Genomic DNA, 57,270 nt, shown 5'->3' with positions numbered 1-57,270 from the left:
GTGACGATCCGAACATTTCCCAACCGCAGCGCCCGTACGGCGTCAGCGGTGCCATCGGTTGACCCGTCGTCCACGACCAGCACGTCGACGTCCGGGTGGGCGCTCAGCGCGAGGGAGCGTACGGCCGGGCCGATGGTCTTCTCCTCGTTGTACGCGGGCACCACGATCGTCACCGGGGACGTGACCGGAAGCCCCCATGACCAGTCCGGGCTGCGCCGGTGCCGGGAGTGCCGCCACGCGAACGCGAACAGGATCAGCGTCCGGATCACGATCAGCCCGCCGGCCAGGATCAGCAGCACCCAGAGGACGTTCAGGACGGCGTCCGACACCCGTACGGTCCAGACCAGCGCCCGGCCCCGCCACACCGCGTCGCTCGCCGCCGGCGGGTTGGCCTGACCGCCGGTCGCCGCGCTCACCGTGCTGAACCGGAAGCCGCGTTTCTGCAGCTCGGGGATCAGCCGGTCGAGCGCGGCCACGGTCTGCGACCGATCGCCGCCCGCGTCGTGCAGCAGGATGATCTGCCCGCCGTCGCCCTTCGGAGTGACGTTGCGGACGATCGCGTCGGCCCCCGGACGTTTCCAGTCCTCACTGTCCATCGTGTCCAGCACGGTCAGATAGCCCTGGGCGCCGACCGCCTGCACGGTCTGCCAGTCCTTGTCGGTCAGCGCGTCGGCGAACGACGAGTACGGCGGGCGCATCAGCCGGGTCGAGCGTCCGGTGGCGTTCGCGATGGCCAGCTGGGTCTGCGAGTTCTCCATCTCGCGCCGCCACTCGGGCAGCTCGGCCAGGTCGGGGTGGGTGAACGTGTGCCCGCCCAGCTCGTGGCCCTCGCGCGCGATCCGTTCGGCGATCGCCGGGTGCCGCGCGACCTGCGACCCGACCACGAAGAAAGTGGCGGGCGTGTGATGCCGGGCCAGCACGTCCAGGATCTGCGGCGTCCACCGCGGATCGGGCCCGTCGTCGAAGGTGAGCGCGATCGTCTTGTCCGGCATCCCGTACGACGTGGGCTTGTCACCGGTCAGGTCGATCACCGGGCCGCCGTCCTTGACCGGTTCCGGCACGTTCCTGTCGCTGGTGGTGGCCGGATCGGTGCCGTCCGGACTGAACCCCGCATCGGTGTAGACGGACACCAGGATCACGGTCGCGAGCAGCAGCAGGGCGATCAGCGCGAGCACTCCCGCCAGCACCCGGCGCCGGGCGATCCGCCTCTTCCGCTGCACCGGTGGCAGCATCGAGGTCGTCTCGCCGGGATCCTTCGGCGGCGGCGTCGCCCGGTAGACCGTCACGTGGCCGAGGTGGTGCTCGACGGCGCCCGCGGCGGCGGCTCGGCCGACCCGGTGAACTGGCTGACCCACACCGCGACCAGGGCGGCGATCAGCACGAACCCGACGGCGTAGGCCGTCCACCGCAGCCACTTGCGTCGCCCGCCGCTGGGGTCCACAAAGACCGGCGGCGGTTCCTCCTTGGCCAGCGCGAACAGTTCGGTCCTGGCGTTCTCCGGGGTCGGCGCCTTCCCGACCGCGCGGCCCACCCGGGCGCGTCCTTTCGGAGGCCGCCCGACCGGCGCGCGTCCGATGTTCGGTTTCTCCCCCATGCCATCGACGCTAGAAGATGCGCCCGTTGTGCGCACTTCCTAGGTAAGGCATATGTCAGTCCTATTCTTGTGGATCTCTAAAAGCGATTCTGGAAGAACTCGCTGACCCGTCGCACCGTACGAGTTCCGGCGCGAGCCGTCATGACCGCCGGATGAAACTCGATAAGCGCCTTGGCCAGGTCGCCCGGCGCCTGCTCCGCGGCGGCGTCGCGCACGGCGCGGACGTTGTCGGTCAGCAGTTTGGTGCTCTCCGCGACATACACCTCGAGAACCGGGGTGACCGCGCCGCTGGTCGCTCCGGAGGCGACCCGGGCCAAAGTGCCGCCGACCGGCCCTCCCGCCGTCGCGCCGGCGGCTCCGGCGAGCGCGCCGATCGCCTGGTCGACGACCTGGCCGGCGACCTTGCCGACACGTTGAGCGCGCTGTTCGTCCGGGTCTTCGTCGTCCTCGAGCATCGTCTGTGCCCCGTAGATCGTCCCGCGTACTTTGTCGCGAAGCCAGGGACGGCCCAGGCCTCCGGCGACCCCCGATCCCACAGCCTCGCCGTAGTTCACCTCGTCCGGCATTCCGCTTACGCTCATGGTGACCACCCTCCGGCACCAGCGTTCCGGCCCGGCAAGATCGAATCAATGGTCGTGGGTGGAACGGCACACCTGATCATTCAGGCGTGCGCCCGTTCAGATATTTTCCTGGTCGCCCGCACTTTCAGATGATCGTGGAAAATGCCCACAGCGCGTCGGAGAGAAGATGTCCAGCATTCTCGAGATCTCGTTGGTCGCCGGCAACGATCGCTACGACGGCGACGATCCACGGTGGCTCGATCAGGTCGCCGACCTGCACGCCGAGCTGCGCCGCGAGACAGAATCGCTGCGCCCGGCGCGGGAACCGGTGCCGGGCGCCAAGGGCGCGGCCGAACAGGTGGTGCTCGCGCTGGGCACGGCCGGGGTGTTCCATACCGCGCTGGAAGTGATGCGCACGTGGCTCGCGCGCGACAAGCACCGCTCCCTGACGATAACCGTGACCGGGGCCGACGGCGCGCCGCGCACGGTGGAGATCAGCGCCGAGAACGCCTCCCGCGACGCCTGGCAGCCGATCATCGATGCGGCAGCAAAGCTCGCGCGGGACGAGGAATGACCTGTCGGGCGCTGCTGATCGGCAACAGCGTCTTCGACTCGGACGCGAGCCTGAACCCGCTCAACGCGCCGACCAAGGATGTGGCCCGCCTGCACCGGGCGCTGGTGCAACCGGAGACCGGTCTGTTTGCCGAGGACCACGGACGGCTGATCACCGAGCGTACGGCGGAAGAGGATTCCTGCAGCAGTCGGTCGCCCGCAGCACGGTGATCATTTTGGACTGTTAGCAGCGGCATGTTCAAGGGCGGTGACATCGGGACGCCGCTGGCCGGTCCGGGGCGCTTCGTCGTGTCGAGCAGCCGGGGCCGCGATCTGGCCAACGACGCGCTTTGACGGCGACGCCGCGGTCAAACTGGCCCGCCGCCCGGCTGCGGCGACCCCGGCGGCTCCGACGGTCCCGGCCTTCGCGCTCTCGGAAAATGTGATCGTCCTGCGTGAAGTCCAGCCCGGCGAACGACTAGCCCCCGAGGTCCGCCGCCTGATGCGGTGGCCGGTCGGCCGGCGAAACCTCCCCGCGCCGACCGACGGAGACCTTCGCACCGAACCGGCCCGGCGCATCGCGGTCCGGACCGGAAAGCCGTCTTCGCTTGTGTCCTGGCCGTTCTTGGTTTGGTGGGGGTGCCCGCGGCCTTCATCCTGCACCTGCCCGTTGCGTTATTTGTCGGCCTGATCCTGACGTTGCTGGCTGCTGCCGTGATGAGAGGCTCCGAGTCGAACGTGTCCGGGTTCCGGGCCGCGGTCTACGGCATCGCTGCGGTCGCCGCGGTGGTGGTGACAGCGTGGTTGATTTCGATGATCGCATCCGCCGGTTGACGCGAGCCGGATCCGGCGCTGGGTCGTGGAACACCCGACAGGCCTATTCCCGGCGCCGGGATATTGGCCGTGATCGTGTCGTCGCGGGAACGGAGAGTTCGCGGAATTTCTGCTAACCGGATCGGACCGCCTGATCATCCTTCCGATGTGGCCGTTCGGCCATTTCCGGCGACGCGCGCACCGACGGTACGTTACCAACGTGCTTTGTGGGGCTTCAATTGATCACGCTATTTCCGTACGCCGCTGCCGCACCTCGGAGACGCCATGCCGGACACTCTCGAACTCTTACTGGTCGCTCGCAACGACCGATATGACGACGAGGATCCCCGCTGGCTCGACCAGATCGCCGACCTGACAGGCGACCTTCGACGCGAGACCGAGGCGCTGCGACGGACACGGGAAGCGGTGCCGGGGACCAAAGGCATGGCCGAACAGCTGGTCCTGGCGCTGGGGACAGCGGGCGCGTTCCACACCACGCTCGAAGTCGTGCGTGCATGGCTCGCCCGCGACCGGCATCGTGCGCTGACGATTACCGTGACCAGCGCTGATGGCGCCGAACGGACCGTCGTTGTGTCGGCCCGCAACGCGTCGAGGGACGCCTGGCAGCCGCTCATCGATGCGGCGGCGAAGCTTTCGCGGGACGAGGAATGACCTATCGGGCGCTGCTGATCGGCAACAGCGTCTTCGACTCGGACGCCGGTCTCAACCCGCTCAACGCGCCGACCAAGGACGTGGCCCGGTTGCATCGGGCGCTCGTGCAGCCCGGAACGGGGCTTTTCGCCGATGAACACGTCCGGCTTATCACCGAGCGCACATCGGACGAGATTCTCGACGAACTCGACCTGTTCTTCGCCGGAGCGCGTCGAGATGATCTTCTCCTGCTCTATTACAGCGGGCACGGGCTGCTGGACGAACGGAATCACTTTTATCTGTGCGGACGCACCACCCGTTCCGACCGGCTGTTGCGCACGGCCGTCAGCAATGTGCGCATCAACGAGTTTCTGCAGCATTCGGTCGCTCGCAGCACAGTGATCATTCTGGACTGCTGCAGCAGCGGAATGTTCAAGGGTGGTGACCTCGGCACACCGCTGGCCGGACCGGGCCGGTTCGTGGTGTCGAGCAGTCGCGGCCGCGATCTGGCCAACGACGCGGCCACCCCGACCGGGACCAGCCTGTTCACCGAGTCGCTGGTGGCCGGCATGCTGGGCGCGGCCGAGGACCGCAACCACGACGGTTACGTCGATCTGCGCGAGATCTTCGACTACGTGCGTGACACGCTGACTGCCACGAGCAAGCAGATTCCGCACTGCCGGTTCGACGGCGACGCGGCGGTCAAACTGGCCCGCCGCCCGGTTGCAGCGCCGGTCCCGATGCGACCGGATCGAACGGGCGAGCCGGCGTTCACCCTCTCCGAGAACGCGGTAGTCCTGCGTGACGTGCACCCGTCGGAACGCCTGGATCCCGAGGTGATCGAGATCTATCCGCTGTCCGGCGAGACGCTGGAATGCCGGGCCGAGACGGACGCCACGTGGCTGCGCCCCCAGATTCAGGGCCATCGCCTGATCGTCCACCTCGAACCCGTGCCGGGGCCGAACCGGGGGAAGATCCTGATCCGTGACCTGGGCTCACAGAGTGTGCGAACGCTGCGCGTCGAGGTTCACGTGACGCCGGTGACGGCGAAAGATGGGCCGTCCGCCCATCCAGTCCCGCCGCCCGAGGTCCACCGGCCGGCGGATCCGGAACAGGCGAGTCACACCCAGCCGGCGAGTTACTCGCAACCGACGGAACCGGCCTCCTCGCCGGACCGGAATCCGCCGGTCGAGCCTGGCCCGCCGGGAATGCAGCCGGAGCCGCCCTGGTCCGTGCGACCGACACCATGGCCAGGGTCATTTGCGGACGTCGGCCCCGATGTCGGTGATCCGAACTCGGCGGCCGGTGCCGAGGCGGAGAACAAGGCAAAGATCGCTTTCACCCTGGCGATTTCGGCGCTTCCTGCGGCCGTGCTCTGTCCATACGTGGGAGGAATCGTCGGCATCATTGCCCTGGTTTTCGTGAAGCGGGCTGCGAACTCCGGAGTCGTCCTGCCTGACCCTGTCCGCAAGCGGCTACGCACCACGCGAATCCTGTCGTACGTCTCGATCGCACTCAATGTCGCGGTCGCCGCATTTCTCATCGTCCCACCGCTGTTCAGCAAATGACACCGGGCCGCGCGGCGCGGCCCGGTGCGGTTCAGGTACGTCAGGCGTGGTTGCGGCGGGGCAGGAACAGGGCGAACACCGCGCCCGCGGCCACGATCAGCGCGCCCACGATCACCGCGGGGCGGAGGCCGTCGACGAAGGACTGCAGGGACTCGTAGCCGCCGTGGGAGCTGAAGATCGAGGCCAGGGCGGCGACGCCGGCGGCCACGCCGACCTCGCGGATCGTGTTGTTCACGCCGGAGGCCACGCCCCGGTCGGCGTCGGTCACGCTGGCCAAGGCCACCGTGCTGATCGGGGCGAAGGTCAGGCCCATGCCGATGCCGGCCAGGGCGAACGCCACCACCAGGCTGCCGTAGCCGACCGTGGTGCTGGTCGCCAGCGCGATCCACAGGATGCCGGCGGCCAGGAAGAGCTGGCCGGCGAAGATCAGGGCGCGCTGGCCGATGCGGTCGCCGAACAGGCCGGCCAGCGGGGCGACGATCATCGGGGCGGCCGTCCACGGGAGGGTGCGCAGGCCGGCCTCGAGCGGGCTCAGGCCCTGCACCACCTGGAAGAACTGGGCCAGCAGGAAGACCGAGCCGAACGCGCCGGCCGAGAACGTCAGGGTGACCGTGTTGACCAGGCTGAAGCCGGGGGAGCGGAACAGGCGCAGCGGCAGCATCGGTGACTTGCTGCGCGCCTGCCAGAGCACGAACGCGGCCAGCAGGGCACCGCCGCCGATCAGCATGGTCAGGACGCGGGCCGAGGTCCAGCCGCGGTCGGGGCCGTCGACCACGCCCCAGATGACCAGGAGCATGCCGGCCGCCGAGAGCACCAGGCCGAGCGGGTCGAGGCGGCGGGCGCCTCCGCGGGACTCGCCGAGCACGGTCAGGGCCAGCACGACGGCGACCACGCCGACGGGGACGTTCAGCCAGAAGATCCAGTGCCAGTCCAGACCTTCGACGACCGCGCCGCCCACGACCGGGCCGACCGCCACGCCGAGGCCGCTGATTCCACCCCAGATTCCCACCGCGGCCGTACGCAACCGGTCCGGCACCGCCTCGGCGAGCAGTGTCAGGGCCAGCGGCGCGACGGCGGCACCACCCAGGCCCTGCACGGCTCGGGCCGCGGTGAGTTGCCACGGCTCGGTCGCCAGAGCCGCGGCGGCCGAGGCGAGCGTGAAGACGACCAGGCCGGCCACGAACATGCGGCGCCGGCCGATGCGGTCGCCGAGCGCGGCCGCGGTGAGCAGGAACGCCGCGAAGGGCAGCGTGTACGCGTTCACGAACCACTGCAGGTCGGCCAGCGACGCGCCCAGTTCGGTGCGGATGACCGGCAGCGCCGTGCTGACGACCAGGTTGTCCAGCGTGACCATGAAGGTCGGGATGCCGACGGCGGCGAGCACCGCGGCCAGGGGGCGGCGGCTGCGCTGCGACGGTGCGGCGGGCGCCTCGATTACGGCGGTCATCAGATCTCCCCGAAGAGAAAGTTGTTATCGACTGATAACTAAGTCGAGGGCCACGTTAGTTATTGACTGATAACATGTCAACCGTGACCCGAACCCGCCTCACCGCCGAGGAACGCCAGGAGCAACTGATCGAAGCCGCCGTCCGGGCGTTCGGCGAGAACGGATACGCCGGCACGACGACCGATCAGGTGGCACGACTGGCGGGCGTTTCCCAGCCGTACGTGATCCGCCTGTTCCGCACCAAGCAGGAGCTCTTCCTGGCCGCGGTGCAGCACGCGGGCGACCGCATCGAGGCCAAGTGGCGAGAGGCGGCCGGGCGGGAGGCCACCCTGGAGAGCCTCGGTGGGGCGTACAAGGAGCTGCTCGAGCAACCCGGCCTCATGAACACCCTGCTGCACGGGTTCGCGGCCAGCGCCGATCCCGCGGTCGGGGAGCCGGTGCGTACGTGTTTCGGCCGGCTCTACGACGTCGTACGGGAGCTGACCGGTGCCGACGACGAGGAGGCCCGGGACTTCTTCGCGTTCGGCATGCTGCTGACCTGTCTCGGCTCGATGCGGGTGATCGGGCCGGGTGCGGTGCCGCCGCCGGCCTGGGCGGTGGGGATGCTCGGCACGTTCAAGAACCTGTAGGCGAAAACCCAGGTCACTGCCAGGAAAACGTGTCACGCTCCGGTCACCGCGACGCGAGGAGGAGCACGACCTGATGGGTGACGGCCACCATCCGACCGACGAGAGCATGCCCCCGTGTGGGTGCTGAGCCTTCTGCTGGGGCTGCTGGTGGTCCTGGCGATCACCGCGGCGACCGGCTATTTCGTGGCGCAGGAATTCGCCTACATGGCGGTCGACCGCTCCCGGCTCGCGGCCCGTGCCGCCGACGGTGACAGCGCGGCCGGCCGGGCCCTGGCGGTCACCCGGCGCACCTCGTTCATGCTCTCCGGAGCCCAGCTCGGCATCACCATCACCGCCCTGCTGGTCGGCTATGTGGCCGAGCCGCTGATCGGCGAGTCGCTCGGCACCGCCCTCGGTGGCGTGGGCGTGCCGGCCGGGGTCGGCATCGCGATCGGCACGGTGGCCGCGCTGCTGTTCTCGACGTTCGTGCAGATGCTGTTCGGTGAGCTGTTCCCGAAAAACCTGGCCATCTCGCGGCCCGAGCCGGTGGCCGTCTGGCTGGCCCGGTCGACCCAGGCCTACCTGCGGGTGTTCGGGTGGCTGATCGCCTTCTTCGACAAGTCGTCCAACGCGCTGCTGCGGCTGTTCGGCATGGAACCGGTGCACGACGTGGAGCACGCGGTCAGCCGGCGCGACCTCGAGCACATCGTCAGCGACTCCCGCGAGTCGGGTGACCTGCCCGCCGAGCTGTCGGTGCTGCTCGACCGGGTGCTCGACTTCCCCGACCGCGACGCCGGCCACGCGATGATCCCGCGGGCCCGGGTCGACGTGGTCGAGCCCGGCCTGACCACCAAGGAGCTGTGGACCACGATGGCCGGCGGCCACTCGCGCTACCCGGTGCTCGACGACCGCGACGACGTGATCGGCGTGGTGCACCTGGCCGACCTGCTGGCCGTCGACCGCGACGACGAGGGGACGGTGACCGGCATCATGCGGCCGCCGGTGCTGGTGCCGACGTCGATGCCGCTGCCCCGGGTGCTGCAGACCCTCACCGACCGGCGGGCCCAGCTGGCCTGCGTGCTCGACGAGCACGGCGGTCTGGCCGGGGTGATCACCCTCGAAGATCTCGGCGAGGAACTGGTCGGCGAGATCGAGGACGAACACGACGACGTACCGCCGCCGGTCCCGGCCCGGAGCAACGGCGCGTGGGAGTTGTCCGGCACGCTGCCGATCGACGAGGTCGAGCGCACCATCGGGCACGACCTGCCCGAGTCGTCCAACGAGACCCTGGCCGGCCTGGTCATCGCACTGCTCGGCGAGTTGCCCGCGGTGGGCGCCACGGCCCGGCTCGACCTCGATCCGGCCGAGCTGACGTTCGAGGTGCTGGCGGTCGAGCGGCACGTCCCGTCCCTGCTGCACCTGACGATCGAGGGGCGGCGATGAGCAACCCGTGGGTGGTCACCGCGGTCACCGTGCTGCTGATCGTGCTCAGTGCCTTCTTCGTGGCGGCCGAGTTCGCGCTGCTGGCCGCCCGCCGGCACCGCCTCGACGAGCGGGCCGCGCACAGCCGGTCGGCGCGGGCCGCGGTGCGCAGCTTCGACGAGCTGACCGTGCTGCTGGCCGGCTGTCAGCTCGGCATCACCGCCGCGGCCCTCGGGCTCGGGGCGGTCACCAAACCGGCCGTCAACTACGCACTCACCCCGCTGTTCCTCGAGTGGGGCGCACCCGGCTGGACGGCCGACGCCGCCGGCTTCGCGCTGGCGCTGCTGGTCGTCACGTTCCTGCACCTGGTGATCGGCGAGATGGCGCCCAAGTCGTACGCGATCGCCCATCCGGAACGCACCGCCATCGCCCTGGCCCTGCCGATGCGCGGGTTCATGTGGCTCACCCGCCCGGTGCTGCGGTCGCTCAACGCGAGCGCCAACTGGTGCCTGCGCCGGGTCGGCGTCGAGCCCCGCGACACCGTGGCCACCGGCCGGAACGCGGCCGACCTGCGCCACCTGGTCGAGCACTCGGCCAGCGTCGGCGCGCTCGACGCGTCGGCCTCGGCGCAGCTCACCGACGCCCTCGACCTGCACCAGCTCACCCTGTCCGGCATCACCGGCCCGCAGCGCGGACTGACCTCGGTCGGCGTGAACGACCCGGTGGCGGACGTCCGGGCGGTGGCCCGCGACACCGGCCACCTGCGAGTGGTGGTGATGCGCGAGGGCGCGGCGGCCGGCGTGGTCCACGTCCGCGACACGATGGACCAGCCGGACGACCGTACGGCCGGTGAGGTGATGCGCGACGTGCTCGTGCTCGACGGCTCGACGCTGGTCTACGAGGCGCTGGCCACGATGCGCACCACCCGCCACCACCTGGTCGTGGTCACCACCCCGGACGGGCCGGCCGTGGCCACCCTGACCGACGTGGTCGAGCGGCTGCTGCCCGCGCCCGCCTGAGTCAGATGTTGTGGCGGGTGTAGACCGGCTCGCGCCAGCCCAGCATCGCCTCCGTCATGCGTACGGCGTCGACCGCGGCCCGCACGTTGTGGACGCGGACGATGCGGGCACCCCGCAGCACGCAGAAGACGACGGCGGCCAGCGTGCCCGCGAGACGCTCGTGCTGCTTGGCGTCGAGCGTCTCGCCGATGAAGTCCTTGTTGCTCACCGCGGCCAGCAGCGGATAGCCGATCGCGGCGATCTCGTCGAGCCGCCGGGTCACCTCGAGCGTGTGCCGCGTGTTCTTGTTCAGGTCGTGGCCCGGATCGATGATGATCTGGTCGGGCCGCACGCCCCGCTCGAGGGCCAGCGCCACCCGGCCGCGCAGGAAGGCGCTCACGTCGGCCGTCACGTCGTCGTATTGCGGGCTCGGCCACAGCGTGCGCGGCGCGGCCAGGCTGTGCGTGATGACGAGCTGGGCGTCGGTGCCGGCCACCACGTCGGCCATCACCGGGTCGCGCAGCCCCGAGGTGTCGTTGACGACCCCGGCCCCGGCCTTGATCACTTCGGCCGCGACCTCGGGCCGGAACGTGTCGACCGAGACCACGCAGCGCGCCTTCGCGGCCTCGACGACCGGGAGCACCCGGTCGAGCTCCTCGGCCGCGCTCACCTCGGGCCCGGGCGCGAACGGGACCCCGCCGACGTCGATCCAGTCGGCGCCCTCGTCGGCCGCCTTGGTCACCGCTTCGAGGGCCTTCTCGAGCGCGTAGGTGCTGCCTTGATCGTGGAAGGAGTCGGGCGTCCGGTTCACGATCGCCATCACCGCGACCCGCCGCGAGAAGTCGAACACGCGTCCGCCGATCGTCCGATCATGCCGGGAGTCGCTCACGATTCGCGAGGTTACCCGAGGTGTTTGACCAGGCCGCGGCAGGGAAGCCCGGATGCATGAAATACGGATACAAGCCGGCCGCCGAGGCGTTCGGGCCCAAGGAGCTGATCCGCAAAGAGCTCAAGGGCCGTCTCTGAAATGCGGCTGCGGCGCTCCGACCTGACGAAACCCGGGTACACGCGGAGGCGTACGGGAAAGGGATTCTCCTTTTCCGATGTCGACGGCTCGCGGCTGGACGACGCCGCAGCGGTGGCGCGGATCAAGACGCTGGTCATTCCGCCCGCGTGGGAGGACGTGTGGATCTCGCCCGACCCGCGCGGGCACATCCAGGTGACCGGGGTCGACGTGGCCGGGCGCAAGCAGTACCGCTATCACGACGACTGGCGGACGGCCCGGGACGAGAAGAAGTTCGACCACGCGCTCGAGGTCTCCAGACGGCTGCCCAGGCTGCGGGAACGGCTGTCGGCCGACCTCACCGCCCGGGGGCTGACGCACGACCGGGTGCTGGCCGCGATCGTCCGGCTGCTCGACATGGGCATGTTCCGGATCGGGGGCGACGAGTCCGCCGTACGGGAGGATGATCCGTCTTTCGGCCTGTCCACGCTGCGCCCCGAGCATGTGCGGATGCGGGGCGGGTGTGTGCTGCTGGAGTTCACCGGCAAATCCGGCGTCGAGCACTCGGGAACGATCGGGGACGGCGAGGTGTGCCAGGTGCTGCGCGACCTCAAACGGCGCCGGCCCGGCCGGGAGCGGCTGTTCGCCTACTGGGATCCGTCCGGGCGGCGCTGGCCCGAGGTGCACGCCGAGGACATCAACGACTATCTGCGCGAGATCAGCGGCGAGCAGATGACCGCCAAGGACTTCCGGACCTGGCACGGCACGGTCGAGGCGGCGCGATCGCTGGCCGCGCAGGGCCCCCAGCCGACCGGGGCCAAGCGCCGGAAAGCCGTGTCGAAGGCGATGAAGGAGGTGGCCGACCTGCTGGGCAACACGCCGGCGGTGGCCCGGGCCTCCTACGTCGATCCGCGGGTGCTCGAAGCCTACGAGGACGGCGAAGTGATCCGCACCGGCAGCGAGCGGGCCGTCCGCAAACTGATCGCCGAATAGCGGGGTCCGGTCCCCGGTGGCAGGATCATCGGTATGACCGTCATCGCTACGCTCACCGTCGAACGCCCGTCGGGGCACTGGTTCGACCGGGCCCGGGCGTACGAGATCGTGGTCGACGGTGCGGTCAAGGGTGCCGTCCGCTGTGGCCGCGAGTTGTCGCTGGCTCTGCCGCCGGGCACCCACACCGTGCGGGCGCGCCTCGACTGGACCGGCAGCGAGGCCGTGCCGATCCACCTCGGGCCGGGCGCCACGGTGCGCCTGCGGGTCGAGCCGCGCGGGGCGGTCCACGCGGCCGGGCGGCGATATCTGCGGCTCACCCAGGTCTGAAGTGAATTCTTGGTTTCCTCCTCGGGCATCGACACTCGTGCCGCGTAGGCTCGCGGAGCGATGACGGAGGCACCGGCGCTGGGGGCACTCGCCACGCCGGTAGAGGTGATCCACGCGGACACCGAGATCGGCGTGATCGAAGCCATGCTCCGCGCCGATCCCGAGTCGATCGGGCTCGTCGCGCGGGACGCCGGACAGCTGTTCGTGCTCGACCGGCCCCAGCTCGAGATCTATCTCGCCGGCCGGCTCGGCTACGGGCGGGCACTCCTGTTCCACCGGCCGGTCCGGGTGCTGCTCGGCCGGCCCGCCCTGGTGCTGCCGGCCGCGCTGCCCTGGGACGACGCCGCCCGCGCCTGCATGACCCGCCCGGACGGCGACCGCGGCACCCCGGTGGTCGTCGAGCTGGGCGGCGGGCGGCTCGGCATCGCCCCGGTCGGGCCGCTGGTCGAACATCTCAGCCGCCAGTACGAGTCACTGGCCCTGCGCGACGCGCTGACCGGGCTCGGCAACCGGCGCCAGCTCACCGAGACCGCGGGCGCGCTGCTCGACGCCGGACGCCAGGTGGCGCTGCTGCTCATCGACCTCGACCGGTTCAAGGAGATCAACGACTCGCTCGGCCACACCCGTGGTGACCAGCTGCTGCGCCGGGTCGCCGAGGCGCTCGGGGCCCGGAACACCTTCCGGCTCGGCGGGGACGAGTTCGTGGTGCTGACCGACGAGCTCGGCGACGGGTCCGACGAGCATCTGATCGCGTACGGGAAAAGGGTCTTGCGGGCCATCCAAGGTCCTTTCACGGTGGCCGGGGTGCCGATCACGGTCGAGGCGTCGCTCGGCATCGCGCGCACCGCGGCCGGCCGGCGCTCGCTCTCCGACCTGCTGGCCGGCGCCGACACGGCGATGTACGCGGCCAAGCGCCACCGCACCGCCGTCGAGATCTGGCGGCCCGAGCTCGCCGCCGAACAGGGCACCGACCTGCGGTTGCAGTCCGAGCTGCGCGCCGCCATCGACCAGGGCCAGCTGCAGCTGTACTACCAGAGACTGGTCGATGCCCGTACGGGCGTGGTCCGCTCCCTGGAAGCCCTGGTGCGCTGGCGTCATCCCCGGCACGGTCTGCTGCTGCCCGGCGACTTCCTGCCCGGCGCCGAACGGTCCGAAGTGATCAACCCGCTCACCGACCGCATCCTCGCCGACGCCGTCGCCCAGGCCGCCCGCTGGCACCACGCCGGCCGCCCGATCCCGGTCGCGGTCAACCTGCCCGCACCCGTGCTGGCCCAGGACCGCGTGGTCGACCTGATCAGCCGCCTGCTCGCCCACTACCAGCTGCCCGGCCGCTCGCTGATCGTCGAGATCACCGAGAGCGCGGTGCTGACCCGGCCCGAAGCCAGCGCGGAACGGCTGCACCGGCTGCGTGACCTCGGCGTGCGGGTGGCGGTGGACGACTTCGGGGCCGGCTACACGTCGCTGGCCCTGCTCACCCAGTTGCCGCTGGACGAGCTCAAGCTGGACCGCGCGTTCGTGCACCGCATCCACGACGAGCGCGACCGGTCCATCGTGGAGGCGGTGGCGGCGATGGCCCGGGGGCTCGGGCTGACCCTGGTCGCCGAGGGGGTCGAAGACCAGGCGACGGCCGACATCCTGGCCGCGGCCGGGTTCGATCTGTTGCAGGGCTATCACTTCGGGCGGCCCATGCCACCGGAGCGGCTGGAGCCGGCCGCGGTCGCCTGATCCCGACCCGAGCGGGTACCGGCCTTGCGGACCGGGGCGGCGGCTGGTGCGCTGAACGTGACACAGCACGGGCTGGGGACGGGACGTGGGCCGCTATGAGGATTCTCGTGACCAATGACGACGGGATCTCGGCTCCGGGTCTGCATGCTCTGGCCCGGGCCCTGCCGGGTGATGTCGTCGTGGCGGCCCCTTTGCAGGAGGCCAGTGGGCAGAGTGCGGCGCTTTCCGCGGTCGTCTCCGACGGCCGGATCATGGTGTCGCCTTATACCTACATTTCGGACTTACCGGCGTACGGCGTGGCTGCCTCACCGGCCTACATCGTGATTCTCGCGTCCCTCGGAGTTTTCGGGCCGCCACCGGATCTGGTGCTGTCCGGGATCAACCGGGGGGCCAACGCCGGGCGGGCCGTGCTCCACTCGGCGACCGTGGGGGCGGCGCTGACGGCGGCCAACAACGGTCTGCGAGCCATGGCCGTGTCACTGGATGTGCTCACCACGGCCGGTTCCGCTGCTTCCGGTGGCAATGCGATCGTCGTGCCGTCGGACGACGTGCTGCACTGGGACGCGGCCGCCGCCACGGCGGTGACGCTGATCGACACGCTGGCCGCGTCGCCGGCGGGCACGGTGCTCAACGTGAACGTGCCCGACCAGGAGTCGCCGGCGGAACTGCGCGAGGCCACACTGGCGTCGTTCGGTCAGGCGGGCATCGCATTGGCCGGGGCCGGGGAGGGCTTCGTCCGCACGACCATCGAGCGCGCCGACGAGCCACTGGTCCCCGGCACCGACATCGCCCTGCTGGCCTCGGGCTATGCGACCGTCACCGCGCTCCGCCCGCCGGCCGCGGTCGCCGGGGTGCGGATCCCGTCCCAGCGCCCCTCGCCGGCCTGAATCGGCAGCATCGCGGCGACGACGACGGCCAGGAGGAGCCGGGTCTCGCCGACCAGCGGCAGGATCATCACGGCCAGGATCACGATCCGCGCGACCGGCCGGACCGGCAGGAACGCGGCCAGCACCAGCCAGACCTGGTGATGCGTCCACGACACCGGTGACAGCACGATGCTCGCCGCCCCCACCACGACGGTCGCCGCGAGCGGGTTGTCCTTCAGCCGGGCGGCCCGCCGGAGCGCGAGCAGCACGATCACACCACCCACGATCAAGACCAGCGTTTCCCGTACGCCCGGAGCCGCCCCCAACCGCATCAAAGCCCCGTTGAGCGACTGGTTGCCCAGTCCGGTCACGTAACCGAGGCGGCTCACGTCGAAGCCCTCACCCGTCCAGAAACGCCACGAGTCGCGGGGCAACGCCACGAACCCGGCCAGCCCGCACCCGGCGAACGTCGCAGTGGCCAGGGCAGCGGCCTTCCGCCGACCGGTGACCCAGAGCAGCGGGATGAAGATCAGTGGAGTCAGCTTGACGGCCGCGGCCAGGCCGATCAGGGTGCCGTGCCACGGGGTGCGGCGCAGGGCGGTCATGTCGGCCAGCACGAGAGCGGCCAGGAAGAGGCTGACCTGGCCGTACTTGAAGTTCGAGGAGACCGGGGCCGACAGCGTGAGCAGCAGGGCCACGCCCGCCGTGGACAGGCTCGCCGCCGAAAGCGTGGCCCCGATGCGCTCACCGGCCGAGTTGATCGTGCTTCGCGCGCGCGTCCACGGCCCACCCACCCCGGGGGGACCCCCGCCACTCGGCATTGTGACCGAATTCGGCGATCTTGGCCGGGTGCCCTGTGGACAAGCTCGAATTGTGGATAACTCCGGCCGGTCGGCGGGGCGCGGCCGGACCCGATTCCGCGCGGGACCGCTCGCCGGTAACTCGGCCGGGCAGCGGGCGGAGGCAAGGCCGGGACGCTCGACGGCCGTGTCGATGGGGTAGGCCACGACGTTGCCGGGACGCTCGATGGCCGTGTCGATGGGGTAGGCCACGACGTTGCCGGGACGCTCGACGGCCGTGTCGATGGGGTGGGCCACGACGTTGCCGGGAGGCTCGACGGCCGTGTCGATTGGGTGGGCCACAACGTTGCCGGGAGGCTCGACGGCCGTGTCGATTGGGTGGGCCACAACGTTGTGTTCTCTGCGTGTGCCGGTCTTTGTCGTCAGGAAGGCGACGCCGGCGACCACGGCGACGGTGGCCAGCGTCCAGGCGACCTGCACGACCGGGACCGGGAGCCAGGTCAGCGGCGTGAACAGCACGGCCGCGAACGGCGGGTAGGTGAACGGGGCGGCGCCGCGGGTGAAGTCGTACAGGGCGGTGCCGTCGGCCAGGCCGGAGACCGCGCCGAGATAGACCGAGAGATCGGTGAGCCGGGATTCGGCCGGCCGCCACAGGGCCGCACCGGCCGTGACCGCGGCGGCCGTGGCCGCGAGAGCCCACACTCGTCGAGTACCCATGCTCGAAACTCTACATAGGGTCTGGGCTGCGGGGAAATCGGCGGACCGGCTTCGTTACGCGATCGTGCGGCGGGCGTCCGCGGCACGCATGGCCAGCAGGGCCGCGAGCAACGCGACCAGGCCGAGCCCGACCGGGTGCTCGACGAACCCGAACCCGAACGCCGTCGAGTTGTCGAGCAACCGCTGCAGCGTCGTGTCCGGGTCACCGCCGGTGGGCAGCCGGGGCGCCACCGCGAGTGCCGCGATCGCCGCAGCCACACCCACTGCGATCTGCCCCGCGTCGGAGCCGAGCCAGCCTCGGCCGGCTGTGTGCCGCGGCTGGACCGCTTCGGCCGGGCGCTCCACGCGGATCGCCCCGGCCAGCAGGAACGCCGTGCACAACAGCAGCGGCCCGGCCATCACGGCGGCGTTGGCGAGCAGGATGTCGGACGCGTGGAAGGCCGGCCCGCCAACCGAGGAGAAGCGCGGCCCGAACGACACCGTCCCGCCGGGCAGCAGCGCGAGCGGGAACCAGGCCGGCGCACTCCACGCGGGCACTCCCAGCACGGCCGCCGCGTGGACCGAACCGGCGATCGTGGCCAGCCCGAGCGTGACCAGCCCGCCACCGATCGCGCCCCGGAGCGAGCGGGCGCATTTGCGCACGAGAAGCATCCCAGCCGCCCAGGTCAGCACGGCCGGGGCGATGTCGGCCGCGCCCATGAACGGCATGACCGGCACCGGGTTCCCGGCCAGCAGAAACGCGAACACGGCCCCGGCCAGCAGCAGAACCGAGGCGCGGATCCGCCGCCCGGCGACCCCGAGGGCCAGCGCGGCGACGATCAGCAGGACGGGCGCCAGCGCGGCCGACCCGCGGGCGATGTTCGTGGCCGTCGCGGCAACCAGCGTCACCCCGCCCGCGACGACCGCATCCCGTCCGAGGATCGCCACCCGCGAAGACCACGACGGCTCGTCCACGGCGGGCGAGACGGCCAGCGACGCCGCGAAGGCCAGCTTCCCGCCGCGGCCGGGGATCGCGGCCAGTTCGGCCAGCCATTCCGCTCGCATGATGTCGGCGAGATCGGCGGGCCAGCGCCGGGCCGCCGCCGTGACCAGGGCGCGCGCGAGGCGATCCATCAGGCCCCCTGAGCCCGGGCCGCCGGATGAGCGCGGGGCACCGGACCGGCCGCACGCGACATCTGCTGCTGCATGAGCGCGACCTCCCGCCGTGCGGCGACCACCCCGTCGGGCGTCAGCCGGTAGTAGCGCCGGCTCGGCCGTCCCTCGGCCACGGGATCGATCTCTTCCCACCGCGACTCGACCCAGCCGGCCCGCTCGAGCCGGGCCAGGATCGGATAGAGGGTGCCGCTGGGCAGCCCGGAGCTCTGCATCAGCTCGAGCCCGTAGCGTTGCGCCCCGGGCTCGGCCAGCAGCCCGGCCAGCACTTTCAGCACCGACGCCGTGATCCGGGGCTCACCCATGTACGCACTCTACATAGGGTGGGCAAGTCCGGTTGCCGACTCTCCGGCGCGCTGCCAGGGATGCCGTGCCTTCAATGAGGGGCATGCCGATACCGTTCGTCGACCGGCCGATGATCCTCACCAACCCGGACAGCACGACCGTGGAGGTGGTGGGTTCCGGGAGCCGGCACCACGCGATTCTCGAGACCACCGACGGCTACACGGTGATCCGGGATCCCTCGTCGGGCTTCATCTCGTACGCCGAGGCCGGCGCCGACGGACTGCTGCGCTCCACCGGTGTGCGGGTGACCGAACGAGGCGCCGGCGTGCGGACCCTCATGCGGCACGTACGCCCGGCCATCGTCGTCACCCGGGAGCGGCTCGCGGCCCGCCGTCCGGCGCGCTGGGAGACCCGCCGGAACGACCGCCGCCGTACGGGGAAATCGCCCCGGCCGGTCGTCGGCGACTATCGAGGGCTGTGCCTGCTGATCGACTTTCCGGACGTGCCCGCGACCGTCCCGGCGGACGAGGTCGAGCGGATGCTCAACCAGCCCGGCTACACCGGCAACGGCAACAACGGGTCGGTGCGGGACTACTTCTCCGAGATGTCCGGCGGGCGGCTGACCTACACCAACACGGTGACCTCCTACTTCACGACCGAGCACGAGAAGTCGTACTACGCCGACCCGACGGTCGAGGGCGGCGAGCTGATGGTCACCGAGGCGCTGACGCACCTGATCGACTCCGGGTTCGATCTCAGTGGGCTGAGCACCGACGACGAGGGCTTCGTACGGGCTCTCAACGTGCTCTACGCCGGCCCCAACCCGAACGACGAGCCCGAGGGGCTGTGGCCGTACAGCTCGTCGCTCTCGGGTTTTGATCGTGGCCCGGGCGTGAAGTTCTCCGACTACCAGGTCACCGACTCCGGCGACGACGCGGAGGGGCTGACCATCGGCACGTTCTGCCACGAGAACGGGCACATGATCTGCGACTTCCCGGATCTCTACGACGTCGGGCTGGAGTCGAAGGGTGCGGGTGTCTACTGCCTGATGGCGTACGGCGCGGTGGCCGACGACCGGAATCCGACGCAGCTGTGCCCCTCCTTCAAGATCGAGGTCGGCTGGGCCACGTCGGTGACCGACCTCCGGAAGGGCGACACGGTGACCGTCGAATCGGGCCGCAACGACTTCTTCCGCTGGCCGCGCGGGAACCACCCGCAGGAGTACTTCCTGATCGAGAACCGGCAGCAGGCCGGCCGTGACGCCGCCCTGCCCGACTCCGGACTGGCGGTCTGGCACATCGACGAGAGCAAAGAGGGCAACGAGGACGAGGAGATGACCGCCGACCTGCACTACGAGGTCTCGATCGAACAGGCGGACGGCTCCTACGCCCTCGAGCGGGGCTGCAACCTGGGCGACGGCGGCGACCTCTTCGACGAGGGGGACACCTTCGCCGACTGGACCGTCCCCGACAGCGCCTGGTGGGACCGCGGCAAGTCGAATCTGACCATCGAGCGGATCTCCGCCTCCGGACCGGCCATGACGTTCACGATCGGAGAGCCGTCGTAGTCTGGCGCGATGCCCGAGACGCAAGCGGACGGCCGGATCTACACCGTCGAGACTCTGACCGAGGCGCCGGTCGCCGGTGACCGGAACACCATCGGCGGGTGGCCGGTGCTGCCCGGCGGCGAGTGGCCGGCCTGTTTCTGCGGCACGCCGATGGTCTTCTTCTTCCAGCTCGACATCCCAGGCGACGTCCCGGTCTTCGGCGGCGCCCATCTGCTGGTCTTCCAGTGCCCGGAGCACGACGACCCCGCGTTCGGCCCGGTCCAGCTGCCCGACCGCTACTGGGACGCGGTCACCGAGCCGTACGAGGGACGGTTCTGGCGCTTCTTCCTGCACACGGCCGGCACCCCGTCCGCCGAGGCCGACCCGCTGGTGGATCCGCGTCGCCTCGCGCTGCATCCGGCCGAGGAGCAGGTGAGCGAGTACGGCCGTGGCGTGGCCGGATTCAAGGTGGGCGGCGTGCCGTCCTGGGCGCAGGACCCCGAGCACTACCGGTGCTCGTGCGGCACCGACATGACCTTCCTGTGCCAGGTGCCGGAGAACTTCGGCTTCGACATGTGGCCGATGCGAGACCGCGACAACCAGGCGCAGCTGTTCCTGGGCAACGAGGTCTACATCTTCGCCTGTCCGGCCCGCTGCCACCCGCAAGCCCTGTGGCCCGCGATCCAGAACTGATCCGCGTCAGGGGCCGAACGCCCAGCCGACCATCAGCGGGAACTCACGTCTCCAGAAGTCGCCGCCGTGGGTGCCGGCCCGCTCGGTCATGACCACGTCGGCGCCGGCCCGGTCCAGCGCGCCGGCCCACCGCCTCGCGTTGTCGAGGAAGAACGGCTCCTCGGTGCCGGCGACGAGATAGGTGCGCGGCAACCGGCCCGGCAACCCGGCCGGCGGCTGATATCCGGCTCCCGGCGAGGCGCCCAGGATCGCGCCGTAGATGCCGGGATGGCGCAGTCCCACGGCCAGCGCCAGTTCCGCCCCGGCCGAGACGCCGAACACCGCGGTCCGGGCGGCGGGCAGTGCGAGGCCCAGGCGGGTCGCCGCCCATCGGCGGACGTCCTCGACGAAGAACCGCTCGTGGGCCGCGAACCGTGCCGGGTCGAACGCGGGGGAGTACTCGTGCAGCCGTACGGTCTCGTCCTCGGCTCGGTGTGCACCGACAATCGCCGTGGGCGGGAGGTCGGCCGTCGCCAGGGCCTCGGCCCACGTCGCGACCGTCTGCCCGTCGCCGGCGAAGACGACCGCTTCGGCCGTACGCGCCGGGACGTACGCGGTGATTGCCCGCCCACCGTCGTATTCGGATGTCTCGATAACGAATTCGCCTGTCGGCATGCCGACCACTCTGGCAGGCACGCGGGGGAGTATGACTAGCGGATGATCTCGTTTCCTCAGTTGTTCGCCCGCACTCAGGGGTTTCGGCTGGGGCGACCCCAGCGGCTCACGGTCGCGCCGGACGGGAAGCGGCTGCTGTTCCTGCGCGGGGGCGGCGAGGATCCCGTACGGCGGCTGTGGGCTCTTGATCTGACGACCGGTGCGGAGCGGCTGCTGGCCGATCCGGGGGCGCCGGCCGGGGAGATGTCGGCGGCCGAGCGGTCGCGGCGGGAACGGGCGCGGGACCGGTCGGCCGGGATCTCGGATTACAGTGCCGATGCTTCCGTACGCCTCGTCGCCTGCACGGCCGGCGAGAAGCTCTCCGTGGTCGACGCGCACACGGGCGGCTCGCGCGAGATCAAGGCGAAGACTCCGCTGGTCGGGGCGACGATCAGCCCGGACGGGACAACCGTCGCCTACGTGCACGGCGGGGAGTTGCGGCTGATCGGGGTCGGCGACGGCGACGACCGGGCGGTGGCGACGCCGGAGGGCCCGGACATCACGTACGGGCTGGCCGAGCACGTTGCCGCCGAGTCGATGGAGCGGCACCGGGGCTTCTGGTGGGCGCCCGACAGCCGGCGGCTGGCGGTCGCGCGGGTCGACGAATCACCCGTCGAGGTCTGGTATCTCAGCGATCCGAGCGATCCGACCGCCTCGCCGACTGCGCACCGCTATCCGCGTGCCGGGACCGCGAACGCGATCGTCGAGCTGTGGATCATCGACGACTCCCGCCGGGTCAAGGTCGACACAGACGCCGAATACCTCGTCGACGTCGTGTGGGACGAGCACGGCCTGATGGCCGTCGTGCAGAACCGGCCGCAGACCCAGCTGCGCGTGCTGGCCGTCGATCCGGCCACCGGGCAGACATCGGTGCTGGCCGAGGCCACCGATCCGAGTTGGACGACGATTGTGCCCGGCTTTCCCCGGCGTACGGGGGAAGGCTCGTTGATCTGGACTCTCGACGACGGCGACACGCGGCGGCTGACCGTCGACGGCACGCCGGTCACACCACCCGGGTTGCAGATCGCCGGGTTGAGCGCGGTCGACGGCGACACCGTGATCTTCACCGGCTCCCGTGAACCCACCGAACTCCACGTCTGGTCGTGGTCGGCGGCCGGCGGACTGCGCGCGCTCACCACCGAACCCGGCCGGCACGAGGGCTTCCGCGCGGGCGGCACCACGGTGATCGGCTCGGCGACGCTCGACCGGCAGACCGTCACGTGGGCCGGCGGCACGGTCCGCGACGTCGCCGTGAACTCGCCCGTCGTACCCAAGGTCAGCCTGCTCAGCGCGGGACCCCGGGAGCTGCGGACGGCGGTGCTCTTCCCGGCGATGTGGCAGCGCGGCGAGCGGCTGCCGGTGCTGATGGACCCGTACGGCGGTCCGGCCGCCCAGCGCGCGATGGCCGACCGGCGGCTCTTCTACGTGTCGCAGTGGTTCGCCGACCAGGGGTTCGCGGTGATCGTCGCGGACGGGCGCGGCACCCCCGGGCGCGGTCCGCTCTGGGAGCGCGAGGCCAAGGGCCGCTCGGCCGCCAAGCTGCTCGACGACCAGATCGAGGCCCTCGAGACGGTGGCCGCGCGCTATCCCGAGCTCGACCTCGACCGGGTCGGCATCCGCGGCTGGTCGGCCGGGGGCTACCTGGCCGCGCTGGCCGTGCTGCGCCGGCCCGACGTGTTCCACGCCGCCGTGGCCGGTGCTCCGGTGACCGACCTGCGGCTCTACGACACGCACTGGCAGGAGCGGTTCCTCGGGCATCCGGACGAGGACCCTTCCCCGTACGACGAAGCCTCCCTGATCGCCGACGCCCCCAACCTGCGGCGCCCGCTCATGCTGATCCACGGCCTGTCCGACGACAACGTCTACCCGGTGCACACCATGCGCCTGTCGGCGGCGCTGCTCGCGGCGGGCAAACCGCACACCGTGCTGCCGCTGCCCGGCGCGAGCCACATGCAGCCCGATACCGACCTGCTCACGCCCCAACTGCAGTTCCTGCGCGAGTCGTTAGGCGGCCGTCGCTGAGCTCGAGGATGCGGTCGACCCGGTCGAGGCCCTCGGGACGGTGGGTCAGCAGCAGCACGGTCCGCCCGTCGGCCGCGTCGAGCAGGTCGGCCATCAGAGCCTCGGCCACGTCGGCGTCCAGGCCCTCGGTCGGCTCGTCCAGAATCAGCACCGCCGGATCGGCCAGCAACGCCCGCGCCACCGCGAACCGCCGCGCCTGACCACCCGACATCGTCGTGCCACCACTGCCCAGCCAGGTGTCCAGACCATCGGACAAAGAGCCGAACCAGGTTCCCAGCCGTACGCGGATGAGCGCGGCCCGCAACTCGGCATCGCTCGCGTCCGGACGGGCGAGCCTCAGGTTCTCGCGCACCGTGGACGCGAAGACGTGCCCGGTGTCGTCGCCGACCAGCACGACCCGGCCGGCCCCCTGGTGGGCCGTCGTGCCCGCACGCGGGTCGAGGAGCCGGGCCACGACCGCGGCCAGCGTCGACTTGCCCGAACCGGAGCGACCGGTGACGGCGACCCGTTCCCCGTACGCGAGTTCGAGGTCGAGGTTCCTCAGGGCGGGTTCGCCGTACGGGTCCCATCCCGCGCTGATCCCCTTCAGCTGGATGGCGTCGCGGTTTCGCATGTCGTCCTCCTCCTCGTGCCGTGTTGCGCCGAGCGGTTTCTTGGTGAGGGCGGCCAGGCGCGTCTCGGCGCCGGCCGCCTGTTGCCGGGCGATCGCCGCGTCGGGCAGCGTGAGGACCGTCTCGCCCAGCACGACGGTCGCCAGCAGCAGGACGGCGGCCCACTCCGAGTTGGTGGCGATCTGGCTGCCGACCGCGACCACGGCGACGCCGCAGCCGAGGTGCGCCAGCGCGGTGGCCCGGCCGGCGGTGTGGGCGGCTTTCGCTTCGAGGCGGGCCAGGGCCTGGCTGCGCCGTTCCGGTACGCCGTTCCCCGCCCCCAGATCCTCGAGCCCGTCGACCGTCTCGACCATGGCGTCGTTGAGGCGGGCGCGGGCCAGCCCGGTCGCGGCGTCGTCGCGGCGAGCCTGGCGGGCGGCCAGCATCGGAGCCAGCACAGTGGCGATCAGGACTCCGACGGCCGCAGCCGGGGCCTTGGCCACGGCGACCGTGCCGGCCACGGCGACGACGACCGCCGCGACGAGCGCCGGAAGCCGTCCCCGCAACAGCCCGTCCACCCGGGCGTCGACGTCGCTGACCACGTTGGAGAGCAGATCGCCACGTCTTTGCAGCCCGGGCCCCGGCACGCGCGGCACCAGATCGGCGAAGACCCGGGCCCGCCACGCTCCGAGCCGCGCGAAGGCCACCTCGTGCGCGACGAGCCGTTCGACGTACTTGAGCAGAGGCCGGGCGACCGCACTACCCCGGACCAGCACGACGGCGGTCGACAGCGACAACACCGGCGGCATGGTCGAGGCCCGGACCAACAGCCAGGCGGCCGCCCCGGTCAGCACGATCCCGGCCAGCGCAGACCCACTGCCGAGCGCGACCGCAGTGGCCGGCCGACGCCAGAACGACGGCTTTCGCTGCGGGGCCCCCGGTTCGGGTGTGTGCGGCGGGGCCCCGGGTTCGGGCGCGTCGGCGGGGACGTCAGCAGCCGGTAGGTCCGGGTGGCACGTGTCGGCGACGGCGGGCGGGGTGATCGCGGCGACCCGGTCGGCCGCGGCGAGCAGGGCCGGACGGTGAGCGACGACGAGGATCGCGCATCCGGCTCGGGCGGCGGCTCGCAGGCGCTCGATGACCAGGGCTTCGGTCTCGGCGTCGAGGTGGGCGGTCGGCTCGTCGAGAAGCAGCGTTCTTCCGGCATCGCGCGGCCAGGGCCCTCCCCCCGAGAGGAATTCTATCGATGATCCGGACGCCGGTGTGACCCCTGTGGACAAGCCATCGAGGGCTGTGGACAACTCACGCGGCCGCAGTTCGGCTCCGGTAGCGTCGGCCGCACTGCGACCCCGGGTGGGTGGGCCGGCTGGGAGTAGTAACGCGGGGGCGAGGATTCGGCTGAACAGGGCGGCCAGGGCGAGCCGGTGGCGTTGGCCGGCCGAGACTCCAGAGCCGCGCTCGCCGAGCGGGGTTTCGGGGGTGACTTCGCCGGTCAGGCCGACGGTGTGCAGGGCCTCGGTGATGTCGGAGGTGGTCAGGCCGGGGAACAGGTCGGCGACGCTCCGGGCGTGGGGGAGCGCGGGGCGCTGGGGGAGATAGAGCGGGTTCTCGGCGTTCGCGAAGCCGGCAGTGGGCTCGTGGAGGCCGGCCAGGACGCGCAGGGCGGTCGTCTTGCCGGCGCCGGACGGGCCGCTCAGGGCGACGATCTCGCCGGGGCGGACGACGAGTTCGTCCAACTCGAGGGCGTCGACATTCGCGCCGGGATAGCGGGCCCGAAGGCCCAGGGCGACGACTCCGGTCCGGCCGTCCGGCGACGCGGGAGTGATGGCGGCGGGCGACGTGGGAGGGATGGTCGCGGGCGGCGCTGGAGTGATAGCGGCGGGCGGCGCTGGACGGATGGTCGCGGGCGGCGCGGTGAGGATCTCGTCGACGTCGGTGATGACTGCGGTGGCGTCGGTTGAGGCGTGGTAACGCGCGGCCATCTCGCGCAGCGGGCGGTAGGCCTCGGGGGCCAGCAGGATCACCAGCAGGGCCGGGCCCAGCGACAGGTTGCCCGCGGCCACACGCAGGCCGGCCTCGACCGCGATCAGGCCGACCGACAGGGTGCCGACCAGGTCGAGCGCGGTCGACGAGAGGAAGGCGACCCGCAGCACCCGCATGGTGGCCGAGCGGTGCTGGTCGGTCAGGGTGGCGACCACCTCGGTCTGGCGTTCGGCCCGGCCGAAGACGCGCAGGGTGGCCAGGCCGCGGACCACGTCGAGGAAGTGGCCGGCCAGGCGGGCGTCGGCCTGCCAGCGTTGTTCGGCCCGGGCCGCGGTGGCCCAGCCGATCAGGGCGCCCAGCACGGGAATCAGCGGCAGGGTGACCAGCGCGACGAGCGCCGAGGCGGGGTCGACCAGGGCCATCGCGACGATGACGAGCGGGGGCAGGGCGACGCCCAGCACGAGCGCGGGCAGGTAGCCGCTGAACCACGGCTTCAGGGCGTCGAGGCCGCTGGTCAGCACCGTGGTCAGCCGGCCCGCGCCGAACGCGGCGACCCAGGCCGGACCGCGCTGGGGGAGGGCGCGCAGCATGGCGCGGCGCAGCTCGTCGGTGACCCGGGCCGCCGTGCGGCGGGCCACCACCTGTTCGGCCCACGAGAGCAGCGCGCGGGCCCCGTACGCGCCCGCGAGCAGGACGATCGCCCGGCCGCGGGCGTCGGGGTAGGCGATCAGCAGGGTCAGTGCGGCCGCCAGGAGCAGGGTGGCCGCGGCCTGGCCGGCGCCGATCAGGGCCAGCGCGGCGATGCCGCCCCGGCTGGTGCGGGCGTGCCGCACCAGCCGGGGGTCCAGCGGTCCGCGGGGCGGCGCGGACCGCCGGCGTTCCGGGGCTGGCGAACCCGCGGAACCAGGCTCGGCGGTCGGCAAGCGGTCCGACTGCCGATCCTCCGGGGTGGAGAGACCCGCGGAGGCGAGAGGGCCGGCCGGAGAGGCCGGAGGGGTGGAGAGACCCGCGGAGGCGAGAGGGCCGGCCGGAGAGGCCGGAGGGGTGGAGAGACCCGCGGAGGCGAGAGGGCCGGCCGGAGAGGCCGGAGGGGTGGAGAGACCCGCGAAGGCGAGAGGGCCGGCCGGAGAGTCCGCAGGGGTGGAGAGACCAGTGGAGGTCATGAGGGGACCCGCTCGCTGGCCACGCGGCGGCGGAAGACCCAGTAGGAGAACGCCTGGTAGGCCAGCACCCCGGGCAGGATCAGCACGCCGGCCCAGGTGATCAGTTCGAGGGCCTGCGGGGTGGCGGCGGCCGAGGCGCGGGTCAGCGACCACGCCGGGTCGAGGGTGCTGGGCAGGACGACCGAGCCGTGGACGGTGAAGACGGCGACCACGGCCCCGGCGACGCCGAGCGCCGTCGTGGCGAAGGCCAGGGCCTCGCGTCCGGTGCGGGCCAGCAGACCGGCGGCGAAGCTCAGCACCGCGGCGGCCAGCACCAGCGGTGAGCCGGTGGCGATCCCGGCCACGACCAGGACGATCGCGCCACCGGTGCCCAGCCATCGGGCGAGCGAGCGGGCCCGCTTACGCAGCGGGCCGCTGGTGCGCAGCGCGAGGAAGGTCGACCCGAGGAGCAGGGCGGCGTACAGGGCGGCGAGCGCGCCGAGGCCCGCTTGCCAGGTGAGCAGGGGCCCGGCCGTACGGGAAAAGCCGTTGCCTCTGACCTGCCCGCCCGCGTCGAGAGCCAGACCGCGGGTGAAGACGGCCAACAGCGCGCCCCAGACGAGGACGATGCCGAGCGAGCTCGCGGCCAGGGCCAGGTCGGCGCGGCGGCGGTATCGGGGGCCGTCGCCCTTGCCGCGGAACTCCAGGGCCACGCCGCGCACGGCCAGCAGGAGCAGCAGCACGACCATGGGCAGGTAGAGCCCCGAGAGCAGGGCGCTGTACCAGGCCGGGAACGCTGCGAACGTCACGCCGATCGCGGCGACCAGCCAGACCTCGTTGCCGTCCCAGAACGGGCCGATGGTGCGGACGGCGGCTCCCCGCTCGTGGTCGTCGCGGCCGAGCACCGGACCGAGCAGGCCGACGCCGAAGTCGAAGCCCTCGAGCACGAAGAACAGCACCCAGGCGAGCACGACGACCGAGAACCAGAAGGTGATCACGGCAAAGCTCCTCAGTAGACGGGTGCGAGGTCCGATTTATCCGATTCAAGGTGAGCTCCGGCAAGCGGCTGACGGGCCAGATGCCGTACGAGCCGCAGCCAGACGACCGCGATGACGCCGTAGACGACCGTGAAGCCGGCCAGCGAGACGATCACTTCCGACGAGGTCAGCCCGGGGGAGATGCCGTCGGCGGTCTTCGAGATGCCGAACGCGATCCACGGCTGCCGCGCGGTCTCGGTGAAGATCCAGCCGAAGGTGTTGGCCGCGGTCGGCAGCAACGGGATGAGCGGCAGCCACCGGGTCAGCCAGCGCGGCGCCGTGCGGCCGCGACGCGTGCGCCACAGATAGAACGCCGCCACCACCATGGCGAGCATTCCCACGCCGATCATCAGGCGGAACGTCCAGAACGCGACCGGGATCATCGGCACGTACGAGCCCGGGCCGTACGCCGCCGCGTACTGGGCCTGCAGGTCGTCGATGCCCTGTACGGTGGCGTTCGGGTCGCCCTTGGCCAGGATCGAGAGCAGCCACGGGACCTCCAGCGCATACCCGGGGACCGCGAACAGAGCGAACGGTGCCCCCGAAGTCGTGTGGTAGAGCGCCTCGGCCGCGGCCATCTTCATCGGCTGCACCTCGGTGATGACCTTGCCCAGGTGGTCGCCGGTGAGCGCGGTGAGACCCCCGCCGATCACCGTCATCCAGGCGCCGAGCCGGGCCAGGATTCCGTACGCGGGATCGGCCGCGAGCCGCCACACGCCGAGAGCCAGCAGCAGCGCGCCGCCGACCATGATCGCCCCCGACATGGTGTGCGGGAACGCGGCCAGGTTGACCTTGTTGAGCATCAGCTCGGTGAACGAGGTGAGCCGGGCCCGGCCGGTGACCGGGTCGAGGGCGTACGCGACCGGATTCTGCATGAAGCTGTTGGCGGCCAGGATGATGAACGCCGACAGCAGCGTGCCCACGGCGACGATGACGATGCAGGCGGTGTGCACCATCCGGGGCAGGCGATCCCAGCCGAAGTACCAGAGCGCGAGGAACGTCGCCTCGAGGAAGAACGCGAGCATGCCCTCGATGGCCAGCGTGGGCCCGAAGACGTCGCCGTAGAAGTTGGCGAACGCGCTCCACCCGAGCCCGAACTGGAACTCCTGCACCAGCCCGGTCACCACACCGACGGCGAACGTGACGATCAGCAGCTTGCCGACGAACTTCGTCAGGTGCAGGTAGTGCTCCTTGCGCGTACGCAGCCAGGCGATCTGCAGGCCGGCGGCGGCCGCGGCCAGGCTGATCGACAGCGGCACGAAGAAGTAGTGATAGATCGTCACCACCGCGAACTGGAGCCGGGTCAGGTCCAGCACGTCCATGGGGTCCCCCTCTACGACGTCTCGTAGTAGATACTACGACTCGTAGTACGACGGCATGCAGTAGACTCCGTCACATGGCTCTCGGAGACCTCGAACGCGAGGTCATGACGCAGTTGTGGGATGCCGGGGAGCCGCTCACCGTGCGGCAGGTGCACGAGCGCCTGAGCCGTCAGCGCGACCTGGCCTACACGACGGTGATGACGGTGCTCGACCGCCTCGCCAAGAAGGGCGTGGTTCAACAGCAGAAGGCCGACCGCGCTTACAAGTACGCCCCAACGCAGTCCCGCGAAGAGATGACGGCCTCGGTGATGCTCGACGCCCTCACCGCGAGCGACGACCAGGACGCCGCCCTCGCCTACTTCGTCGGGCAGCTCCCGCCCGAGGCGCTGGCCGCCGCGATCGAAGCGGTGCAGAAGAAAAGGTGACCGCCCTCCTGCTGGGCGCGCTCGGGCTGACGTTGTCGCTCGTCGTGCCCGGCATCCTGGCCAACGCCCACTGGCCCGACCGGGCGCCGGCCGCCGCGGTGGCGCTCTGGCAGTCGATCACCCTCACCGGCGTGCTGGCCGCGATCGGGGTCGTCCTCGTCGCGCCCTATGAACTGACCCGCGCCGCCGGTTCCGGCAAACCGGTCGCGTCGGCCGCCCTGATCGGCGCCCTGGCGGTGGCCGCTCTGATCATTCTGCGACTGCTGATTTCCCTGTACGGGGTCACCCGCCGCTCGCGCGCCCGCCGCGCCCGCCATCGCCTGCTGGTCGACCTGCTCGACCGGGCCGAACAGCACCGCGAACTCGGCCCGGACCACCTGCGCGTGCTCGACGGCGCTCTGCCGCTGGCCTACTGCGTGCCCGGCCGGGAACCCCGGGTCGTGCTCAGCCACGGCGTGCTGCAGGTGCTCGACCGGGCCCAGATCGACGCCGTGCTCGCCCACGAGCAGACCCACCTGCGGCACCGGCACGAGGTGGTGATGGAGTCGTTCACCGCCTTCTATCGGGCCGTCCCCGGTCCGCTGCGCAGCCGCAAGCCGCTCGAGGCGGTGCATCTGCTGCTCGAGATGATCGCGGACGACGCCGCCCGCCGCCGGGCCGGAGCCGGACCGCTGCGGGCCGCGCTGGAACGTCTGACCGACGCGATCCCCCTGGCGGAGGACGTCAAGCCAGACCCGGCGGGTGAAGCGCGCCGCCGACGGCTCGAACGGCTGGCCGCGTCGCACACCCGGTCCGTCGCCCTCAGCACGGTCGCCGCCGCCGGTGCGGTCGGCCTGCTGGTATTACCCACCGTGATTCTGGTGCTGCCCTGGCTCGACCGGGCGCTGGATGCCTGGCCACTCTAGTTACTCTGTGTGTCTTTCCCGCAGCGCAAAGTTCACGCCCGTGGCGGCTTCAAAACGTCAGATCACCGGGAGTACCGTGTCCCACGGCCCGGCAGCCCCCCATCGTCCATTCGGCCGATCTGACGGACCACCGCCTAATCGCCCTTGCTCAGGGCGAACCGGGGACCCACCGCAGTTGGGGTGAAGCCGCTTCACGCGGCCGGGCGCGCTTCCCGCTCGAACCCGTCAGCTAACCCGGTCGGCGGCCGAGGGAAGAAAGGACACCCTACGTACGTGCGTCGCGCCGCCGTAGTGCGCAGCCTGGTCTGCGCCGCCGCCGCGGTCGGGATCATCTTCTCCGGACCCGCCGTCGCGCATGCAGCTCCCTCACCGTCCTCGGTCGAGGCCCAGATCGACAAGCAGTGGAACGAGCTCGAGCCGGTCATCGAGCAGTACAACAACGTCCACGGCACGCTGATCAAGAACCAGGCCCAGCAGAAGAAGCTGGCGTCCCAGATCACCCCGCTCCAGGTGCAGGTCGACGCGGCCATGTTGCAGGTGCGGGGGCTCGCCGTCGACGCGTACAAGCAGGGCGCGCCCGACGCCCTCAACGCCATGCTGATCAGCGGCTCGCCGACCGGCCTGACCGACAAGCTGATGTACCTCGATCAGCTCGCCCGGCACCAGAAGGCGCAGATCGCCGACGTCGCCGCCCTGCGCGACAAGCTGGCCGCGACCAAGTCCGACCTCGACATCGTGACCAAGTCGGTCGCCGCCCGCGACAAGGACCTGTCGACCCGCAAGAAGGCGATCGAGACCAAGATCACGTCGCTGCAGAAGCTGCGGATCCAGGCCTACGGATCGTCGAACGCGAACGACGGTCCGTACAAGACCGGGCCCTGTCCCGTCGACTACACCAACGACAAGGGTGGCCGGGCCGCGCAGAAGGCCTGCGACCTGATCGGCTCGCCGTACGTCTTCGGGTCGAACGGCCCGGGCACGTACGACTGCTCGGGTCTGACCCAGGTCGCCTGGGGCAGCGTCGGCGTGAAGCTCGACCACTACACCAAGGACCAGTGGAACGAGGGCGCCCCGGTCTCCAAGGGCGACCTCCAGCCGGGTGACCTGGTCTTCTACTACCCCGGCAGCCTCCATCACGTGGCCATCTACATCGGCGGCGGCATGGTGGTGCACGCCCCGCACACCGGCGACTTCGTGCGGATGGCGACGATCGACCGCGGCCCGATCGCGGGCTATCGCCGGCCGGGCTGACCGGTTGCCGGCTGGGGGAAAGGGCTGCTTCGGCGGCCCTTTCCTCGTTCTTGGCCGGCGCGGGCATAATTCGCTGTCATGAGCGACTCGCCCCTGATCGACAGCCTCACCGCGGCCGTCGAGGCCCGGCCCGACGATCTGACGCTGCGCCTGCACCTCGCCGAACTGCTGGTGGGCGCGGGGCGGGGCGCCGAGGCGATCGGGCACGCCGCTCAGGTCCTCGCCCGCGAGCCGGGCAACGCCGCCGCGCAGACGCTGATGACGTCGGCGCTGGGCGGTCCGGCTCCTTCTCCCTCTCCGGCTTCGGCTCCGGCTCCGGCTTCTTCGGTCGACTGGGCGGCCATGGAGGAAGATCTCGGCGACATCGTGCCGCCCCGCTTCTCGCACGAGGACGAGCCGGTCCGCGGCCATGAGGACCGCACGTTCGACATCGAGACCTCGACGATCACGCTGGCCGACGTCGGCGGTATGCAGGAGGTCAAGAAGCGGCTCGAGATCTCGTTCCTCGGCCCGCTCAAGAACCCCAAGCTGCGGTCGCTGTTCGGCAAGAGCCTGCGCGGCGGCCTGCTGCTCTACGGCCCGCCCGGCTGCGGCAAGACCTTCCTGGCCCGCGCGGTGGCCGGCGAGATGGGTGCCTCGTTCATCTCGCTGTCGATCACCGACGTGCTCAACATGTGGGTCGGCAGCTCCGAGCGCAACCTGCACGACCTGTTCCAGTCGGCCCGCGGGCACGCGCCGTGCGTGCTGTTCCTCGACGAGATCGACGCGCTCGGCCACAAGCGGAGTCAGCTCAACTCGTCGTCCATGCGTACGGTGGTCAATCAGCTCCTGACCGAACTCGACGGGGTCGACGGCAACAACGACGGCGTCTTCGTGCTCGCGGCGACCAACGCGCCCTGGGACATCGACTCGGCGCTGCGCCGCCCCGGCCGGCTCGACCGCACGCTGCTCGTCCTGCCGCCGGACAAGCCGGCCCGGGCCGCGATCCTGCAATATCACCTGAAGGACCGTCCGGTGGCCGGCGTCGACCTCGGCAAGGTGGCCGACGCGACCGACCACTACTCCGGCGCCGACCTGGCCCACGTCTGCGAGACGGCAGCCGAGTTCGCCATGCGCGACTCGATCGCCACCGGCGAGATCCGCATGATCAACCAGGGCGACATGCTGGCCGCCGCCCGTGAGGTCCGGCCCTCGACCGACGGCTGGTTCGCCACGGCCCGCAACGTGGCGATGTTCGCCAACGAGTCCGGGGAGTACGACGATCTGGCCGCCTACTTGAAGAAGCGCAAGATCCGGTGACGGCGGCTCCACCCGGGGCGTACTGGCGGGCGCAGCGGCTGGCCGAGGTCGGGCATTACGAGGAGGCCGAGCGGATCGCCCGCGAGGGCCTGGCCGATTCCCCGTACGACGGCTGGCTGCTCACCCTGCTCGCCTCGGTGCTGCGCCTGCGCCGTGACTACGCGGCGGCGCTGCGCGGGGCCGACGCCGCCGTCGCCGCCGCGCCGCACCTGGCCGACGCCCACCTGGAACGGGCCGAGAACCTGATCGTCCTGGTCCGCTCGCGCGACGCCATCGAGGCCGCGTCCGAGGCCGTGCGGCTCGATCCGCAGGTCGCCTCCGGCCACTTCGTGCTGGCCCGGGCCCTGGCCGCCGCCCGCGAGTTCGACCGCGCCCGGGCCGCCGCCGCGCACGGCCGCACGCTGGCCCCGCGCTCGGTCGAGGGACTGCTCACGGTGGCCGACGTCGAGCGCGATGCCGGCCACCGCGAACCGGCCCTGCTCGCGGCCCGCGCGGCGCTGGCGATCGATCCCGACAACGCGTACGGCCGCTGGTTGATCGCCATGCTCGACGCCGAGAAACTGCGGGTCCGCCGCTCGATGCGCGCGCTGCGCGAGGTGGCCCGCGACAATCCCGCGCGCGCCGACGTCGTCTCGATGACCTGGCCGATCCGCGGCGTGCTGAGCGGCCTGCGCCGCGGCCTGGCGGCCAGTGCCGCCCTGGTCTGCGTGCTGCTGCTGGTGGCCCTGTGGTGGTGGTCGCCGGCTCTTTTGTTCGCGCGCATCGTGTCGGCGGTCCTGGCCGCGGTGATGGCCGGTTTCGCCGCGCGGGTGCTGCTGCCGGCCGGTCGGCTGCCGTGGCGCTGCCTCGGCCTGCTGCCTCCACTGATGCGCCGGGCCGACGTGGCCGGGCTGGCCCTGACCGCCCTGGCCGTGACGCTGCTGGCGCTGTTCGCGGCCGTGCCGTGGTGGCCGTTGCCGCTGGTAGCGCTGCTGTTGACGCCGGTGCTGTGGGCGCTGAGCCTCACCGAGCTGCTAGGCGCCGGCCTCGACGACCCGGGAAGCCGACAGGCCCTGAGCGATTGGGTCGACGAGCTACGCGAGTGGTGGCGGACAACAAAGAAGGACTTACGCGAGGCCTGGGACGACAAACCGAAGTGAGCACTCACATCCGGCCGGTCGCGGTGCCGGAGTCGACGGCTCAGCCGCGGTCGTCCTGCCAGGCCAACGCGGCCGGCCACCGATCGTGATCAATCAGTTCTCGCACCGCATCCAATGCCGCGTCGAGCGGGACGGTATCGCTGTTGTGGTATCGATCCACCTGCCCGTTGCTCAGCCGGTAGCCACTTTCCTCGCCCTTCGCGCCGAGGTCGACGGCGTGCCGGCCGGGGTCGTCGGGCTCATCCATGATCATGACCATGGCCCGGTTGCCGTTGGTGACTACAGCCAGCACACGGCCATCGTCGTGTCGGAGCCAGGTCTCCAACTCGCCCGTGGCCGTCCGTTCCCGAAGGCGCGTGATGGCATTGCCACCTGTGAGCTCACTGTTCTCGTGCGCGAAGTGCCAAGCAGACATGGCTCCGGAGGTTATCAATGAACCTTTCCACTCGACGTTGCTGGTAACGGCGGGTGTGGGTAGCCGACCGCAACCGCGGCGTGGAATGGGGACGACGAAAAAGGGCCGGACCCGAAGAAGGCCCGGCCCTGCAACGAGGTGGAGCTACTTGTCCGCGGCGGACTTGTCCACAGCGGCCGCCGGAGCCGCGGTGGCAGGCTCGGGGCGGCGGGCCGCCCGGGCGTAGGCCAGCATCGCCACGATCAGGGCGAGCACGCCCGCGACCAGCCCGGCGATGCCGAAGCCGTTCGAGCTGCTCGACTCCGCGGCGGGCTCGGCGGCGACCGCGGCGGTCGGGCCGGTGGCGGCGGCTGCGGCGTCCGTGCCCGCGGCGGCGGCCGGCACGATCTTGAGGACCGGCGCGGGCGACTCGGGCTCGGTGCCGTCGGTCGAGGGCTCGTCGATCCAGCGGACGATCGTGCCGTCCGAGTAGGTCTGCAGCGCCTTGAAGATCATCTGACCGGATTCGGGCAGCGGGCCCATCGAGACGTCGAACTCCTGGAACTGGCCCGGCTTGACCTCCGAGCCCGCCTTGGCCGTCCAGGTGATCTTCGAGACCGCCTCGGTGATCTGCGCGCCGTGCGCCTCGAGCGGTGTGGCCAGCTTGGACACCGTGGTCGCCACGTCCCAGCCGTTGAGCGGCTTGACCGAGACCGACGCGATCGGCTTGTCGGCCGGCAGGTTGATCTCGACCTTGGTCGTGGAATCGCTGTCGGACTCGTTGGGCACCCGGAAGGTGACCTTGGAGTATCCACCGGCCGTCGCGGTGTCGGGGTTCACCGAGACATGGGCGGCAGCGGGGGCGGCCAGGGCGAGCGTGAATCCGATGACGGTGGCGCTCACCACTGCCGAGCGCTTGAACAGGGACATCCTCGAACCTTCCGCGTGGGGGAACGCCCAGTGACGGGCGCTGCCCGTTGGTCGTTCCCCCCGAGGAAAAAGTTCCCGGTGACCAAAAAAGAATCTCAGCGAAGGGCCGGCAGCCGCACGTCGACCCGCAGACCGGGCTCGGCATCGCCCAGCGTCACGAATCCGCCGTGCCGCCGGACCAGTTCCCGGACGATCGCCAGCCCCAGCCCGGAGCCGCCGGCGTCGCGTGCGCGGGCGTCGTCGAGACGGGTGAACCGGTCGAAGACGCGCTCCCGGTCGGCCTGCGGGATGCCCGGACCGTCGTCGGTCACGGTGATCACCCGTTGCGTGGCCTCGGCCCGCACCGTCACCTGCACCCGGGATTTGGCGTGCCGCACCGCGTTGTCGAGCAGGTTGGCCACCACCCGGCCGAGCGCGTCGGGCTCGCCGACGACCTCCATCGGGACCTCCGGACGCAGGTACGTCACCGTCGGATAGCGGTCGGCCAGGTCGCCGACCAGCGACCCCAGGTCGACCGTACGGAACGGCGCCGCCACCGCCCGCCCGCCCCCGTCGTCGGCCCGGGCCAGCAGCAGCAGGTCGTCGACGAGCCGGCTGAGCCGGTCGACGTCGGTGAGCAGGTCGGCCGACAGGGCCTGCCAGTCGTTGTCGGGCAGCCGCTGCGCCACCTCGAGCTCGGTCCGCATGTTGGTCAGCGGGCTGCGCAGTTCGTGGGCGGCATCGGCGACGAACGCGCGCTGCCGGGTGCGGGCCGCGTCGAGCCGGTGCAGCATGCCGTTGAGGGTGGTGGCCAGCCGGTGGATCTCGTCGCGGGACTCCGGCACCGGCAGGCGGCCCTCCCGGGTGCCTCCGGTGATTTCCTCGGCGCCGGCCCGCAGCGCGTCCACCGGGTGCAGCGCGGCCCCCAGCACCCGCCACAACACGATCGCCAGCAGGGCGATCAGCAGCGGGAAGGCCACCAGCAGGGTGATCGCCAGGATGCGGACGCCGACGCTGAGGTCGTTGGTCGAGCGGGCCACCAGCACTCGCTGCGGTTCGCTCGGCGTCCCGGCCACCTTCATGACCACCCGGGCCTGACCGGCCAGGCCGATCCGGCTGCCGGGGATCTCGCGCACCCCGCCGTCGGCCAGCCCCTGCAGTTCGTCGGCGTGCAGCATCGGGATCAGCCGGTCGGCGCTGGCCGAGATCGACACCACCCGGCCGTCGGCGTCGATCACCTGGGCCTGCATGGCCGCGTTGACCGGGATCGGGTCGGGTAGCTGCTTCTGGCTGATCAGGTAGGCGATGCTCTCCGCGGTCTGGTCGGCCTCGGAGTTGACCGCCCGCAGCAGCGCGAAGTTGAGCACCCCGACCAGCAGCACCCCGCCGGCGGCCAGCCCGACCGTCAGCGCCAGCACCGAGACCAGCATCAGCCGGGCCCGCAGGCTGAACTCGCGGGGACTTCTCACCCCACCGCCGCCAGCCGGTAGCCGGCCCCGCGGACGGTCTCGAGCCGCTCCCGCCCGATCTTGCGGCGTACGTAGCCCACGTAGACCTCGACGGCGTTGGGGGCGGTCTCGAGCGCCGCGTCCCACACGTGGTCGAGCAGCTCGATCTTGCTGACCACCTCGCCGGGGCGTCGCATCAGGTATTCCAGCAGCGCGAACTCGCGGGCCGTGAGCGTGACCTCCTCGCCCGCGACGACCACGCGGCGCTCGGCCGGGTCGAGCTCGACGTCGCCGTGCCGCAGGACGACCGGGCGTTCGTGCACCCCACGGCGGAGCAGTGCACGTAACCGGGCGAGCAGGACGACGTACGAGAAAGGCTTGGTCAGATAGTCGTCGGCGCCGCAGTCCAGACCGTCGGCCTGGTCGTACTCGCCGTCCTTGGCCGAGAGCATCAGCACCGGCACCCAGTTCTGCTCGGCCCGCAGCTGCCGCACCACCCGGTAACCGCTGAGCCGGGGCAGCATCACGTCCAGGATCATCGCGTCGTAGCCGCCGTGCCGGGCCATCTCGAGCCCGTCCTGACCGTCGCCCGACACATCGACCGCGAAGCCCTCGGCCTGCAGTCCACGCTGCAGCGCGGCCGCGAGCCGCGCTTCGTCCTCCACCACTAGCAACCGCACCTCATTACCTTTGCATGGAAGGGGTAACCCCTAGGGGCAGCTCTCAGCCCGGTCACAGCGGTGGTGGCGCACTCTGGTGGCAGATCAACGGGAGGTGGACATCGTGTCCGTGTTCAGGTCAAGGTCGACGCTGCGATGGCTCGTACCGTCAGCCGCGGCCGCCGTCGTCATCGGCGGTGGCGCTGCGGCGGGGACGATCATCGCCAGCGCCGATCCCGGGCTGCCGGAGCGCAGCGCGGCGCAATTGCTCGTCGACGTGCAGAACGCCAAGGTCGACGGATTCTCCGGAACCATCGTGCAGAGTGCCGATCTCGGTCTGCCGAAGATCTCCGGGGTCACCGAGGGCTCGGGCGTGGCCGGCAACATCGCCAGCCTCGTCGCGGGCAGCAACACCGCGAAGGTCTGGTACGCCGGTGAGGACAAGGCGCGCATCGCGCTGATGCAGACCGACGGCGAGACCGACGTCATCCGCAACGGCTCCGACGTCTGGCTCTGGCAGTCCAAGGAGAAGACCGCGACGCACCTCAAGGTGCCGGCCGGTGCCGACAACAAGAAGCCGGAGGCCCTGCCGTCCGGGGTGCCGTCGACGCCTCAGGAAGCCGCCGACGCGGCCCTGGCCGCGATCGACGACACCACCACCGTGTCGACGACGGGCGCGGCCAAGGTGGCCGACCGCGACGCGTACGAGCTGGCGCTCAGCCCCAAGGCGAAGGAGTCGCTGGTCGGCCAGGTCCGCCTGGCCATCGACGCCGAGACGCACATCCCGCTGCGGGTGGACGTCTACGCCAAGAACGCCACCAGCCCGGCTTTCCGGGTGGCATTCCAGCAGATCAGCTTTGACACGCCGGACGCGCAGCAGTTCGCGTTCAACCCGCCGGCCGGCACGAAGGTGACGGAGGCGAACACCGCGCAGATCGAGAAGGACGCGCAGAAGAACGCCAAGGAGCACCGGGCCGAGGTGGAGAAGGCCCGCACCGAGGCGCTGGCCAAGGGCGAGGGCCCGAAGGTGGTCGGGGAGGGCTGGGCGTCGATCGTGACGGCCAAGCTGCCGGCCGACACGGCAGCCAAGGGCGACCAGGCCAAGTCGGCCGAGGGCATGCTCGACATGCTGCCCGCCGTGAGCGGCACGTGGGGCAAGGGTCACCTGTTCGCCGGTTCGCTGTTCAGCGTGCTGGTGACCGACGACGGCCGGGTCTTCGCCGGTGCGGTCGCCCCGGAGCTGCTCTACCAGGAAGCCGCCAAGAAGTAGGTCTCCAATAGTTCTAGAACTCTTGACCGCGATATGCAAGACTGCGGTTGAGAGTTCTAGAACTTTGGAGGCGTGATGCCCACCCTTTCGGTGCACCAGAAACCGGCCACCGGTCGCTTCGGCGATTTCGGTGGCCGGTTCGTTCCCGAGTCCCTCGTCCCGGCCTGCGATGCCCTCGCGGCGGCGTTCCACGAGGCGTGGACCGACCCCGCCTTCCGGGCCGAGCTCGACGAGCTGCTCGAGGTCTACGCCGGCCGGCCCACGCCGCTCACCCCGGCCCGCACCCTGTCGGCCCGGCTCGGCGTCGAGCTGCTGCTCAAGCGCGAGGACCTGGCCCACACCGGCTCCCACAAAATCAACAACGTGCTCGGCCAGGCGCTGCTCGCCCGCCGCATGGGCAAGCACCGGATCATCGCCGAGACCGGCGCCGGCCAGCACGGCGTCGCCGCGGCCACCGCCGCCGCCCTGCTCGGCCTCGAGTGCACCGTCTACATGGGCGAGCGGGACATCGAACGCCAGCAGCTCAACGTCCTGCGGATGACCACGCTGGGCGCCACCGTCGTCCCGGTCACCACGGGCAGCCGGACGCTCAAGGACGCGACCAACGAGGCGATGCGGGCGTGGGTGGCCGACGTGGACGGCGCGCACTTCCTGCTCGGCTCGGTCGGCGGCCCGCACCCGTACCCGACGATGGTCCGGGAACTGCAGAGCGTCATCGGGAACGAGGCCAGAACGCAGAGCCCGTACGTCCCCGACGTCGTCGTCGCCTGTGTCGGCGGCGGCTCGAACGCGGCCGGCACCTTCGCCGGGTTCATCGACACGACCGCGCGCCTGGTCGGGATCGAGGCCGCGGGCGGCGCGGCGATGACCGACGGCTCACCCGGCGTGGTGCACGGCGCCCGCTCGATGGTGCTGCAGGACGCGGAGGGCCAGGTCGCCGAGGCCGAGTCGATCGCAGCCGGGCTCGACTATCCGGGCATCGGGCCCGAGCACGCCTTCCTGGGGGCGACCGGCCGCGCCGAGTACTACGCGGTGACCGACGACGAGGTGGTCGCGGCCGTGCGCCGGCTGGCCCGGGCCGAGGGCATCATCTGCGCGCTGGAGTCGGCCCACGCGGTCGCCTGGGTGCTGCGCGAGGCGGGCGGACCGCTGCTCCCCACCGGTTCGCGCGTCGTGCTGACCCTCTCCGGGCGTGGCGACAAGGACATGGCGACCCTCGGAGCGGTGGCATGACTCTTCTCGTTCCCTACCTGACCGCCGGGCTGACCGAGGACTGGATCGACTATCTCCTCGCCGTGCAGGAGGCCGGCGCCGACGCGATCGAGGTCGGTCTGCCCTTCTCCGACCCGATGCTCGACGGCGCGACGATCCAGCAGGCGTCCGACCGCGCGCTCGCCCGGGGCGTCACCGTGGCATCGATACTTCAAGAGCTTTCCCTCGTACGCGGGCAGGTGCGCACCCCGCTCATCGCGTTCACCTACGCCAACCTGGTGTTCCGCCCCGGCCCGGACGTCTTCTGCCGGCGCCTGGCCGAGGCCGGGTTCCGCGGGCTGATCGTCCCCGACCTGCCCCTGGACGAGGTCGCCGAGGTGTCCCGGGCCGCCGAGCAGGCCGAGATCGAACTGACCCTGCTGGTCGCCCCGGTCACCACCGACGAGCGGCTGGCCGAGATCGTCGCCCGCAGCCGTGGCTACGTCTATGCGATCAGCCGGATGGGCACGACCGGCGAACAGACGTCGCTGGCCGCCTCGGCCGCCGCGCTGGCCGCCCGGATCAAGGCCGTCACCACGCTGCCGGTGCTGGTCGGCTTTGGGGTGACCGGCCCCGAGCAGGCGGTCGCGGCGGGACGCGCCGGGGACGGTGTCGCCATCGGATCGGCTCTGATGCGTAGGGTTCTCGACGGAGCCACCGCCGCCGACCTGGGAGCCGAGGTCGCGGCGTTGCGCGCCGCCCTCGACAGTGCTTCCCAGGAGGATTCCGCTGAGCGCCGCACCCCGTATGCCGAAGTATCAGGTCATCGCGGCTGACCTGGGCGCCAAGATCCGGGGCGGGGAACTGCCGCCCGGATCGGCGCTGCCCCCGCAGAAGGAGCTGAGCGCCAGCTACGGCGTCACGCTGGCCACCCTGCGACAGGCGTTGCAGCAGCTCGAGGCCGACGGGCTGCTGTCGCAGCAGCCCGGGCGGGGCACCTTTGTGGCCGAGCCGCGGGCCGCCTACCGCCTCGACTCGCTGCGCGGCTTCGCCGAGGACCTGCGCGCCCAGGGCCACCTGGTCACGACGCAGATCCTCGGCCAGGCGGTGGGGGCGCCACCGGCGTGGGCGGCGGCGCATCTGGGCGAGCGGCCTCCCGCCGTACGGCTGGAACGCCTCCGCCTTCTCGCCGGCCGGCCCGCCGTGCACCAGGTGTCGTGGATCCGCGGGTCGGCGCTGGCCGACGCCGACCTGAGCGGGACGTCGCTCTATCAGGCGCTGGCCGACCGGGGCGTGGCCGTGCACCGGGCCAGGGAGGCGGTGCGGCCGGGGGCGCTCGACCAGGCCGCGGCCACATTGCTGCGACAGCCCGCTGGCACGGCCGCCTTCCTCTCCGAGCGGGTCACCTACGGCCTCGACGACCGGGCCCTCGTGGCCGACCGCGCGACGATCCTCGGCACGATGATGGAGATCCGTACCGAACGCGCGGTCACCGGACTCACGGTCAGCTGGGCGCAGTCGGCCCAGCTCTGAGCACCGTGCAGCGCGGTCCGCCCCGCACGGCTCCCGCCGAGCGGTCCCAGCTCCCGCCGGGCGGCCTTAGTGTGTGCGCGGGGCGGGGTCAGCTGGCGTAGCGCTTCTCGGCTCGGGCGCGGGCCTTGGCCGCCTCGACCTCGCGGTTTTTCGGAGCGGCGCTGGTGACCAGCTCGTCGAGCAGCTCGGCGGTGGCGGCGGCGATCGCGGCGACGGCCCGGTCGAACGCCTCCTGGTTGGCGGCCGACGGACGCGTGCTGCCGGCGACCTTGCGCACGTATTGCAGCGCGGCCGCCTGGATCTCGTCACGCGTGGCGGGCGGTTCGAAATTGTGCAGCTGGTGGATGTTGCGGCACACGGCTGGCCTCCGGGTGTCGGGGAACGCGACGCCTGCCAACCTACGCCCCGGGTACGACGCTTTTAGTATTGGCGGCATGGCGCACTGGTACGAGTCCTCCATCGACCGGCAGCTCCGTGAGGCGACCGAGCGGGGCGAGTTCGACGACCTGCCTGGGAAGGGCAAGCCGCTGCCCGGGCACGGCGGTGAGTACGAGGACGACTGGTGGGTCAAGGACTGGCTCGAGCGCGAGGGCGCCACGGCCGGGGTCATCCCGCCCACCCTGGCGCTGCGCCGCGAGACCGAGGATCTCGAGGTCAAGGTCGACCGGCTCAAGACCGAGCGTGAGGTACGCGGTTACGTCGCCGACCTCAACGAGCGGATCCACCAGGCCACGGTCGGCCGGATGGACGGCCCGCCGGTGATCCTGCGCCCGTTCGACATCGACGCGGTCGTCGAGGCCTGGAAAGAGCGCCGCGCCGCGGGCTGAGGCGTGGAGAGCGCCGCGCCGGAGCTGAGGCGGGTGCTGGTTACTTGGCGGTGGTAAGGCGCTCGCGGATGTCGAGCGGGTCTGCGGTCAGCGTGTCGCAGCGGACGTAGGCCAGCTGGATCGTCACGTCGGTGAACCAGAGCACCGGCAGGGTCAGCGGCGGCGGTGACTTGGGTGTGAAGGTCACCGGGATCAGCCCGAACAGCTTGCCCTTGAACTCGGGCGTGTAGAACCGCACGTTCCCGTCGGTCACCAGCTCGTTGCTGCGGATCACCGTCTGCGCCTTGCCGGGCTCGGCGATGGTCAGCGTGAACGGTTTGTTCACCGCCTTGTCCATGCTGAACTTGAGCGCCGGGAACGAGCCCTTGGCCGTCGGCATGTCGACCACGCCGTCGTAGGTCGACTCGTACATGGTCAGCGAGTCCACCTCCATCACGCCGGGCGTGGCCGCGACCTGCGGGATGTCGTCGGCACCGGCCTTCATGCCGAGCACCCGCGGCCCGAGGCACGGGATCTCCTCGCCCTTGCTGGTGGTGACCGACGCGCTCGGGCTCGGCTTGGCGGCGGCGGGGGATGAGGTCGCCGTGGGAGCCGAGGTCGGAGCGGGGGTCGATGAGGACTTCGACGGCGTCGGCGACGCGCTCGGAGACGGGGACGACTTGTCGCCCCCGATGCCGAGCAGATTGCCGATGCCGTCGAAGAAGTCGCCGATCCCGTCGAGAACCGGATTGCCGGTACCCCCGTCGTCGCCCCCGTCCTCCGCGCCGGCCGAGGCAGACGCGGAGGAGGTGGGGGCGGGCTTCGCGCCTTTGGAGCCGCCGGCCGGCGCCTTGCCGGGCACTGGCCGCGACGACGCGTCGCCCGAGGGGGTTGCCCCCGCGGAGGCCGGCGCCGAGGAGGTGGCCGAGGTGCGGGACGGTAGCCCCTCGGGACACTCCGCAGCGCGAGCCGGAAGACTGCCGCCGGCCACCAGCACGCTGCCGGTTACCGCCAGGACGAGCAGGATGACGGAGAGTGCGCGCGGATTTCCGTACCCGCCGTCACGACGCTGATCCAGTCCGGGGACGATCCCAGGGTCGCCCTCCGGGGTGGCGGGCCGCACCTGCGACCCGCCGTCACCATCAGGAGCGGGAACGCCTTCTGGGGGCGTACGGGAAGAAGAAACGGGTCCCCAGGCGATGACCAGGGCGCCGCCGATGATGCCGAGCAGCATGCCGGCGAAGAAGCCGCCGAGGTTGAGCCCGACGAACGTGTAGAGCGCGGTCAGCAGCCCGACGATGCCGTAGAACAGCCGCTGCGCCGGGCTGAACCAGGCCAGCAGCCCGCACAGCAGCAGCAACAGCGGCAGCAGATAGGACAGGAAACCCTGCGGCCCGAGGTGTACCTCGAGGTTGCCCAGGTTCATGTTGGCCGTGTAGAGCAGTTCGACCGCCGCCAGCAAGAAGAAGAGCCCGCCCCAGAACGGCCGCCGGCGCCGCCAGCGCCGGAAACTTTCCGCCACGAATATTGCCTTCCCAAAAATGCCGGATCAGCCCTTGTAGCACTCTTTGCTGCTGTCGCCGAGGAAGAGCTGGAGCTTCATCCCGGTCAGCTTGAAGGTGGAGGCCGAGGTCGTGTACGCCTTCTGCTTGAGGCCCACGATGGTCACGTCGGTCGCCTGCTGGCCGAACGTGCCGACCTCGCCGTGCTCCTTCTGCCCGTCGGCGGTGAGCGTGGAGGCGTCCTGGCCGATGTCGATGTTCTGGAAGGTCGCGTCGCCGCTCAGCTCGGACATGCCGATCAGCAGGTCTTCGGCCTCGGCGGGCTTGTCGGGGTCGGTGCCGGCCTCGATGCGCAGCACGACCGGCCCGGCCGCCACCGACTGGCACAGCTTGTAGATGTCGGCGCTCTGGATGCCCGACATGGCGGCCACGACGTATTTCTGGCCGGTCGACGACTGCACCTTCTCGGTCGGCAGTTGCTTGCTGTACTGGGTGAAGCCCTCGCCGACGAGCTTGTCGGCGGTCAGCTTGAACTGGGTGCCCGAGACCGAGAAGCTGGCCGCCAGCGCACCGTTCGCGAGGGCGATGACCAGGCCTCCGGCGACCACGGCGGGCACGCCCAGGGCCACGGCGAAACGGCGCCAGTTGGTGCGTCCGTACGCCGGATCGCCTTGCGCGTCCTTCACGGATCCTCCTCGCGGATGGTGACGGTCAGTGAGATTTGTCGATGCCGTCCTTAACGTGCGGGAAATATTGCTCCTGGCGCTCCGTGAGGACAAGGGCGGTGGCTACTGGCCAGTAACCGTAAAGCTCACGCGGTGTGAGCAAAATCCGGTCAAAGAGGACTCTGTCGATGTGTGACGGTCACCACCTGTATAAGGAAGGCCAATGATCACGGATCGGTAACGAAACCCAGCGTCCTCCCAGAAAACGGTGTTACCGACTTGGTCGACGACTCGTTTCAGGCCCGCCCGGAGGATCCCGATGCGCCGCAGCAACACTTCGAAACCGGGTGCCCTGGCCCGCCTCGGCGGGATGCTGATCCTGGTCGGGGCCCTGGTCGGCGTGGCCGCCATCCCGGTCGGCGCCGTGCTGACGGCGGGCACGCAGTGGGACGCCCAGCAGCGCGCCACCCTGCCCGCCCAGCTGCTGCAGCCGCCCGCGGCCCAGCTGACCCGCATCTATGCCAACGACGGCAAGACGCTGATCACCACGTTCTACGAGCAGGACCGGCAGGACGTCGCGCTGGCCCAGATCGCGCCGGTGATGCAGAAGGCGATCGTCGCGGCCGAGGACACCCGCTTCTACGAGCACGGCGGGGTCGACCTCAAGGGGCTGGCCCGGGCGCTGGTGCGCGACGCCGGCAGCGGCTCGGCCCAGCAGGGCGCGTCGACGCTCACCATGCAGCTCGTCCGCAACGTGCTCAAGGAGGACCCGACGCTCACGCCGGCCGAGCGCGCCGCCGCGACCGCGAGCACCCCGGCCCGCAAGCTGCGCGAGATCCAGTACGCCGTCGAGCTCGAGTCGCGCCTGTCCAAGCAGCAGATCCTGCAGAACTACCTGAACATCGTGTACTTCGGCGACGGGGCGTACGGGATCGAGGCCGCCGCCCGCCGCATCTTCGGGGTCAGCCCGGCCAAGCTCGACCTGGCCCAGTCGGCGCTGATCGCCGGGATCGTGCAGTCGCCCGACGCCGACAACCCGATCGGCGGCGACAAGGCCCAGGCCAAGATCCGCCAGACGTACGTGCTGAACGCGATGCTCAAGGCCGGCCTGATCACCCAGGCCCAGCACGACTCGGCGGCCAAGGAGAAGCTCAGGTACTCGGGCCGGACGCAGCCCGACGGATGCGTCGACGCGACCGGCAGCAGTTCCGGGTGGGGCTTCTTCTGCGACTACTTCGAGCGCTGGTGGGACACGCAGACCCAGTTCGGGGCGACGCAGACTGCGCGGGAGAACGCCCTGCGCCGGGGCGGCTACACGATCGTCACCACGCTCGACCCGAGCGTGCAGAAGACGGCGGCCGAGCAGTCGCGCAAGGTCTACGGGCTGACCAACAAGAAGACCCTGCCGATCGCCGTCGTGCAGCCGGGTACGGGCAAGGTGCTGGCCCTGGCGGTCAACCGGCACTACGGCACCGGCAGCGGGACCAGCGGCCGCGAATACACGGTGAACCCGCTGATCAGTGGCGGGGGAGGGGTCACCGGCTACCCGTCCGGCTCGACCTTCAAGATGTTCACCATGCTGGCCGCGCTCGAGGCCGGGATGCCGCTGAGCGCCGGGTTCGACTCCCCGGCCAAGCTGCCCACCCAGTGGCCCGACTCCGGGCCGGGCAACTGCAACGGCATGTACTGCCCGGGTAACGCCAACCCGAGCTGGATGGACGGCTACCGCACGATGTGGGACGGGTTCGGCCGCTCGGTGAACACCTACTTCGTGCATCTCGAGGAGCAGGTCGGCCCGGCCGCGGTGGTCGCCATGGCCCAGCGGCTCGGCATCAGCTTCAGCGCCCAGGCCGACGCGAAGATGGCCGCGACCAGCGCCGACTCGTGGGGCTCGTTCACCCTCGGCGTCGTCGACACCACCCCGCTCGAGCTGGCCTCGGCCTACGCGACGGTGGCGGCCGAGGGCAAGTACTGCTCGCCGCTGCCGGTCGAGTCGATCACCGGCTCGGACGGCGTGAAGGTGGCCGTGGCGGACAACTGCAAGCAGGTGCTCGACCCCGAGGTGGCGCGGGCCGCGACCGACGCCGCCCGGTGCCCGGTGGGTCAGCAGAGCAGCACCAGCCAGTGCAACGGCGGCACCGCGACCGAGGTCGGCGCCATGTTCGGGGGCCTCGACGTGGCCGGCAAGACCGGCAGCACCAACGACAACCGTACGGAGACTTTCGTCGGCTTCACTCCGACGATGGCCGCGGCCGGCATCGCCAACGACCCGGCCAACCCGTCCGACCTGGTGGGCAGTGCGGTCGAGGCGCGCGTGGTCACGGCCGTGGGGCGTACTCTGCGCGCCGCGGTCGGAGACGGCGGATACGCGGGGTTCACGCCGCCGAGCAGCCAGAAGGCGTACGGGGGGTGATTGACTCAGTTTCTTCGGGTTTGCTGCCGAACTGAACGAAGTGACCGCCGCCCACGAGCAGCGACGCCTGGCCGCCCTGCACGAGTACGAGCTGCTCGACACCCCTGCGGGCGACGAGCTGGAAGCCGTGGTGCGGGTGGCGGCCCTGGTGGCGGGAGTGCCCAACGCGACGCTCAACCTGATCGACGAGAGCCGGCAGTGCCAGCTGACCACGCACGGGTTCGAGGGCTCCGACACCGCGCGGTCCGATTCGATGTGCGCCGTCCGGTTCGAGACGGGTGAGGTCACCTATCTGCCGGACGCCGGCCTCGACCTGGCGTTCGCGTTCAACCCCTGGGTCACCGGTCTGCTGGGCCGGGTCCGGTTCTACTTCTCGGCCCCGCTGGTCACACCGCAGGGCTACGCGCTCGGCTCGCTCTGCGTCTTCCACACCGAGCGGCACGAGCTGACCGACGAGCAGATCGCGCGGCTCAAGGACCTGGCCGAGGTGATCGTGGCCCTGTTCGAGCGCCGCCGCCAGGCCCGGGCCAACGCCGAGCTGGCGTCCGAGGTGCGCGAGCAGCACGAGGAGCTCGAGGTCGCGCACGCCGACCTGGGCCGGGCGCACGCCGAGAAGAAGGCCACCATCGTCGAGCTGCGGCGCTCCAACCGGGAGCTGGAGCAGTTCGCCGGCGTGGTCAGCCACGACCTGGCCGCCCCGCTGACCGTGGTCAACGGCTATCTGGAGCTGATCGAGGAGCGGGTCGCCCGCGCCGATCCGGAGTCGGCCCGCTGGATCGGGTCGTCGACGCGGGCCATCGGCCGGATGCAGCGCCTGATCACGGCGCTGCTCCTGTATGCGCGGGCCGGTCATGCCCCGTGCCGGCCCGAGCCCGCAGCGCTCGGCGATCTGGTCGAGCAGGCCCTCACCGACCTGCGCGGCAGCCTGGACGGGGCGACCGTGGTGGTGCAGCCGGACCTGCCGACGATCGACGCCGATCCGACCCTGATCCGGCAGCTGCTGCAGAACCTGATCGGCAACTCGCTCAAGTACCGCCGGCCCGACCGGCCGTGCCACATCGAGGTCAGCGCGCGGCACGACGGCGGGCAGTGGCGGGTGAGCGTGGCCGACAACGGGGTCGGCATCCCCAAGGCCCAGCGCGAAAAAGTCTTCGACATGTTCACGCAGGTCGACCCCGGTTCGGGCCGGGGGCACGGCATCGGCCTATCGACCTGCCAGCGGATCGTCGACCGGCACGGCGGGCGGATCGTGGCGGCGGAGACACCGGGCGGGGGGACGACGGTCGTCTTCACGCTGCCGGTCGGGCAGCACGCGGCGGCTGTCTCATGATCTTCCAGCGGTTCGCCCTCACGAGGCTGAAATACCGGGTGGCGGGCGGGTTCGCGGTGCTGCTCCTGCTCTTCCTGGCCCTGATCGTGGCCAACTTCGTGGTGACCGAGCGGGCCCGCACGCAGCACGAGGAGCGCGGCGCCCGGATCGACGTCGCCCGGGACACCAACCGGGCCGTGCTGCAGTACATGACCGACGCCGAGACCGGCATCCGCGGGTTCCAGCTGACCGGTGACACGGCGTTCCTGCAGCCCTACACCAGCGGCCGGGCCGGCGCCTTCAGCGCCCTCGACCGGCTGGTGGCCGACCCGCTCGACGCCGAGACGGCCCGGCTGCTGGAGGTCGAACGGCAGGCGGCCGAGGGCTGGCTCTACGACTACGCCATCCCGATCGTGAACGCGGGCGTGCCCGACGACGACGCCGCCCGGGCGGCCCGCGGCAAGGACCTGTTCGACCAGCTCCGCACGGCCAACGCGGACGTCTTCGCCGCCGTCGAGAGCTTCGAGCGGCTGGCCGGCGAGCACGAGCGGGCCGGGGCCGAGTTCGTCACCCTGCTCTTCGCCGGGCTCGCCTGCCTGGTCGTGGCGGCCGGGCTGGGCCTGGCCCTGCTGCATCAGCGGCACCTGCTGGTCCCGCTCGAACACATCCGGCTCACCCTGCGCCGCCTGGCCGACGGCGACCTGACCGCCCGGACCACCCCGGCCGGGCCGGGCGAGCTGCGTGCGGTCGCGGGCACCCTGAACGACCTCGCGGCCGAGACCGAGCGCCTGCTCAGCGCCGAGAAGGCCCGGGTGGCCCGGATCGAGCTGCGGCAGGCCGTCACGCTGCAGTTGCAGGAGGACGCCGAGCCGGAGCAGTCGGCCTGGCGGATCGCCGACATGATCGGCACCACCTTGGGCGCCGACGTGCTGCACAGCCGGATCACGATCCAGGCCGGTGTGCCGATCGCGATCACCTGGCCGGCCGGCGCCCCGCCGCTGGATCCGGCGATCGACGAGCAGGCCCGCTCGTGCGCCCCGGGCAGCGCGCTGCGGCCCGGTCAGCTCGCCGGCGGCCTGGTCATCCCGCTCAGCGGTGACGCCGGCTGCCCGCCCGGGCTGATCTGCCTGATCCGGGCCGGGCGTCCGTGGTCCGAGGAGGAGTCCCGGCTGCTGATCGGCCTGGCCCGCGAGGTCGACCACGCGGCCCACCAGGAGCGCCTGCGGCTGCGCCAGGCCCGGCTGATCAACGAGCTGCGGGTGCTCGACGAGCAGAAGGACGTCTTCGTCGCCACCGTCACCCACGAGCTGCGTACGCCGCTGACCAGCATCCTGGGCTACAGCGAGATGCTGTCCGAGGACCTGACCGACAACCCGGAGCACGCGCGGGGCCTGTCCCGGGTGCAGAAGCGGGGCATCGACGCGATCCTGCGCAACGCCCACCGGCTCGAGGCCACGGTCGACGACCTGCTGCTGCTCGACCGGACGAACGACCGCTCGGGCGCCGAGACGCTGCCGGTCGACCTGGCCCGGCTGATCGGCCAGGTGCACGCGACGCTGGGGGTCGCCGCGCGGGCCAAGGACCTGCGGTGCGAGCTGTCGACCGAGCCGGCCTGGGTCCGCGGCGACGCCGCCCAGCTCGAACGGGCCGTCCGCCACCTGCTCGACAATGCGGTCAAGTTCACCGCGCCCGGCGGTCACCTCGAATGCCGGCTGACCCGGGTCGACGACCGGGCCGTGGTCACCGTCTCGGACACCGGCATCGGCATCCCGGCCGACGACGTGCCGGGGCTGTTCACCCCGTTCCACCGGGCGGCCAACGCGATGGATCAGGCCGTGCAGGGCAACGGACTGGGCCTGGCCATCGTGCGCAACATCGTCAACGACCACGGCGGTACCGTGACCGCCCGCTCCGAGCTGGGGCAGGGGAGCACCTTCACGATGGTGCTCCCGGTGATGGCCGAACCGCAGGCGCACCGGCCCGCTGCAGAGCCGTCCAGATCCGGTCGCGGGTGAGGGGCAGTTCCGTCATCCGTACGCCGGTCGCGTCCCGGACCGCATTGGCCAGCGCCGGGGCGACCGGGTTGTACGGGCTCTCGCTCATCGACTTCGCGCCCAGCGGCCCGATCGCGTCGTCGGTGTCGGCGAACAGCACCTCCGTACGCGGCACGTCGGCGAACGTGGGCAGGTGATACTGCCGGAACCCGGCCGTGGTGACGTGCCCGTCGGCGCCGATGTCGACGTGCTCGGCCAGCGTCGCCCCGAGCGCCTGGGCCACCCCGCCCTCGACCTGCCCGCGGCACTGCAGCGGGTTCATCACCGTGCCCGCGTCGGCGCTGTGCACGCTGCGCAGGATCCGCAGCTCGCCGGTGTCGGGGTCGACCGCGACCCGGAACCACTGGGCGTTGAACGCCACCGACCGCGGGCTGCCGCCCCAGTGCCCCTCGGCCGTGAACCCGCCCGCGGCCAGCCGTTCGAGCACCGCCTCGGTGAGCTCGCCGCCACCCGCCGCGTCCCGCAGCTTCGCGTTCAGCCCGCGGGTCGCGTGCAGCACCGCCTGGCCCGCCACGACCACGCCGGTCGAGGCGAACGCGCCGGTGTCGTGCCGGACCACGTCGGTGTCGGACTGCCGCACGACGATCCGGTCGGGCGTGGTGCCCAGCGCGTCGGCGGCGATCTGCGCGTGCACGGTCGTGCTGCCGTTGCCGAACTCGGCCGTCCCGACCGCGATCTCGAACCGCCCGTCCGGGCGCAGCGTCGCCGTCGCGTCGGCGTAGTGGCCGCCGGGCGGACCGGCCGCGATCATCGTGATGGCCATGCCGTCGCCGGTCAGCCAGCCCGCGGGCGCCGGCTCGACCGGGGCGGCCGCGGCCTCCCGGATGTGGCCGAGGCACTGATCGAGCCCGTACGAGGCGATGGTCAGATCGTCGGCATGGTCGCCCGGCGCGGTCAGGTGGTCGCCCGCGCGCACGATGTTGATCTCGCGGAGCGCGACCGGGTCGACGCCGAGCCGCCGGGCCAGCTCGTCGAGCGCCGACTCGACCGCGAACGAGACCTGCCCGAGCCCGTAGCCCCGGAACGCGCCCGCGGGCACGGTGTTCGTGTAGACGCACTGCGCGTCGGTCCGCATGTTGGCGCAGCGGTAGACGGCGATCGACTCGTGGCAGCCGTGGAACATCACCGCCGGACCGTGATTCCCGTACGCCCCGGTGTTGGAGACGACCGTCAGCCGGAGCGCGGTCAGCGTGCCGTCGGCCCGTCCGCCCACCTTGACCGTGACCGTGAATGGATGCCGGGTGGTGGCCGCCGTGAACTGCTCGGCCCGGGTGTACTCGTGCCGCACCGGCTTCCCCAGGCGCAGCACGGCCAGCGCGACCAGATCCTCGACCAGCATCTCCTGCTTGCCGCCGAACCCGCCGCCGACCCGGCCGGTCAGCACACGCACCTGGTCGTCGGTCCGGTCGTAGAGCCGGGCCAGCGCCCGCCGGGTCAGGAACGGGGTCTGCGAGCTGGTCCGGAGCACGAGCCGCCCGTCGTCGTCGAGCCAGCCGGTCGCGCCGTGCGTCTCCAGGCTGGCGTGCTGCACCCGCGGCGTGTGGAACGTGCCCTCGTACACCTCGTCGGCCGCGGCGAATCCGGCCTCGGTGTCGCCCATCTCGGCGTGCAGTTCGGCGACCACGTTGCCCGCCGCCCCGGGATGCAGTTGCGGGGCGTCGCCGGCCAGCGCCTCCTCCGGGGTGAGCACCGCGGGCAGCACCTCGTAGTCGACGGCCAGGGCGCGTATGCCCGCCTCGGCCGCGGCCTCGCTGGTGGCTACGACGGCGGCGACCCGTTGCCCGGCGAAGCGCACCACGTCGTCGAGTACCCGGGTGTCGGCCGGGTCCTCCTCCGCCCGCTCGTGCATGGCCGTGGAGAAGCGGACGTCCGGCGCGTCGGCGTGGGTGAGCACGAGCTCGACCCCGGGCACGGCGAGCGCGGCTTCCGTCCGTACGGAAAGAATCCGGGCATGCGGGTGCGGCGACCGCAGCACCTTCAGATGCCGCACATCCGGAACGTCGAGGTCGAACGTGTAGCGGGCGGTGCCGGTGACCACCTGCGGACCGGCCGGAGCGCCCAGGTTCGAGCCGACCGCCTTGCCCGTCGAAGGTTCGGCCACGTTGACCACGCCCGCGACCGCGTCGGCGATGGCCCGATACCCCGTACAGCGGCAGAGGTTGCCCTTGAACGCCCGCGGCAGATCGGCGCGCTGATCGTCGGTCAGGGCGGCCGTCGTCATGATCAGACCGGCCGTGCAGAACCCGCACTGGAAGCCCTGCGCGTCGAGGAACTGCTGCTGCACCGGGTGCAGACCGTCGTCGCCGGCCAGCCCCTCGACCGTGGTGATGTTGCGGTCGGCGGCCCGGAACGCCGGGTAGACGCACGAGTGCACCGGCACGCCGTCGACGTGCACGGTGCAGGCGCCGCAGTCGCCGGTGTCACAACCCTTCTTGACCCCGTACGCCCCCTGTTCGCGCAGATAGGTGCGCAGGCACTGGCCCGGACGGGGAGTCTGGTCGTGCTCGGTCCCGTTGATCTTCATGACGCCAGCTCCACCCGCACCTGCTCGGCATAGAGACGCGTCAGGTGCCGGCGCCACGCGGGTAGTCCGTGGACGTCGTCGACGTAGGCGTCCTCGGGTATCCGCTCGGTCAGCGCGACCGACAGGATCTCGGCGCCCGGCATCCCGGGGAAGGTCAGCACGTACGGCCGTCGGGTCGCCGCGGTCACGGTGATCTCGACCGTGCCGTCGCCGTCGAGCCGCCCGATCACCAGCACGCCCGAGCGTCCGTGGGCATGCAGAGAGCCTTGCCGGTACGCCGTCCTCGCGGTGAGCGCCTTCGCGGGCAGATGCATCGAGCGCAGCAACTCACCCTCGGTCAGCACGGTGGTGCCCTCCCCGGTCACGAACCCGGCCACCGGCACCCGCCGCTCACCCCCGGGACCGAGCAGCAGCACCGATCCGCCGAGCGAGGCGCCCAGCGCGATCATCGGGCCGGCCGGCAGCGCGGCGCACAGATTGCCGCCCACGGTCGCCACGTTCCAGATCTTGAAGGAGGCCAGGAACGCGTGGCAGCACTTCTCGGCGATGTCGTAGCCGCTCGCCGCCAGTTCGGCGATCGTGCAGGTGGCGGCGATCTCGAGGCCGTCGTCGCGGACCGTCAGGGCGGGCCAGCCGGCCGTGGTCAGGTCGAGCAGCCGGGACAGGTGCGGCCGGGGCTCGCCGAACAGTGCCGTGCCGCCGCCCAGCCAGGCGTCACCCGGTCGCCACTGGCCGACCTCGGCCGGGCTGACCACTTCGGCGACGGTGTGCAGGTCCACGTCAGTACGCTACGCGCGTCGTGTTTCGGCTAGTTCACGATCAGCAACGTCGCGGCGACCGTGGCCGCCCACAACACGAACAGCAACACCGGGCGGCGCGGCACCTCGAGCACGGGCGGGGGCGGCAAGGGGCTGATCGCGAGCGCGCGGATCCGGGTGTCGCGCAGCGCGGCCACCAGCTGGTCGGCCGTGCGCTGGTGCGAGCGGGCCGGCCAGGGCGCGGGCACCGGCACGTTGAGCACGGCCTCGCCCGCGGTCAGCACCACCGTGCCCTCGTCGTCGTGCACGATCGCGCTGTCGGTCGCCCACGGTTCCCGGTTGCGCCCGCGGAAACCGATCGCCGCGATGCCGCCCGCGTGCCAGCGCAGCCGGGGCCGCAGCTGCGAGCGCCACCCGAACTCGTATCCGGCCCCGGCGGCGACGGCGGCCACCGCGATCAGCACGCCGCGCGGCAGCCCGGCCAGCTGGGCCGCCTCGGCCAGGGCGAGCGCGGCGCCGAGACCGATGGCGATGGTGGCGGCCCAGGCCCGTTGCGGCGAGATCCGGTGCTCGCGCGGCTGGAACGCGTCGGCGTCCCGGTCGGCCGGGCGCAGCGAATCGGGGTCGACCAGCTGCTCCTCGTCGTCCTCGATCTCGCGGGGGAGGCCCTCGACCACGTCGTAGGGCACCTCGATGACCTCGCCCACCGGCCCGACCGGCACATGCAGACGGTCGCCGACCTCGAGGGCACACCAGCTTCCCGTACGAGGTTCGCCGTAGAGAACCGCAGCTTCGGTGTGCACGTCGTCCTCGTCGTGCCGAGGTTCGGGCTCGGCGACGTCGAAGGCGAACTCGTACGCCGTCTCGCCGTGCTCGGCGGGGAGCAGCACGTGCACGTACCCCTCCTGCTCGACCGCGCGGACGGCGTGCACCGGCTGGGGAGTCAGGAACAGGCGGCGCAGGGCGGCCTGGGCCCGGACGGCGCGCGCCAGCAGGGCACAACCGAGCGTGAAGGCGGCGATGGTGACGGCCAGCCACGGGACGGCGGCGTCACTCACGGCCACCCAGACCACTCCGGCCGCGGCCGTCAGCAACAGCGCGAACCCGGCCACCTCGGCCGGGGCGGCGACGTGCGGGATCGCGTACGGGGAAGGGGGTTTGCGATGGGGGACGGGCAGCGGTGCGGTGGGGCGGTCGAGGCGGGAGACCAGGATCGCGACCGCCGCGTAACACCAGGTGGCGATGACCGTGCCGGGGCTGAGGGCGAGCGGGGTCCAGAGCACCGCACCGAGTACCGCCGCCCAGGCCGCCGCGCCCCGGTGGGGGTACACGGAAAGGGCCGGCCCGATCAGCACGCCCAGGCCGACCCAGCGTGCCGCCGGGGCCGGGTCGGACGGGCCGCCGAAAACGCCGAAGATCAGCAGGAACGCGACGAGACCGGCGGCCGGCACACTGGTGTCCACCCGCATCAGCCAACGCATGACTCCATCGTCATGCGTTGGCCTCGTTGATGCGGGCGATTCTTTGCTTTTGTCAGGGGCCGCTGACGATGCTGGTGACCTGGTGGCCGCTGTTCACCGTCTGACCCGTGTTGTTGATGACGCTGGTGATCGTGCCGGTGCCGCCGAGCGAGACGGTGACCATGTCACGGAACCGGACACCCGATCGGACCGGCACCTCGAAGGCCCGCTGCGCGACGACCGACGGGTTGACGTTGAAGAAGCAGTAACTTCCCAGCCCGTACGCCTCGTGCGTGGTCACCGAGTCGGCCACCTTGTACGCCGCCCACCCGCGGGTCGAGCCGTTCATCCAGGCGGCCTGGTTCGGCGGGTCGTACGGCATCTCGTTCTGATAGAAGTACGTGCGGCCGCGGTCACCGTTCCAGATCGTCTGGTACTGCTGATAGTGCTCGACGAACAACCCGTAGAACGTGACGTCGTTGCCGTTGACGATCAGGCCGTTGCGCCCGGTGTTGATGGTCCAGCCGACCGTCCCGCCGTTGCCGTGGTCGGCCCGCCAGATCCAGGCGTGGTCGCCGATCACGTTGTTGCTGTTCACCTCGACGCTCACGGTCGCCTTGCCCGCGATCGAGCCGCCGACCCGCACGAACACGTCGGACAGCACGGTCGGGTTGGCCGCGTGGTTCGCCGCCGACCCCGCCGGGCCGACCTGCAGCAGGGTGTTCGAGTTGGTCGTGCCGGCGTCGAAGAGCACCCCGGCCAGCCGGACGCCGTCCACGTCGGCGATGTTCATGGCGTTCACGCCGCCCGTGGGCACGAAGGTGGCCAGTCCCAGCCCGAGGATCACGGTGCCGGCCCGGTTCACGTTCAACGTCTGGCTGAGGTTGTAGACGCCCGGCGTGACCAGCAGGTTCTTGCCCGCGGCGAGCGCGGCGTTGATGGTCGCCGCCGTGTCACCCGGCTTGACCACGGCGAAGGTGCTGATCGGCAGGGACGTGCCCGCCGGGGTGCCGTTGGCCCAGGTGGTGCCGCTGGCGTTGCTCCGCAGGGCGGGGACGAAGACCTGGTACGCGCCGGTCGAGTCGACGTACAGGTAGGGCTTCTCGGCGATCGTGGGGGAGCTGCCGATCGTCGTGAACGGCGGGTTCGGGAAGCTCTGGGCCGGTGCGCCGGGGGAGCCCACGAAGACCTGGTTCCAGTTCGAGCCGTTCCAGCTGCCCATCTGCGAGTTCCGGGTCAGGAACTGCTGCTGGCTGCCCGACTGGATCTGCCCGTCGATCTTCGAGTCGGCGATGAAACCGCCGGACGACCAGCCGCCGTCGCTCAGCGCCAGGTTGCCCTTGACGTGCATGCGGCGGTACGGCGCGGCCTGGCTCACCGACCAGCGGTCGAGCCCGTCCTGCGGCGTCACGGTCAGGCCCTCGGCCGAACGCCAGAAGTTCTGGGTGGCGTTCTGCGTGCCGTCCGGCCACCAGTCGGCCTCGACGTGCACGTGGCCGTTGATGTTGACCTGGCCCGGGGTGAGGCCGAGACCGGCGACCTGGGTGAAGAAGCCGACGTTGACGTCGTTGGTGTAGGTGCCCGGCTTGAACAGCAGGGCCTGCCGGGCCGTGCCGAACTGGTTGGTGACCTGCTGGTTGAAGACGCTGTTGAGCTTGTTCTGGATGGTGCTCGCGCTCATCGACGGGTCGAAGATCGCGACGTTGGGGCCGAGATCCGGGTTGTTCGAGTTCGGCGGGACCGTTGTCGGTGGCGTCGTGGGTGGCGTCGTACTTCCTCCGTTCAACGTCCACTTCTGGTTGGCGCCGCCGCCGCACGTCCACAGTTGGAGCTTGGCGCCGTCGGCCAGGTTGTTGTCCTTGATGTCGAGGCACTTGCCGGCCTTGACGTTGACCAGGTCCCTGGACGCGTTCAGGGTCCACTGCTGGCTGGTCAGGCCGGTGAAGCAGTCCCACATATGCACGACCGCGCCGTCGGTGGTCGCGCCGTTCGCCACGTCGAGGCACTTGCCCAGGCCTTTGAGTGTGCCGTCGTCGCCCAGGGTCCAGGTCTGGTTGGGGCCGGTCGAGCACGACCACATCTGGGGCTGGTTGCCGTTGGCGGTGCTGCCGTTGGTGACGTCGAGGCATTTGCCGTTGGCCGCGCTCGTTATCGCGCCGGTGGTGGCCGCATACGCACTGGTGATACCCGCTATGCCGAGGCCGGCCGCGGTGAGGCCGACGATCGCGGCCGTCAGGATCTTTTTCA

Annotated in this window: 51 protein-coding genes and 1 riboswitch (2 of these 52 running past the window's edge); of the genes, 28 read left to right on the top strand and 23 right to left on the bottom strand. The window is 71.3% G+C overall.

All coding sequences use genetic code 11. From position 1 onward, the window contains the following. The 3 genes from KOI35_RS38575 to KOI35_RS38565 all read right to left on the bottom strand — a co-directional run. On the bottom strand, positions 1-1,355 hold the 5' portion of the coding sequence (locus KOI35_RS38575; RefSeq protein ID WP_308121340.1) for a bifunctional polysaccharide deacetylase/glycosyltransferase family 2 protein. It extends 892 nt beyond the left edge of the window; only the first 1,355 of its 2,247 coding nucleotides appear in the window; it begins with the start codon at positions 1,353-1,355; its stop codon lies beyond the left edge, outside the window. Then, positions 1,283-1,594, bottom strand: a complete 312-nt coding sequence (locus KOI35_RS38570) for a hypothetical protein (protein WP_215794028.1) — start codon at positions 1,592-1,594, stop codon at positions 1,283-1,285. Before KOI35_RS38570 ends, KOI35_RS38575 begins: the two co-directional genes overlap by 73 nt. Positions 1,595-1,671: 77 nt before the next feature. Beyond that, positions 1,672-2,175, bottom strand: coding sequence for a hypothetical protein (locus KOI35_RS38565; RefSeq protein WP_215794026.1), 504 nt, complete (start codon positions 2,173-2,175; stop codon positions 1,672-1,674). Between the two features lie 166 nt (positions 2,176-2,341). Here KOI35_RS38565 and KOI35_RS38560 point away from each other — a divergent pair, with 166 nt between their 5' ends. The 5 genes from KOI35_RS38560 (at position 2,342) to KOI35_RS38540 (ending at position 5,738) form a co-directional block, all read left to right on the top strand. Continuing rightward, positions 2,342-2,728, top strand: coding sequence for an effector-associated constant component EACC1 (locus KOI35_RS38560; RefSeq protein WP_215794024.1), 387 nt, complete (start codon positions 2,342-2,344; stop codon positions 2,726-2,728). Then, positions 2,725-2,937 carry a hypothetical protein gene (locus tag KOI35_RS38555; protein ID WP_215794021.1) on the top strand — a complete coding sequence of 71 codons (213 nt, stop codon included), beginning with the start codon at positions 2,725-2,727 and terminating at the stop codon, positions 2,935-2,937. Before KOI35_RS38560 ends, KOI35_RS38555 begins: the two co-directional genes overlap by 4 nt. Before the next feature lie 408 nt (positions 2,938-3,345). Further along, a complete protein-coding gene (locus KOI35_RS38550) occupies positions 3,346-3,540 on the top strand; it encodes a hypothetical protein (RefSeq protein ID WP_215794019.1) in 195 nt (64 codons plus the stop codon). A 264-nt stretch (positions 3,541-3,804) separates the two neighbouring features. Continuing rightward, positions 3,805-4,191, top strand: coding sequence for an effector-associated constant component EACC1 (locus KOI35_RS38545; protein WP_215794017.1), 387 nt, complete (start codon positions 3,805-3,807; stop codon positions 4,189-4,191). Next, entirely contained in the window at positions 4,188-5,738 is a 1,551-nt protein-coding gene (locus KOI35_RS38540) for a caspase family protein (protein ID WP_215794013.1), read from the top strand. Before KOI35_RS38545 ends, KOI35_RS38540 begins: the two co-directional genes overlap by 4 nt. Before the next feature lie 40 nt (positions 5,739-5,778). Here KOI35_RS38540 and KOI35_RS38535 read toward each other — a convergent pair whose 3' ends face one another. Then, the gene (locus KOI35_RS38535; protein WP_215794011.1) at positions 5,779-7,185 is read right to left on the bottom strand and encodes an MFS transporter; all 1,407 of its coding nucleotides are present in this window, start codon (positions 7,183-7,185) and stop codon (positions 5,779-5,781) included. Between the two features lie 83 nt (positions 7,186-7,268). Between KOI35_RS38535 and KOI35_RS38530 the strand changes: the two genes are divergently transcribed. The 3 genes from KOI35_RS38530 (at position 7,269) to KOI35_RS38520 (ending at position 10,234) form a co-directional block, all read left to right on the top strand. Continuing rightward, positions 7,269-7,814 carry a TetR/AcrR family transcriptional regulator gene (locus KOI35_RS38530; protein WP_438870647.1) on the top strand — a complete coding sequence of 182 codons (546 nt, stop codon included), beginning with the start codon at positions 7,269-7,271 and terminating at the stop codon, positions 7,812-7,814. A 123-nt stretch (positions 7,815-7,937) separates the two neighbouring features. Then, positions 7,938-9,236, top strand: a complete 1,299-nt coding sequence (locus KOI35_RS38525) for a hemolysin family protein (protein WP_215794085.1) — start codon at positions 7,938-7,940, stop codon at positions 9,234-9,236. Beyond that, the gene (locus tag KOI35_RS38520; RefSeq protein ID WP_215794006.1) at positions 9,233-10,234 is read left to right on the top strand and encodes a hemolysin family protein; all 1,002 of its coding nucleotides are present in this window, start codon (positions 9,233-9,235) and stop codon (positions 10,232-10,234) included. The genes KOI35_RS38525 and KOI35_RS38520 overlap by 4 nt, the downstream gene beginning before the upstream one ends. Position 10,235: 1 nt before the next feature. Here KOI35_RS38520 and folP read toward each other — a convergent pair whose 3' ends face one another. Continuing rightward, positions 10,236-11,033: a dihydropteroate synthase gene (folP, locus tag KOI35_RS38515; protein WP_215794082.1), complete on the bottom strand. Its 798-nt coding sequence runs from the start codon at positions 11,031-11,033 to the stop codon at positions 10,236-10,238. 207 nt (positions 11,034-11,240) lie between these two features. Here folP and KOI35_RS38510 point away from each other — a divergent pair, with 207 nt between their 5' ends. The 4 genes from KOI35_RS38510 to surE all read left to right on the top strand — a co-directional run bounded on the left by KOI35_RS38510 (position 11,241) and on the right by surE (position 15,148). Next, positions 11,241-12,209 (top strand): DNA topoisomerase IB, encoded by a 969-nt coding sequence (locus KOI35_RS38510; protein ID WP_215794004.1) that lies wholly within the window; start codon positions 11,241-11,243, stop codon positions 12,207-12,209. A 33-nt stretch (positions 12,210-12,242) separates the two neighbouring features. Continuing rightward, entirely contained in the window at positions 12,243-12,536 is a 294-nt protein-coding gene (locus KOI35_RS38505; RefSeq protein ID WP_215794002.1) for a hypothetical protein, read from the top strand. Between the two features lie 60 nt (positions 12,537-12,596). Beyond that, positions 12,597-14,261: a putative bifunctional diguanylate cyclase/phosphodiesterase gene (locus KOI35_RS38500; RefSeq protein ID WP_215794000.1), complete on the top strand. Its 1,665-nt coding sequence runs from the start codon at positions 12,597-12,599 to the stop codon at positions 14,259-14,261. Between the two features lie 95 nt (positions 14,262-14,356). Further along, on the top strand, positions 14,357-15,148 hold the full coding sequence (gene surE, locus KOI35_RS38495; RefSeq protein WP_215793998.1) for a 5'/3'-nucleotidase SurE: 792 nt from the start codon (positions 14,357-14,359) through the stop codon (positions 15,146-15,148). Here the strand turns inward: surE and KOI35_RS38490 are convergent. From KOI35_RS38490 to KOI35_RS38480, 3 genes are read right to left on the bottom strand one after another with little or no spacing between them, the layout of a single operon-like run. After that, positions 15,067-16,644, bottom strand: a complete 1,578-nt coding sequence (locus tag KOI35_RS38490) for a glycosyltransferase 87 family protein (protein WP_215793996.1) — start codon at positions 16,642-16,644, stop codon at positions 15,067-15,069. The two genes, surE and KOI35_RS38490, sit on opposite strands and share 82 nt — an antisense overlap. Positions 16,645-16,698: 54 nt before the next feature. After that, positions 16,699-17,757 (bottom strand): hypothetical protein, encoded by a 1,059-nt coding sequence (locus KOI35_RS38485; protein ID WP_215793994.1) that lies wholly within the window; start codon positions 17,755-17,757, stop codon positions 16,699-16,701. Next, on the bottom strand, positions 17,757-18,101 hold the full coding sequence (locus KOI35_RS38480; RefSeq protein WP_215793992.1) for a PadR family transcriptional regulator: 345 nt from the start codon (positions 18,099-18,101) through the stop codon (positions 17,757-17,759). Before KOI35_RS38480 ends, KOI35_RS38485 begins: the two co-directional genes overlap by 1 nt. Before the next feature lie 83 nt (positions 18,102-18,184). Between KOI35_RS38480 and KOI35_RS38475 the strand changes: the two genes are divergently transcribed. Next, a complete protein-coding gene (locus tag KOI35_RS38475; RefSeq protein ID WP_215793989.1) occupies positions 18,185-19,648 on the top strand; it encodes a M6 family metalloprotease domain-containing protein in 1,464 nt (487 codons plus the stop codon). Positions 19,649-19,657: 9 nt separating this feature from the next. Beyond that, a complete protein-coding gene (locus tag KOI35_RS38470) occupies positions 19,658-20,320 on the top strand; it encodes a hypothetical protein (RefSeq protein ID WP_215793987.1) in 663 nt (220 codons plus the stop codon). 6 nt (positions 20,321-20,326) lie between these two features. Here KOI35_RS38470 and KOI35_RS38465 read toward each other — a convergent pair whose 3' ends face one another. Further along, on the bottom strand, positions 20,327-20,974 hold the full coding sequence (locus KOI35_RS38465) for an alpha/beta hydrolase (RefSeq protein ID WP_215793985.1): 648 nt from the start codon (positions 20,972-20,974) through the stop codon (positions 20,327-20,329). Positions 20,975-21,016: 42 nt separating this feature from the next. On the opposite strand from KOI35_RS38465, the gene KOI35_RS38460 reads away from it, so the two are divergent. Next, a complete protein-coding gene (locus tag KOI35_RS38460) occupies positions 21,017-23,035 on the top strand; it encodes a S9 family peptidase (protein WP_215793983.1) in 2,019 nt (672 codons plus the stop codon). Here KOI35_RS38460 and cydC read toward each other — a convergent pair. The 3 genes from cydC to KOI35_RS38445 form a co-directional block, all read right to left on the bottom strand. Continuing rightward, positions 22,986-26,441 (bottom strand): thiol reductant ABC exporter subunit CydC, encoded by a 3,456-nt coding sequence (gene cydC / locus KOI35_RS38455; protein ID WP_308121337.1) that lies wholly within the window; start codon positions 26,439-26,441, stop codon positions 22,986-22,988. The genes KOI35_RS38460 and cydC overlap by 50 nt on opposite strands. Positions 26,442-26,767: 326 nt before the next feature. Then, positions 26,768-27,748: a cytochrome d ubiquinol oxidase subunit II gene (gene cydB / locus KOI35_RS38450; RefSeq protein WP_215793979.1), complete on the bottom strand. Its 981-nt coding sequence runs from the start codon at positions 27,746-27,748 to the stop codon at positions 26,768-26,770. A gap of 11 nt (positions 27,749-27,759) precedes the next feature. Next, positions 27,760-29,109: a cytochrome ubiquinol oxidase subunit I gene (locus KOI35_RS38445; protein WP_215793978.1), complete on the bottom strand. Its 1,350-nt coding sequence runs from the start codon at positions 29,107-29,109 to the stop codon at positions 27,760-27,762. Between the two features lie 74 nt (positions 29,110-29,183). Between KOI35_RS38445 and KOI35_RS38440 the strand changes: the two genes are divergently transcribed. From KOI35_RS38440 to KOI35_RS38420, 5 genes are all read left to right on the top strand, one after another. Further along, complete coding sequence (locus KOI35_RS38440; protein ID WP_215793977.1) at positions 29,184-29,534, top strand: BlaI/MecI/CopY family transcriptional regulator; 351 nt, start codon at positions 29,184-29,186, stop codon at positions 29,532-29,534. After that, entirely contained in the window at positions 29,531-30,439 is a 909-nt protein-coding gene (locus tag KOI35_RS38435; protein WP_215793976.1) for a M56 family metallopeptidase, read from the top strand. The genes KOI35_RS38440 and KOI35_RS38435 overlap by 4 nt, the downstream gene beginning before the upstream one ends. 121 nt (positions 30,440-30,560) lie before the next feature. Next, positions 30,561-30,698: riboswitch (cyclic di-AMP (ydaO/yuaA leader) on the top strand. Positions 30,699-30,712: 14 nt separating this feature from the next. Continuing rightward, positions 30,713-31,690, top strand: coding sequence for a C40 family peptidase (locus KOI35_RS38430; RefSeq protein ID WP_215793975.1), 978 nt, complete (start codon positions 30,713-30,715; stop codon positions 31,688-31,690). 78 nt (positions 31,691-31,768) lie between these two features. Beyond that, a complete protein-coding gene (locus tag KOI35_RS38425; protein WP_215793974.1) occupies positions 31,769-32,989 on the top strand; it encodes an AAA family ATPase in 1,221 nt (406 codons plus the stop codon). After that, on the top strand, positions 32,986-34,128 hold the full coding sequence (locus KOI35_RS38420) for a hypothetical protein (protein ID WP_215793973.1): 1,143 nt from the start codon (positions 32,986-32,988) through the stop codon (positions 34,126-34,128). The genes KOI35_RS38425 and KOI35_RS38420 overlap by 4 nt, the downstream gene beginning before the upstream one ends. A 40-nt stretch (positions 34,129-34,168) precedes the next feature. Here KOI35_RS38420 and KOI35_RS38415 read toward each other — a convergent pair whose 3' ends face one another. The 4 genes from KOI35_RS38415 to KOI35_RS38400 all read right to left on the bottom strand — a co-directional run bounded on the left by KOI35_RS38415 (position 34,169) and on the right by KOI35_RS38400 (position 37,559). Next, entirely contained in the window at positions 34,169-34,543 is a 375-nt protein-coding gene (locus KOI35_RS38415) for an Imm1 family immunity protein (RefSeq protein WP_215793972.1), read from the bottom strand. A 144-nt stretch (positions 34,544-34,687) separates the two neighbouring features. Further along, on the bottom strand, positions 34,688-35,452 hold the full coding sequence (locus KOI35_RS38410) for a YcnI family protein (RefSeq protein WP_215793971.1): 765 nt from the start codon (positions 35,450-35,452) through the stop codon (positions 34,688-34,690). Positions 35,453-35,547: 95 nt separating this feature from the next. Then, entirely contained in the window at positions 35,548-36,861 is a 1,314-nt protein-coding gene (locus KOI35_RS38405; protein ID WP_215794079.1) for a sensor histidine kinase, read from the bottom strand. Positions 36,862-36,896: 35 nt separating this feature from the next. Next, entirely contained in the window at positions 36,897-37,559 is a 663-nt protein-coding gene (locus tag KOI35_RS38400) for a response regulator transcription factor (protein WP_215793969.1), read from the bottom strand. 103 nt (positions 37,560-37,662) lie between these two features. Between KOI35_RS38400 and KOI35_RS38395 the strand changes: the two genes are divergently transcribed. From KOI35_RS38395 to KOI35_RS38380, 4 genes are all read left to right on the top strand, one after another. Beyond that, a complete protein-coding gene (locus KOI35_RS38395) occupies positions 37,663-38,808 on the top strand; it encodes a LolA family protein (RefSeq protein ID WP_215793967.1) in 1,146 nt (381 codons plus the stop codon). 75 nt (positions 38,809-38,883) lie between these two features. Beyond that, positions 38,884-40,041 (top strand): tryptophan synthase subunit beta, encoded by a 1,158-nt coding sequence (gene trpB, locus KOI35_RS38390; protein WP_215793965.1) that lies wholly within the window; start codon positions 38,884-38,886, stop codon positions 40,039-40,041. After that, on the top strand, positions 40,038-40,835 hold the full coding sequence (gene trpA, locus KOI35_RS38385) for a tryptophan synthase subunit alpha (RefSeq protein WP_215793962.1): 798 nt from the start codon (positions 40,038-40,040) through the stop codon (positions 40,833-40,835). The genes trpB and trpA overlap by 4 nt, the downstream gene beginning before the upstream one ends. After that, positions 40,807-41,532: a GntR family transcriptional regulator gene (locus KOI35_RS38380; protein WP_215793960.1), complete on the top strand. Its 726-nt coding sequence runs from the start codon at positions 40,807-40,809 to the stop codon at positions 41,530-41,532. The genes trpA and KOI35_RS38380 overlap by 29 nt, the downstream gene beginning before the upstream one ends. 88 nt (positions 41,533-41,620) lie before the next feature. Here KOI35_RS38380 and KOI35_RS38375 read toward each other — a convergent pair whose 3' ends face one another. Further along, a complete protein-coding gene (locus tag KOI35_RS38375; RefSeq protein ID WP_215793958.1) occupies positions 41,621-41,890 on the bottom strand; it encodes a DUF2277 domain-containing protein in 270 nt (89 codons plus the stop codon). A gap of 76 nt (positions 41,891-41,966) precedes the next feature. On the opposite strand from KOI35_RS38375, the gene KOI35_RS38370 reads away from it, so the two are divergent. Further along, positions 41,967-42,359, top strand: coding sequence for a DnaJ family domain-containing protein (locus tag KOI35_RS38370; RefSeq protein ID WP_215793956.1), 393 nt, complete (start codon positions 41,967-41,969; stop codon positions 42,357-42,359). A gap of 40 nt (positions 42,360-42,399) precedes the next feature. On the opposite strand, the gene KOI35_RS38365 is transcribed toward KOI35_RS38370, so the two are convergent. Together KOI35_RS38365 and KOI35_RS38360 are read right to left on the bottom strand one after the other, a co-directional pair. Then, positions 42,400-43,860: a DUF6114 domain-containing protein gene (locus KOI35_RS38365; protein ID WP_215793954.1), complete on the bottom strand. Its 1,461-nt coding sequence runs from the start codon at positions 43,858-43,860 to the stop codon at positions 42,400-42,402. Positions 43,861-43,887: 27 nt separating this feature from the next. Then, positions 43,888-44,526 (bottom strand): DUF6230 family protein, encoded by a 639-nt coding sequence (locus tag KOI35_RS38360; RefSeq protein WP_215793952.1) that lies wholly within the window; start codon positions 44,524-44,526, stop codon positions 43,888-43,890. Between the two features lie 298 nt (positions 44,527-44,824). On the opposite strand from KOI35_RS38360, the gene KOI35_RS38355 reads away from it, so the two are divergent. Genes KOI35_RS38355 through KOI35_RS38345 form a run of 3 tightly spaced genes read left to right on the top strand, consistent with a single transcriptional unit; the run spans position 44,825 to position 50,242 of the window. Beyond that, positions 44,825-46,918 carry a transglycosylase domain-containing protein gene (locus KOI35_RS38355; RefSeq protein WP_215793949.1) on the top strand — a complete coding sequence of 698 codons (2,094 nt, stop codon included), beginning with the start codon at positions 44,825-44,827 and terminating at the stop codon, positions 46,916-46,918. Between the two features lie 40 nt (positions 46,919-46,958). Beyond that, positions 46,959-48,248 (top strand): sensor histidine kinase, encoded by a 1,290-nt coding sequence (locus KOI35_RS38350; protein ID WP_308121336.1) that lies wholly within the window; start codon positions 46,959-46,961, stop codon positions 48,246-48,248. Further along, positions 48,245-50,242, top strand: a complete 1,998-nt coding sequence (locus KOI35_RS38345; RefSeq protein WP_215793947.1) for an ATP-binding protein — start codon at positions 48,245-48,247, stop codon at positions 50,240-50,242. Before KOI35_RS38350 ends, KOI35_RS38345 begins: the two co-directional genes overlap by 4 nt. Here the strand turns inward: KOI35_RS38345 and KOI35_RS38340 are convergent. The 4 genes in view from KOI35_RS38340 to KOI35_RS38325 are tightly spaced (at most 52 nt apart) and all read right to left on the bottom strand, a layout consistent with a single transcriptional unit that may run on beyond the window. Next, on the bottom strand, positions 50,163-52,805 hold the full coding sequence (locus tag KOI35_RS38340; protein WP_215793945.1) for a molybdopterin-dependent oxidoreductase: 2,643 nt from the start codon (positions 52,803-52,805) through the stop codon (positions 50,163-50,165). The two genes, KOI35_RS38345 and KOI35_RS38340, sit on opposite strands and share 80 nt — an antisense overlap. Continuing rightward, complete coding sequence (locus tag KOI35_RS38335; RefSeq protein ID WP_215793942.1) at positions 52,802-53,584, bottom strand: FAD binding domain-containing protein; 783 nt, start codon at positions 53,582-53,584, stop codon at positions 52,802-52,804. The genes KOI35_RS38340 and KOI35_RS38335 overlap by 4 nt, the downstream gene beginning before the upstream one ends. Before the next feature lie 29 nt (positions 53,585-53,613). Beyond that, on the bottom strand, positions 53,614-55,044 hold the full coding sequence (locus KOI35_RS38330) for a hypothetical protein (RefSeq protein WP_215793940.1): 1,431 nt from the start codon (positions 55,042-55,044) through the stop codon (positions 53,614-53,616). A gap of 52 nt (positions 55,045-55,096) precedes the next feature. Further along, positions 55,097-57,270, bottom strand: partial view of an RICIN domain-containing protein gene (locus KOI35_RS38325; RefSeq protein ID WP_215793938.1) — the 3' portion only. Its footprint extends 1 nt past the window's final position; 2,174 of the gene's 2,175 nt are visible here — the last part of the coding sequence; its start codon straddles the right edge of the window (only 2 of its three bases are visible, at positions 57,269-57,270); the stop codon is at positions 55,097-55,099.

Source organism: Paractinoplanes bogorensis (assembly GCF_018829635.1).
GTDB classification, from domain to species: domain Bacteria; phylum Actinomycetota; class Actinomycetes; order Mycobacteriales; family Micromonosporaceae; genus Actinoplanes; species Actinoplanes bogorensis.
This window is presented reverse-complemented; position numbering and strand designations above follow the sequence as displayed.

Bases quoted from the DNA above. Each gene is read 5' to 3' on its own strand.
- KOI35_RS38520 (WP_215794006.1), top strand. From the start codon at position 9,233: ATGAGCAACCCGTGGGTGGTCACCGCGGTCACCGTGCTGCTGATCGTG.
- folP (WP_215794082.1), bottom strand. From the start codon at position 11,033: ATGGCGATCGTGAACCGGACGCCCGACTCCTTCCACGATCAAGGCAGC.
- KOI35_RS38445 (WP_215793978.1), bottom strand. From the start codon at position 29,109: ATGGACGTGCTGGACCTGACCCGGCTCCAGTTCGCGGTGGTGACGATC.
- KOI35_RS38490 (WP_215793996.1), bottom strand. From the start codon at position 16,644: ATGGGTACTCGACGAGTGTGGGCTCTCGCGGCCACGGCCGCCGCGGTC.
- trpB (WP_215793965.1), top strand. From the start codon at position 38,884: ATGCCCACCCTTTCGGTGCACCAGAAACCGGCCACCGGTCGCTTCGGC.
- KOI35_RS38415 (WP_215793972.1), bottom strand. From the start codon at position 34,543: ATGTCTGCTTGGCACTTCGCGCACGAGAACAGTGAGCTCACAGGTGGC.
- KOI35_RS38470 (WP_215793987.1), top strand. From the start codon at position 19,658: ATGCCCGAGACGCAAGCGGACGGCCGGATCTACACCGTCGAGACTCTG.
- KOI35_RS38500 (WP_215794000.1), top strand. From the start codon at position 12,597: ATGACGGAGGCACCGGCGCTGGGGGCACTCGCCACGCCGGTAGAGGTG.
- trpA (WP_215793962.1), top strand. From the start codon at position 40,038: ATGACTCTTCTCGTTCCCTACCTGACCGCCGGGCTGACCGAGGACTGG.
- KOI35_RS38565 (WP_215794026.1), bottom strand. From the start codon at position 2,175: ATGAGCGTAAGCGGAATGCCGGACGAGGTGAACTACGGCGAGGCTGTG.
- KOI35_RS38425 (WP_215793974.1), top strand. From the start codon at position 31,769: ATGAGCGACTCGCCCCTGATCGACAGCCTCACCGCGGCCGTCGAGGCC.
- KOI35_RS38460 (WP_215793983.1), top strand. From the start codon at position 21,017: ATGATCTCGTTTCCTCAGTTGTTCGCCCGCACTCAGGGGTTTCGGCTG.
- KOI35_RS38410 (WP_215793971.1), bottom strand. From the start codon at position 35,452: ATGTCCCTGTTCAAGCGCTCGGCAGTGGTGAGCGCCACCGTCATCGGA.
- KOI35_RS38480 (WP_215793992.1), bottom strand. From the start codon at position 18,101: ATGGGTGAGCCCCGGATCACGGCGTCGGTGCTGAAAGTGCTGGCCGGG.
- KOI35_RS38545 (WP_215794017.1), top strand. From the start codon at position 3,805: ATGCCGGACACTCTCGAACTCTTACTGGTCGCTCGCAACGACCGATAT.
- KOI35_RS38475 (WP_215793989.1), top strand. From the start codon at position 18,185: ATGCCGATACCGTTCGTCGACCGGCCGATGATCCTCACCAACCCGGAC.
- KOI35_RS38540 (WP_215794013.1), top strand. From the start codon at position 4,188: ATGACCTATCGGGCGCTGCTGATCGGCAACAGCGTCTTCGACTCGGAC.
- surE (WP_215793998.1), top strand. From the start codon at position 14,357: ATGAGGATTCTCGTGACCAATGACGACGGGATCTCGGCTCCGGGTCTG.
- KOI35_RS38485 (WP_215793994.1), bottom strand. From the start codon at position 17,757: ATGGATCGCCTCGCGCGCGCCCTGGTCACGGCGGCGGCCCGGCGCTGG.
- KOI35_RS38570 (WP_215794028.1), bottom strand. From the start codon at position 1,594: ATGGGGGAGAAACCGAACATCGGACGCGCGCCGGTCGGGCGGCCTCCG.
- KOI35_RS38345 (WP_215793947.1), top strand. From the start codon at position 48,245: ATGATCTTCCAGCGGTTCGCCCTCACGAGGCTGAAATACCGGGTGGCG.
- KOI35_RS38560 (WP_215794024.1), top strand. From the start codon at position 2,342: ATGTCCAGCATTCTCGAGATCTCGTTGGTCGCCGGCAACGATCGCTAC.
- KOI35_RS38340 (WP_215793945.1), bottom strand. From the start codon at position 52,805: ATGAAGATCAACGGGACCGAGCACGACCAGACTCCCCGTCCGGGCCAG.
- KOI35_RS38440 (WP_215793977.1), top strand. From the start codon at position 29,184: ATGGCTCTCGGAGACCTCGAACGCGAGGTCATGACGCAGTTGTGGGAT.
- KOI35_RS38465 (WP_215793985.1), bottom strand. From the start codon at position 20,974: ATGCCGACAGGCGAATTCGTTATCGAGACATCCGAATACGACGGTGGG.
- KOI35_RS38510 (WP_215794004.1), top strand. From the start codon at position 11,241: ATGCGGCTGCGGCGCTCCGACCTGACGAAACCCGGGTACACGCGGAGG.
- KOI35_RS38355 (WP_215793949.1), top strand. From the start codon at position 44,825: ATGCGCCGCAGCAACACTTCGAAACCGGGTGCCCTGGCCCGCCTCGGC.
- KOI35_RS38555 (WP_215794021.1), top strand. From the start codon at position 2,725: ATGACCTGTCGGGCGCTGCTGATCGGCAACAGCGTCTTCGACTCGGAC.
- KOI35_RS38405 (WP_215794079.1), bottom strand. From the start codon at position 36,861: ATGCTGGTCTCGGTGCTGGCGCTGACGGTCGGGCTGGCCGCCGGCGGG.
- KOI35_RS38380 (WP_215793960.1), top strand. From the start codon at position 40,807: ATGCCGAAGTATCAGGTCATCGCGGCTGACCTGGGCGCCAAGATCCGG.
- KOI35_RS38370 (WP_215793956.1), top strand. From the start codon at position 41,967: ATGGCGCACTGGTACGAGTCCTCCATCGACCGGCAGCTCCGTGAGGCG.
- KOI35_RS38505 (WP_215794002.1), top strand. From the start codon at position 12,243: ATGACCGTCATCGCTACGCTCACCGTCGAACGCCCGTCGGGGCACTGG.
- KOI35_RS38330 (WP_215793940.1), bottom strand. From the start codon at position 55,044: ATGCGTTGGCTGATGCGGGTGGACACCAGTGTGCCGGCCGCCGGTCTC.
- KOI35_RS38535 (WP_215794011.1), bottom strand. From the start codon at position 7,185: ATGACCGCCGTAATCGAGGCGCCCGCCGCACCGTCGCAGCGCAGCCGC.